Origin of the sequence: Pseudobutyrivibrio sp. OR37, from assembly GCF_900113655.1 — a bacterium.
Lineage (GTDB): Bacteria > Bacillota > Clostridia > Lachnospirales > Lachnospiraceae > Pseudobutyrivibrio.
The window spans coordinates 115,343-173,013 of record NZ_FOQF01000001.1; the positions used below are offsets into that span (position 1 = coordinate 115,343).

At 39.2% G+C, this 57,671-nt stretch carries 51 protein-coding genes, 1 pseudogene and 1 riboswitch (2 of these 53 running past the window's edge); of the genes and pseudogenes, 6 read left to right on the forward strand and 46 right to left on the reverse strand.

Annotation, left to right across the window (positions count from 1 at the left end):
* The 7 genes from BM097_RS00485 to BM097_RS00515 form a co-directional block, all read right to left on the reverse strand.
* Window positions 1-534 carry the beginning of an FtsX-like permease family protein gene (locus BM097_RS00485; RefSeq protein ID WP_177197319.1) on the reverse strand. Its footprint begins 2,352 nt before the window's first position, so only the first 534 of its 2,886 coding nucleotides appear in the window; its start codon is at window positions 532-534; the stop codon falls past the left edge of the window.
* A 4-nt stretch (window positions 535-538) separates the two neighbouring features.
* Entirely contained in the window at window positions 539-1,240 is a 702-nt protein-coding gene (locus tag BM097_RS00490; RefSeq protein ID WP_090544828.1) for an ABC transporter ATP-binding protein, read from the reverse strand.
* Window positions 1,241-1,348: 108 nt separating this feature from the next.
* Window positions 1,349-2,734, reverse strand: a complete 1,386-nt coding sequence (gene gltA, locus BM097_RS00495) for an NADPH-dependent glutamate synthase (RefSeq protein ID WP_090544829.1) — start codon at window positions 2,732-2,734, stop codon at window positions 1,349-1,351.
* Window positions 2,734-3,624, reverse strand: a complete 891-nt coding sequence (locus tag BM097_RS00500) for a sulfide/dihydroorotate dehydrogenase-like FAD/NAD-binding protein (RefSeq protein ID WP_090544830.1) — start codon at window positions 3,622-3,624, stop codon at window positions 2,734-2,736. Before BM097_RS00500 ends, gltA begins: the two co-directional genes overlap by 1 nt.
* 147 nt (window positions 3,625-3,771) lie before the next feature.
* Complete coding sequence (locus BM097_RS00505; protein ID WP_090544833.1) at window positions 3,772-4,728, reverse strand: TIGR03943 family putative permease subunit; 957 nt, start codon at window positions 4,726-4,728, stop codon at window positions 3,772-3,774.
* Between the two features lie 17 nt (window positions 4,729-4,745).
* Window positions 4,746-5,891, reverse strand: coding sequence for a CobW family GTP-binding protein (locus BM097_RS00510; RefSeq protein WP_090544835.1), 1,146 nt, complete (start codon window positions 5,889-5,891; stop codon window positions 4,746-4,748).
* 128 nt (window positions 5,892-6,019) lie between these two features.
* Window positions 6,020-7,585 (reverse strand): ABC-F family ATP-binding cassette domain-containing protein, encoded by a 1,566-nt coding sequence (locus tag BM097_RS00515; RefSeq protein WP_090544837.1) that lies wholly within the window; start codon window positions 7,583-7,585, stop codon window positions 6,020-6,022.
* A 163-nt stretch (window positions 7,586-7,748) separates the two neighbouring features.
* Here BM097_RS00515 and BM097_RS00520 point away from each other — a divergent pair, with 163 nt between their 5' ends.
* From BM097_RS00520 to BM097_RS00530, 3 genes are all read left to right on the forward strand, one after another.
* Entirely contained in the window at window positions 7,749-9,638 is a 1,890-nt protein-coding gene (locus BM097_RS00520; protein ID WP_177197320.1) for an EAL domain-containing protein, read from the forward strand.
* A 187-nt stretch (window positions 9,639-9,825) separates the two neighbouring features.
* Window positions 9,826-10,770: a hypothetical protein gene (locus BM097_RS00525; RefSeq protein WP_090544841.1), complete on the forward strand. Its 945-nt coding sequence runs from the start codon at window positions 9,826-9,828 to the stop codon at window positions 10,768-10,770.
* Between the two features lie 28 nt (window positions 10,771-10,798).
* On the forward strand, window positions 10,799-11,722 hold the full coding sequence (locus BM097_RS00530; protein WP_090544843.1) for a hypothetical protein: 924 nt from the start codon (window positions 10,799-10,801) through the stop codon (window positions 11,720-11,722).
* A gap of 473 nt (window positions 11,723-12,195) precedes the next feature.
* Here the strand turns inward: BM097_RS00530 and BM097_RS00535 are convergent, their stop codons facing one another.
* The 10 genes from BM097_RS00535 to BM097_RS00575 all read right to left on the reverse strand — a co-directional run bounded on the left by BM097_RS00535 (window position 12,196) and on the right by BM097_RS00575 (window position 22,099).
* A complete protein-coding gene (locus tag BM097_RS00535) occupies window positions 12,196-12,648 on the reverse strand; it encodes a low molecular weight protein-tyrosine-phosphatase (RefSeq protein WP_090544845.1) in 453 nt (150 codons plus the stop codon).
* A gap of 346 nt (window positions 12,649-12,994) precedes the next feature.
* Window positions 12,995-13,327 (reverse strand): hypothetical protein, encoded by a 333-nt coding sequence (locus BM097_RS00540; RefSeq protein WP_090544847.1) that lies wholly within the window; start codon window positions 13,325-13,327, stop codon window positions 12,995-12,997.
* A 42-nt stretch (window positions 13,328-13,369) separates the two neighbouring features.
* Window positions 13,370-13,726 carry a plasmid mobilization protein gene (locus BM097_RS00545; RefSeq protein WP_090544848.1) on the reverse strand — a complete coding sequence of 119 codons (357 nt, stop codon included), beginning with the start codon at window positions 13,724-13,726 and terminating at the stop codon, window positions 13,370-13,372.
* Between the two features lie 557 nt (window positions 13,727-14,283).
* Window positions 14,284-15,402, reverse strand: a complete 1,119-nt coding sequence (locus BM097_RS00550) for a DUF6033 family protein (protein ID WP_090544850.1) — start codon at window positions 15,400-15,402, stop codon at window positions 14,284-14,286.
* A gap of 614 nt (window positions 15,403-16,016) precedes the next feature.
* Complete coding sequence (locus tag BM097_RS16000) at window positions 16,017-16,190, reverse strand: transcriptional regulator (RefSeq protein ID WP_143084933.1); 174 nt, start codon at window positions 16,188-16,190, stop codon at window positions 16,017-16,019.
* 33 nt (window positions 16,191-16,223) lie between these two features.
* A complete protein-coding gene (locus BM097_RS00555) occupies window positions 16,224-16,823 on the reverse strand; it encodes a PBECR4 domain-containing protein (RefSeq protein WP_090544853.1) in 600 nt (199 codons plus the stop codon).
* A 478-nt stretch (window positions 16,824-17,301) separates the two neighbouring features.
* A complete protein-coding gene (locus tag BM097_RS00560) occupies window positions 17,302-18,441 on the reverse strand; it encodes an alpha/beta hydrolase family protein (protein WP_090544855.1) in 1,140 nt (379 codons plus the stop codon).
* The gene (locus BM097_RS00565; protein WP_090544857.1) at window positions 18,434-18,907 is read right to left on the reverse strand and encodes a hypothetical protein; all 474 of its coding nucleotides are present in this window, start codon (window positions 18,905-18,907) and stop codon (window positions 18,434-18,436) included. The genes BM097_RS00560 and BM097_RS00565 overlap by 8 nt, the downstream gene beginning before the upstream one ends.
* Before the next feature lie 321 nt (window positions 18,908-19,228).
* The gene (locus tag BM097_RS00570; protein WP_090544859.1) at window positions 19,229-20,764 is read right to left on the reverse strand and encodes an alpha/beta hydrolase family protein; all 1,536 of its coding nucleotides are present in this window, start codon (window positions 20,762-20,764) and stop codon (window positions 19,229-19,231) included.
* Between the two features lie 87 nt (window positions 20,765-20,851).
* Window positions 20,852-22,099: a DNA polymerase Y family protein gene (locus BM097_RS00575; protein WP_090544861.1), complete on the reverse strand. Its 1,248-nt coding sequence runs from the start codon at window positions 22,097-22,099 to the stop codon at window positions 20,852-20,854.
* Window positions 22,100-22,224: 125 nt separating this feature from the next.
* Between BM097_RS00575 and BM097_RS00580 the strand changes: the two genes are divergently transcribed.
* Window positions 22,225-23,124, forward strand: coding sequence for a tRNA modification radical SAM protein MnmL/YtqA (locus tag BM097_RS00580; RefSeq protein WP_090544863.1), 900 nt, complete (start codon window positions 22,225-22,227; stop codon window positions 23,122-23,124).
* A 39-nt stretch (window positions 23,125-23,163) separates the two neighbouring features.
* On the opposite strand, the gene BM097_RS00585 is transcribed toward BM097_RS00580, so the two are convergent.
* From BM097_RS00585 to BM097_RS00710, 26 genes and pseudogenes are all read right to left on the reverse strand, one after another.
* The gene (locus BM097_RS00585; protein WP_090544865.1) at window positions 23,164-24,207 is read right to left on the reverse strand and encodes a pyridoxal phosphate-dependent aminotransferase; all 1,044 of its coding nucleotides are present in this window, start codon (window positions 24,205-24,207) and stop codon (window positions 23,164-23,166) included.
* A 1-nt stretch (window position 24,208) separates the two neighbouring features.
* A complete protein-coding gene (cbiB, locus tag BM097_RS00590; RefSeq protein ID WP_090544867.1) occupies window positions 24,209-25,180 on the reverse strand; it encodes an adenosylcobinamide-phosphate synthase CbiB in 972 nt (323 codons plus the stop codon).
* Window positions 25,122-25,697, reverse strand: coding sequence for a histidine phosphatase family protein (locus BM097_RS00595; RefSeq protein ID WP_090544869.1), 576 nt, complete (start codon window positions 25,695-25,697; stop codon window positions 25,122-25,124). The genes cbiB and BM097_RS00595 overlap by 59 nt, the downstream gene beginning before the upstream one ends.
* Entirely contained in the window at window positions 25,697-26,029 is a 333-nt protein-coding gene (locus BM097_RS00600) for a bifunctional adenosylcobinamide kinase/adenosylcobinamide-phosphate guanylyltransferase (protein WP_090544871.1), read from the reverse strand. Before BM097_RS00600 ends, BM097_RS00595 begins: the two co-directional genes overlap by 1 nt.
* A gap of 8 nt (window positions 26,030-26,037) precedes the next feature.
* Window positions 26,038-26,796: an adenosylcobinamide-GDP ribazoletransferase gene (locus tag BM097_RS00605; RefSeq protein WP_090544873.1), complete on the reverse strand. Its 759-nt coding sequence runs from the start codon at window positions 26,794-26,796 to the stop codon at window positions 26,038-26,040.
* Complete coding sequence (locus BM097_RS00610; RefSeq protein ID WP_090544875.1) at window positions 26,793-27,308, reverse strand: bifunctional adenosylcobinamide kinase/adenosylcobinamide-phosphate guanylyltransferase; 516 nt, start codon at window positions 27,306-27,308, stop codon at window positions 26,793-26,795. Before BM097_RS00610 ends, BM097_RS00605 begins: the two co-directional genes overlap by 4 nt.
* On the reverse strand, window positions 27,305-28,390 hold the full coding sequence (locus tag BM097_RS00615; RefSeq protein ID WP_090544877.1) for a nicotinate-nucleotide--dimethylbenzimidazole phosphoribosyltransferase: 1,086 nt from the start codon (window positions 28,388-28,390) through the stop codon (window positions 27,305-27,307). The genes BM097_RS00610 and BM097_RS00615 overlap by 4 nt, the downstream gene beginning before the upstream one ends.
* On the reverse strand, window positions 28,377-29,732 hold the full coding sequence (locus BM097_RS00620) for a cobyrinic acid a,c-diamide synthase CobB (protein ID WP_090544879.1): 1,356 nt from the start codon (window positions 29,730-29,732) through the stop codon (window positions 28,377-28,379). The genes BM097_RS00615 and BM097_RS00620 overlap by 14 nt, the downstream gene beginning before the upstream one ends.
* A gap of 8 nt (window positions 29,733-29,740) precedes the next feature.
* Window positions 29,741-31,786, reverse strand: coding sequence for a precorrin-6A reductase (gene cobK, locus BM097_RS00625; protein ID WP_090544880.1), 2,046 nt, complete (start codon window positions 31,784-31,786; stop codon window positions 29,741-29,743).
* Complete coding sequence (cobJ, locus tag BM097_RS00630) at window positions 31,783-32,538, reverse strand: precorrin-3B C(17)-methyltransferase (RefSeq protein WP_090544881.1); 756 nt, start codon at window positions 32,536-32,538, stop codon at window positions 31,783-31,785. Before cobJ ends, cobK begins: the two co-directional genes overlap by 4 nt.
* Window positions 32,526-33,539: a cobalt-precorrin 5A hydrolase gene (locus tag BM097_RS00635; protein ID WP_090544882.1), complete on the reverse strand. Its 1,014-nt coding sequence runs from the start codon at window positions 33,537-33,539 to the stop codon at window positions 32,526-32,528. The genes cobJ and BM097_RS00635 overlap by 13 nt, the downstream gene beginning before the upstream one ends.
* Before the next feature lie 116 nt (window positions 33,540-33,655).
* Window positions 33,656-34,411 carry a precorrin-4 C(11)-methyltransferase gene (gene cobM, locus BM097_RS00640; protein WP_090544883.1) on the reverse strand — a complete coding sequence of 252 codons (756 nt, stop codon included), beginning with the start codon at window positions 34,409-34,411 and terminating at the stop codon, window positions 33,656-33,658.
* A 71-nt stretch (window positions 34,412-34,482) separates the two neighbouring features.
* The gene (locus BM097_RS00645; protein WP_090544885.1) at window positions 34,483-34,836 is read right to left on the reverse strand and encodes an endonuclease domain-containing protein; all 354 of its coding nucleotides are present in this window, start codon (window positions 34,834-34,836) and stop codon (window positions 34,483-34,485) included.
* Between the two features lie 34 nt (window positions 34,837-34,870).
* Window positions 34,871-36,007: a cobalt-precorrin-5B (C(1))-methyltransferase CbiD gene (gene cbiD, locus BM097_RS00650; RefSeq protein ID WP_090544887.1), complete on the reverse strand. Its 1,137-nt coding sequence runs from the start codon at window positions 36,005-36,007 to the stop codon at window positions 34,871-34,873.
* A gap of 15 nt (window positions 36,008-36,022) precedes the next feature.
* Entirely contained in the window at window positions 36,023-36,691 is a 669-nt protein-coding gene (locus tag BM097_RS00655; RefSeq protein ID WP_090544889.1) for a precorrin-8X methylmutase, read from the reverse strand.
* Window positions 36,692-36,693: 2 nt separating this feature from the next.
* On the reverse strand, window positions 36,694-38,202 hold the full coding sequence (locus BM097_RS00660; RefSeq protein WP_090544891.1) for a cobyric acid synthase: 1,509 nt from the start codon (window positions 38,200-38,202) through the stop codon (window positions 36,694-36,696).
* A gap of 59 nt (window positions 38,203-38,261) precedes the next feature.
* A complete protein-coding gene (locus tag BM097_RS00665; protein WP_177197321.1) occupies window positions 38,262-39,053 on the reverse strand; it encodes an ABC transporter ATP-binding protein in 792 nt (263 codons plus the stop codon).
* Window positions 39,046-40,062, reverse strand: coding sequence for a FecCD family ABC transporter permease (locus tag BM097_RS00670; RefSeq protein ID WP_177197322.1), 1,017 nt, complete (start codon window positions 40,060-40,062; stop codon window positions 39,046-39,048). Before BM097_RS00670 ends, BM097_RS00665 begins: the two co-directional genes overlap by 8 nt.
* A 3-nt stretch (window positions 40,063-40,065) precedes the next feature.
* Window positions 40,066-41,589, reverse strand: coding sequence for an ABC transporter substrate-binding protein (locus BM097_RS00675; RefSeq protein WP_090544895.1), 1,524 nt, complete (start codon window positions 41,587-41,589; stop codon window positions 40,066-40,068).
* Window positions 41,590-42,088: 499 nt separating this feature from the next.
* Window positions 42,089-43,270: pseudogene (locus BM097_RS00680) on the reverse strand (sirohydrochlorin cobaltochelatase); the annotation flags it as partial.
* A 143-nt stretch (window positions 43,271-43,413) separates the two neighbouring features.
* A riboswitch (cobalamin riboswitch) is annotated at window positions 43,414-43,603 on the reverse strand.
* Between the two features lie 45 nt (window positions 43,604-43,648).
* Window positions 43,649-45,808: an EAL domain-containing protein gene (locus tag BM097_RS00685; RefSeq protein WP_090544900.1), complete on the reverse strand. Its 2,160-nt coding sequence runs from the start codon at window positions 45,806-45,808 to the stop codon at window positions 43,649-43,651.
* Window positions 45,809-45,903: 95 nt separating this feature from the next.
* A complete protein-coding gene (locus BM097_RS00690) occupies window positions 45,904-48,474 on the reverse strand; it encodes a translation factor GTPase family protein (protein WP_090544902.1) in 2,571 nt (856 codons plus the stop codon).
* Window positions 48,474-49,340: a YitT family protein gene (locus BM097_RS00695; RefSeq protein WP_090544904.1), complete on the reverse strand. Its 867-nt coding sequence runs from the start codon at window positions 49,338-49,340 to the stop codon at window positions 48,474-48,476. The genes BM097_RS00690 and BM097_RS00695 overlap by 1 nt, the downstream gene beginning before the upstream one ends.
* Window positions 49,330-50,652 carry an RsmB/NOP family class I SAM-dependent RNA methyltransferase gene (locus BM097_RS00700; RefSeq protein WP_090544906.1) on the reverse strand — a complete coding sequence of 441 codons (1,323 nt, stop codon included), beginning with the start codon at window positions 50,650-50,652 and terminating at the stop codon, window positions 49,330-49,332. The genes BM097_RS00695 and BM097_RS00700 overlap by 11 nt, the downstream gene beginning before the upstream one ends.
* On the reverse strand, window positions 50,652-52,412 hold the full coding sequence (argS, locus tag BM097_RS00705) for an arginine--tRNA ligase (RefSeq protein ID WP_090544908.1): 1,761 nt from the start codon (window positions 52,410-52,412) through the stop codon (window positions 50,652-50,654). The genes BM097_RS00700 and argS overlap by 1 nt, the downstream gene beginning before the upstream one ends.
* A 13-nt stretch (window positions 52,413-52,425) precedes the next feature.
* Window positions 52,426-52,932: a QueT transporter family protein gene (locus BM097_RS00710; RefSeq protein ID WP_090544910.1), complete on the reverse strand. Its 507-nt coding sequence runs from the start codon at window positions 52,930-52,932 to the stop codon at window positions 52,426-52,428.
* 118 nt (window positions 52,933-53,050) lie between these two features.
* Between BM097_RS00710 and BM097_RS00715 the strand changes: the two genes are divergently transcribed.
* Window positions 53,051-53,428, forward strand: a complete 378-nt coding sequence (locus BM097_RS00715; RefSeq protein WP_090544912.1) for a thioesterase family protein — start codon at window positions 53,051-53,053, stop codon at window positions 53,426-53,428.
* A gap of 45 nt (window positions 53,429-53,473) precedes the next feature.
* Here the strand turns inward: BM097_RS00715 and BM097_RS00720 are convergent, their stop codons facing one another.
* From BM097_RS00720 to BM097_RS00730, 3 genes are read right to left on the reverse strand one after another with little or no spacing between them, the layout of a single operon-like run.
* Window positions 53,474-54,727 carry an ABC transporter permease gene (locus BM097_RS00720; protein WP_090544914.1) on the reverse strand — a complete coding sequence of 418 codons (1,254 nt, stop codon included), beginning with the start codon at window positions 54,725-54,727 and terminating at the stop codon, window positions 53,474-53,476.
* Window positions 54,728-55,456, reverse strand: coding sequence for an ABC transporter ATP-binding protein (locus tag BM097_RS00725; protein WP_242944629.1), 729 nt, complete (start codon window positions 55,454-55,456; stop codon window positions 54,728-54,730).
* A complete protein-coding gene (locus BM097_RS00730) occupies window positions 55,434-57,170 on the reverse strand; it encodes a permuted SH3 domain-containing protein (protein ID WP_090544916.1) in 1,737 nt (578 codons plus the stop codon). Before BM097_RS00730 ends, BM097_RS00725 begins: the two co-directional genes overlap by 23 nt.
* A 179-nt stretch (window positions 57,171-57,349) precedes the next feature.
* Between BM097_RS00730 and BM097_RS00735 the strand changes: the two genes are divergently transcribed.
* Window positions 57,350-57,671: the 5' portion of a response regulator transcription factor gene (locus tag BM097_RS00735; protein WP_090544918.1), read on the forward strand. Its footprint extends 389 nt past the window's final position; the window shows 322 of its 711 coding nt (coding positions 1-322); the start codon lies at window positions 57,350-57,352; its stop codon lies beyond the right edge, outside the window.

A 57,671-nucleotide genomic window follows, 5' to 3' on the forward strand; every position in this document is an offset into this window, starting at 1 on the left:
GCGCTCGTACTGAATAAACAAAGGGGACTTCACAAGTCCAACTATCTTATATTCCTTATATTTAAAATGGTCGCTATCCTCAGTCTCATTGCTTGAGGATATGGTGACAATACTTCCAATTGATGTACTGTCAAACAAATATGAATCTGCCAGACACTCATCATCCTCTTTTGGAAGCCTGCCCTCTACAACCACTATTTTATTGATTTTGTCAGGGATACTAATTGCCTTTATGGCATGAGACATTTCGTTGTAATCCGCCAAAATGTCAAAGGAAATAGAAGGCTCTATATCACGAGCCTCAATATGATTCTTTAGATAATCAATATCTTCCTTTTCAAAACCAAGGGATGATATTAGGCGATAGTCGAAAAAAACCTGCTCTTTTAGATATTCATGCATGGAAGTACGCATGGCAGGATCTGTAACCTTTAAACCCGCAAAAAATCCAACGCCCAAACCTATAATAAGAAGGAGCGCTAGAAATCGACCAAAGGTCTCTTTTATTTCTCTTAATAATGAAACCAATAACATACATTCACCACTCAATCTCATCAACGCTCTTAGGATTTTCATTCATCCTAATACTTGATACCGTACCCGACTTTACTGTTATTACCCTGTCGGCCATGGCAGTTAGTGCGTGATTATGAGTAATAACTACTACCGTTTTATGATTCTTCTTGCAGGTCTCCTGCAATAGCTTAAGAACTGCTCTACCTGTTTCATCATCAAGTGCACCTGTTGGCTCATCACACAAAAGCAGCTTTGGATTTTTAGCCAAAGCCCTGGCTATCGCTACACGCTGTTGCTCTCCACCAGATAGCTGCGCTGGGAAGTTGTTCATTCTATCCTTCAGCCCCACTGATGTAAGAATTTCCTCTGCCCCAATTGGGTCCTTACAAATTTGAGCTGCCAGCTCCACATTTTCCTTTGCTGTTAGATTTCCAACCAGATTGTAAAACTGAAAAACAAAGCCAACATCATATCGTCTATAGCTGGTTAAATCTCTTGGACTATAGCCGGAAATATCTCTATCCGCCAAATATACACCACCTGAGGTAAGGGTATCCATCCCACCAAGTATATTTAAAATGGTAGTCTTGCCTGCTCCAGATGCTCCGACTATAATGCAAAACTCACCCTCTTCAATTTCAAAATTTACATCCTTTAAAGCTTCTATCTTCACGTCACCAGTTTTGTAAACTTTTCCAACATTTTTAAATTCAACAAAAGCCATAGGATTCCCTCCATGAAAAAATACCGGATTGTGAGAAGATAATAGCATGAATTTGTGACACAAATAAGAAAATCCACCCAGACCTGGGTGGATTTCGCATAGATTATATTACTTATTCTTAAAATATTCATCGATAGCTGCAGCTGCTGTCTTTCCAGCACCCATAGCAAGGATTACTGTTGCGGCACCTGTTACAGCATCACCACCAGCGTAAACGCCAGTCTTTGTTGTAGCGCCATCCTCTGTTGCAATTAAGCAGCCCTTCTTGTTTGTTTCTAGACCTGCTGTTGTGCTAGAGATAAGTGGGTTTGGTGATGTACCAAGGGACATGATTACTGTATCGCATTCGATTTCGTATTCACTGCCTGGAATTTCAACTGGTCTGCGACGGCCTGAAGCATCTGGCTCGCCAAGCTCCATCTTGATAATCTTGCATCCGCGAACGCTTCCCTCTTCGTTAACAAGAATCTCAACTGGATTCTGGAGAAGATCAAAGATAACGCCCTCTTCCTTAGCGTGATGAACTTCTTCTGCTCTTGCAGGAAGCTCTGCCTCAGAACGACGGTAAACAACATGTACCTCTGCCCCAAGACGAAGTGCTGTACGGGCAGCATCCATAGCAACGTTACCACCACCAACAACTACTACCTTTTTGCCGCGAGCGATTGGTGTATCGTAGCCTTCCTTGAATGCCTTCATAAGATTGTTTCTTGTAAGGAATTCGTTTGCAGAGAATACACCGTTTGCCTGCTCACCAGGAATATGCATAAACATTGGAAGTCCAGCACCTGAGCCGATAAATACAGCTTCGAAGCCTTCCTTCTCAATAAGCTCGTCAATTGTGATTGAACGACCGATGATTACGTTCTTTTCGAACTTAACGCCAAGTCCCTTAACGTTTTCTACTTCAGCCTTAACTACCTTGTCCTTTGGAAGACGGAATTCTGGAATACCATAAACAAGTACGCCGCCCATCTCATGAAGGGCTTCAAATACTGTAACGTCATAGCCAAGCTTAGCAAGGTCTCCAGCTGCTGTAAGACCTGAAGGACCTGAACCAATAACAGCCACCTTGTGTCCGTTAGGAGTAGATGTGTTCTTTGGCTTGATTCCGTTTTCTCTAGCCCAGTCAGCTACGAATCTTTCAAGCTTACCGATAGCAACAGCTTCGCCCTTGATACCACGGATACATTTACCTTCGCACTGTGACTCCTGTGGGCAAACACGTCCGCAAACTGCTGGAAGTGCTGAAGACTCAGAGATAATCTCGTAAGCCTTTTCAAAATTGCGTTCCTTAACCTGTTCGATAAATGCAGGAATATTAATAGAAACTGGGCAACCGCCTACGCACATAGGGTTCTTACAGTTAAGACAACGTGCAGCCTCAGCAACTGCCTCTTCCTCTGTATATCCTAAGCATACCTCATCAAAATTTGTAGCACGAACCTTTGGGTCCTGCTCTGAAATAGGTACTCTAACCATCATATCTGCCATTACTCGTCACCTCCACAATTTCCGCATCCACCGTGGTGTGTATCGCCCTCCTGAAGCTTAAGAAGTGCTCTACCTTCCTCAGTTTTATACTGCTTACTTCTAGCCATAGCCTGATCAAAATCAACAAGGTGACCATCAAACTCTGGACCATCTACACATGCAAACTTAACCTCGTCACCAACGACAAGACGGCAAGCTCCACACATACCTGTACCATCAACCATGATAGGGTTCATTGATACAACTGTAGGAATGCCAAGCTCCTTTGTAAGAAGACAAACGAATTTCATCATAATCATAGGACCGATTGCTACGCAGTGGTCAAATCTCTTACCCTCGTCCCAAAGCGCCTGAAGCTGCTGACAACCATTTCCATGGAAACCATAGCTTCCATCATCTGTAGCAAGATATAGCTCTGTAGCAACCTGTCTCATTTCCTCTTCATAGAAAAGGATGTCCTTTGAACGTGCACCAATAATAACTGTAGTATTAATTCCGTGTTCCTTAAGCCACTTTACCTGTGGATATACAGGAGCTGTACCTACACCACCTGCAATAAATACGATGTTCTTCTTTTTTGTTTCCTCAAGGTTCTCTTCGATGCAAAGCTCTGAAGGCTGACCTAAAGGACCAACAAAATCATCGAAAGCATCACCAGCATTAAGAGCTGCCATTCTTTCTGTAGAAGCACCAACAGTCTGGAATACTATTGTGACTGTTCCTTCATTTCTATCATAGTCACAGATAGTAAGAGGAATACGCTCTCCCTCTTCATCGATTTTTACAATGATAAACTGTCCTGGTAAACAACCTGCAGCGACGCGAGGTGCCTTAACTACCATTAGGAAAATCTTATCAGAAAGCTTTTCCTTCTTTAAGATTGGATACATAAATTTAGACTCCTTCCCTATTCATCTTAATGAAATATTATATCCGTTCGCTTTAGTTCTGTAAAGCGTTAAATTGTATAGCAATTGTTTTTTAATATAAATCAAGCCGCTAGTAGTGAAACCGTAACTAGCGGCGTAGATTATAGATTAACTAAAATATACAAGCTCATCTTCTGGCTTTTCTGTAGGCTCAACTGCTATTGGATAAAGAACCGGACCCTTACCCTTATATTCCTTAGCAAACTCAACCTTAATCTGAGCTGTAATATCTATCCAACTTCTGTGCTCTAATGATGAAGCCTTGTCCCATTTACATTTCATGCCAAGGAACTGAATGTCCTCAACACAACATGTCATTGCAAATCTACCTGGAACGAATACATCTCGTCTAAGCTTTCCATCGTTAGGATTGTACACAAGACCTGTGAAGTGAATCTTCTTGCCATCATACTTCTTAGGTGTCTCCATGCAATCCATAAACCAAAGTGCGTAATCAGCATCTGTGATTTCAATGATATCAGCATCAAGGTCAAATGGAAGCTCCTCTGGAGAATCATCGATAGAACCGTCTGCTCTTTCGTAAACGATTTGAGCTGGTCTGTTCATAGCCTTAATCTGACCGCGGAACTTTGTCTTTGGTGTTGCATCTGTACATCTGTTGAAGATAACAACCTCTGCCTTGAAAAGCTGCTCCATCATGATGGTACGCATATTGTTAAGGTAGTTTTCAAATGTAGTTGCATCAACAGTAGCAAGTGACTGAGCTGGAACCCATCCCTCTGGAAGTGGCTCATCATAAATATGATCCACGCCCCATGTACCGTTGTACTCAAGGAAGATAACATCTGGGTCATATTCCTTCTGAAGCTTGTTAAGGTTTTCAAGATTGAAATCCTCTTCGTTTTCAATCATGGTAACCTTAGCGTTAATAGTCTTAAGCTTTTCGATGTCGTATTCAACATCACCGTCCTCACAAGCGATGATGAGGATTTTGTCATCACCACCCTGTGTGAAGTCGTTTTCAAATAATGTCTCCTGGATAAGAGTAGTCTTACCACTATCCATAAATCCAGTGAAGACGTAAACTGGTATATCCTTTGCCATAAATTAAAACCTCTATATTACTCTAAGCCAAAAATCTCTTCAATCTTGTGCTCATCAATGTCAGCACCGATAACTACAAGACGTCCTGTGTAATCAGGCTCGCCTGTTCTAAGCTCGTACTCACCGTCAACAAAGTCGAAGTAAATCCATCCGCCGTTAACATCCTCAACCATACCCTTTGAACGGATGATTGTACCGTAGTCATTTGTGTTAGCGAAGGCCTTCATAGCCTTTTCGATAGTAGCCTTTTCGAACTTGTGAGGTGTTTCCTTGCCCCATGTAGTAAATACATCATCTGCATGATGGTGATGATGATGCTCATGGTCGTGGCAACCGCAAGTGCAGTTCTCATCATGCTCATGGTGATGGTGTTCATGCTCATGCTCCTCATGGTCATGGTCGTGATGATGCTCGTGCTCATGCTCCTCGTGATCATGGTCGTGATGATGATGCTCGTGCTCATGCTCCTCGTGGTCATGGTCGTGGTGATGATGCTCGTGCTCATGCTCTTCCTCTTCACGCTCGTGAGCTTCCTCAGCAAGGTGCTTCATATCTGAAGCAAGGTTATCCTGTCCTTCCATTACAGAAAGAAGCTTCTCACCTGTGATTTCATCCCAAGGTGTTGTAATGATAGCAGCCTTTGGATTAAGCTTCTGAATCTGCTTAACGCAGAACTCAAGCTGATCCTCAGTAGCTGTCTGTGAACGTGATAATACTACTGTTGTAGCAAATTCAATCTGGTTGTTAAAGAACTCACCAAAAGCCTTCATCTGCTTAGAAGCCTTAAGTGCATTAACAACTGTAACAAGACCTGTAAGCTTAACATCAGCAGATTCCTCAAGCTTGATAACAGATGTCATAACATCTGAAAGCTTACCAACGCCTGATGGCTCGATAAGAATTCTGTCTGGGCTGAACTTCTCAAGTACCTCATGAAGATTCTTGTCGAAATCTCCAACAAGTGAACAGCAAATGCAGCCTGAGTTCATTTCTGAAATAGTGATACCAGCGTCCTTAAGGAAACCGCCATCGATACCTACTTCACCAAATTCGTTTTCAATAAGAACTACCTTCTCACCCTTGTATGCTTCTTCAAGCATCTTCTTGATGTATGTAGTCTTACCTGCGCCTAAAAAACCTGAAATTATATCAATCTTTGTCATAATGTAACCTTCCTTCCAAAGAAAAATTTATTATCTAAACAACAGTTAATTTTAACACACTATTATAAAAAGTGCTACATTAATAGTGTATAAATTGTACGCAATTAAATTTATCTTTTAATGCAAATTTATAGTACTTTTGTAGTCCACTGACTTACATCCCACACGTCTGTTGCCAAGCCCTCGTAAAACTCTGGCTCATGGCAAACCATAAGTATTGAACCGTTGTATTCCTTAAGGGCACGCTTTAGCTCGTCCTTGGCATCTACATCCAAATGGTTGGTAGGCTCATCAAGAAGAAGTAAATTAGTCTCTCTGTTTAAAAGCTTACATAGTCGAACCTTAGCCTGCTCGCCACCGGAAAGTACACGGCATAAGCTTTCGATGTGCTTTGTTGTAAGACCACACTTTGCAAGGGCGGCACGAACCTCGCTTTGATTATAAGAAGGGAATTCGTTCCATATTTCCTCTATACAGGTTGTGGAAATATGCTGGTCCATCTCCTGCTCAAAGTATCCGATTTCAAGGAACTCGCCCTGATAAACTGTTCCAGAAATTGGTGGAATCAAACCTAAAATACTCTTTAACAGAGTAGTCTTTCCAATACCGTTTGCTCCCGTAAGAACAATCTTCTGCTTTCTTTCCATTTCAAGATTAAGCGGTTTTGATAATGGCTCATTTTTATCGTAACCAATTACCAAATCCTTTGTTGAGAAAATAACACGGCTAGGAGTTCTTGCCTCTTTAAAGTAAAACTCTGGCTTTGGCTTTTCTGCAGCAAGCTCAATCTTATCCATCTTATCAAGCTTCTTCTGACGTGACATAGCCATGTTACGTGTAGCCACGTTTGCCTTGTTTCTTGCCACAAAATCCTTAAGCTCAGCAATTTCCTTTTGCTGTTTATTGTAAGCAGCCTCCAGCTGAGCCTGCTTCATTGCATATACTTCCTGGAATTTATCGTAGTCGCCCACATATCTTTCCAGCTTTTTGTTATCCATGTGGTAAATCAGATTGATAACAGAATTCAAAAATGGCACATCGTGCGAAATAAGGATAAAGGCGTTCTCGTAATCATTCAAATATCTCTTAAGCCATTCAATATGCTCCACATCCAAATAGTTTGTAGGCTCGTCCAAAAGAAGGATGTCTGGCTTTTCCAATAAAAGCTTTGCCATCAAAACCTTGGTACGCTGTCCACCTGAAAGCTCTGTAACATCTCTGTCCAAGCCTAAATCAAGTACACCTAAAGCTCTGGCTACTTCCTCAACCTTGGAATCTATCATATAAAAGTCATGCATTGTAAGAAGGTCTGCAATAGTGCCTGCCTCCTCCATGCGCTTGTTCATTTCATTGTCATCTGTAATATCACCAAGACTAGCGTAGATATCATTCATCTCCGCCTCCATCTCATATAGGAAATCAAAGGCTGAACGAAGTACGTCACCGATAGTCATTCCCTTTTCAAGTACGGTGTGCTGGTCAAGGTATCCTACACGAACCTTTTTTGACCACTCAATCTTGCCCTCGTCTGGCTGAAGCTTTCCTGTAATGATATTCATAAAGGTAGATTTACCTTCGCCGTTTGCGCCTACCAGGCCGATGTGCTCCCCCTTAAGCAATCTGAAGGATACATCCTCAAAAATAGCTCTATCGCCAAATCCATGTGATAAATGCTCTACGTTTAAAATACTCATAATCTATTAATCCATTTCTTAAATTTATTCAGCAACTTGCTTATTCTAACAAAAATTTCCAAAAGATAACACCCATATTTTATAAGACACAGATTGTTCATTGGAGATAATTCCTTAAGCGCAATATAATTGAATATGGGAGATGTTATTTTGGAGACTATGTATGTGGGATTACAGTTTTGCTATACCTAGCATTTTAATATTAGGAATACTTCTACTCAATTATTTTGCCTTGCAAAGATTGCCTATCAAAAAAAATAAGACCTTCGTGGGCTTATTACTAATTGAGACTGTTGTTATTTCCTCTGATATCATAGGCAGCTGGGCTTGTGAGAATTATTTTGATTTGCCAATTTCTACTGTCTACGTATCTAATATGATATTCTTTGTCTTCTTTTTACTAAGAGGATTTTTCTTCTTTGTTCTAACTTGCAATATTTTAGAGCTAAACCCAATAGAAAACCTTGTCAAAACTGTTACATGTAACATACCACTTGTTTTCAGTATATTAGTTGTCCTGTCCACGCCTTGGACAAAAGCTATTTTTTTAGTTAATGAAGATGGATATGCAAGAGGATATGCATATCATTTAATCACCTTCACCTTCCTTTACTACATTCTTTTTTCTATAATAATGGTATTTTCACTGAGGAAATATTATAAACGTCTTAGAGAACTTTACGGGACCATTCTGTATCTCACTATTCTTTTAATTGGGCTCGCATTTAGAATCTTTTTACCTAAATATCTTTTAATGGATACCTTCTGCATAATGGCCATATTGACGATTAATATTATATTCATGAATCCTGACTTTTACATTGATAGGCAAACACGTCTGTTCAACAGAGATGGTATTCGCTTGTACCTAGATGAAAAGTACTCGAAAAAGCATTCAATATTTGCATTTGTAATAGACCATTATGCAGAAACAACGGAAATATATGGTCATAAGCAGATGGATGCTGGTTTATTGTTAATTGGAAATTATTTAAGATGGAAATTTGGAAATACACTAATTTTTTACTGTCGTTCAGGTAGATTCGTTTTTGTTGTAAACAATAATAGCGAGGTTGATACTATCATCGACACACTGATGGAACGATTCAAGAGACCTTGGATTTCAGATGATGTAGAGCTATATCTTAATATCAGCTTTGCAAAAATCAAATGCGATTATCAGGGTTATACCTCTGACAGTATTTTAAATGTTATCGTTAATGCGCTAGAAATAGCCAGCAGCAATAACGAAAAAACCATAATTGACATTGATGACAGAGCATTCATTGAAAACCATGAAACTATCCTTATTAAAAGAGCTTTAGAAAGAGCAACTGAAGATCATAGTGTCGCAATCTTCCTACAGCCCATTGTAGATGCTAAAACCCATGGACTAGTTGGTGCAGAAAGCCTTTGTAGAATTTTTAATTCATCAGGTGAACTGATACCTCCTGATAAATTTATACCTATCGCAGAAAACAATGGCCGAATCTACCAATTAGGTGAGCAGGTTTTTGAAAAGACCTGTGCTTTCATTAGAGACAACGACCTTGAGTCTTTCGGATTAAAATGGATTAATGTAAATCTGTCTACTGCCCAGTTTATGAAAAAGGATTTAGCAGAATCCTTTGAAAGGCTGATAAATGAATACCATATTTCACATGAGAAAATACATTTGGAAATCACAGAGGCTTCTATCACAGATGAATTAATAATGAAAGACCAGATAGAAAAGCTTAAGCAAAAAGGCTTTGAATTATCATTAGATGATTATGGAACAGGATATTCCAACGCAAGCCGTTTAAAACACTTCCCATTCCACAATGTTAAAATTGATATGAGTCTGATTTGGGACTATTGTAATGAACCAGATATCATTCTTCCTACTTTAGTGGAAACCTTTAAACGCTCTGGCTACACCATAACTGCTGAAGGCATTGAAACTGAAGAAATGGCAAATGCCATGACTCAGATTGGTTGTAATTATCTACAGGGAATGCATTTTTCTCTTCCACTGCCAGTTGATGAATTCATTGCAAGATATAAAAAATAGGCTCCTAAAGTGCTAATGTAATTAAGTTAAGACCAAAATTAAGAATAACCCTCAAAGTCGAAAGACCTTGTCAAGTCACTAACTTAACGTCATTGCAGGATTACCAGGGTCTTTTTTACTGTAATGTCCTATATAGTATGTAGAAGATAAGATTCGCGATGGTCATAATTAATTTGGAGGATTAAAGATGAGAAAGAGCTTGTTGCTAATATTAGTCACGCTACTTTTGACAGCCTGTGGTACTACAAGTGCAATAGAAATAGATGACAGCTCTTCGCAAAACAAAACTGAGGCTAAAGGAACTGATAACGTCTATGAATTTAGAGACCCGCAAACCAATAATAGACTTGGTGATCTAATCCTAAATGACGATAATACTATAGAAATTATTGTCGATAATTCAGATGTTACTTATGTTGGTTATGTTGAACCTTATGACTTTTCTCAGAATTATCATATAGTGGCGGCAAAGCCACACACAAATTGGACTCAGATTGCAGAAGGTAAAGACGACAACATTTATTTCATCGATTGTGATGCTATTATTTGTGACTATGCTGAAGATGGTAGCGAATGTTTCTTTTCTACACTTATTGAAAGCGGACCTACATCTGAAGACCCAACAACGCCTTGTCTATTTAAAGAAGGTAAAATAATCGTTGGTGGACAAGCAAACGTAAATCCTGATGAAAATAAACCGAAAGGATACTTTGCTAGATATATCACTATTATTGATGAGAATAATAATGAGCTTTGCAAAATGGCTCAAGTTCATAATTCGGATGGATACATTATTAGTGGCGACTTAAAATTAGATGATATTTCTCTTTCAAAAGGTGATGCTATCTTTTATTCAAAAGACAGACACATATATGGCCCATATGAGAACACATTAACCTTTATGGTTATGGCTGATGATGAAGAAAAAGATATAGAACTTACGTTAGCTTGTGTTGACCCTGACAATGGTCTTTATAAGATTAAATCGCATAGTCTTACAACTGCTAATGACGTAGCAAACTTTGTTAAATATAGATATATGAGTGATATGGACGAAGATGTTACTTATTATGACCAAGATGGTAACGTACTAGAATATGAAGATATTTTAGATTGGAATAATGGATTATAGAATTTTTCATTCAAGGAGGACAAAAAAAATGAAAAAGAACGCGATTAAACGTATTTTAACAACGCTTACAAGTTTAGCACTTGTATTTGTACTCTTTTTTGGTTCTTCGATGCCAGTTGAGGCTGCAAAGAAGTCATCAAAAAGCAAGGCTGTTGTATCACCACAACAGGTAAACTGGGCAGATATTGTAAATATGAGATTTGATTTAAACAAACCTTTACAGTTGCCTCACACAGTGATGAATGATGATTCATTGAATACAGTTACCGAAACACGTAATAACAATATGGGTTATTCTTCAGGTAATGATAGTAAGCGTTTAGAATTATATCATTTTTCAACCGAATTTAACGAATATTATTCTAATCATATGTTTGAATATACTAAAGTATGTGAGGAAGGGGAAAAGGTCTTTAAAGATGTGGATGTTGAAAGAAATGTAGAGGAGCACATTACCTGGGGAACAGATAGTGAAGGAAAACCTGCTGTTTTGTACACAGCAAGATATTTTTTAGATGCTAATAATAAACCTTTTTCTTCAAATTATATCGATTATAGAGTACGTCATGTTCATTTAAGCGGCGCCATGGACTATGCACCTAGCTTGTTTGCCAAAGCAACGGAACATCGAGAATGTATGCTTATTGATTCAAATGGTAATATGCGATTTTTATATAAAACCGATTTTCAACCCATTGATGAACATAGTTACAAAGTAACCGATACATATATTGAATACGACGCAAATCAAAATATAGAAAAGCAGGACTTCGTAGAATATATAAGACAAGAGAATCCTAATTGGGTTATCGATGGTAGTGTAGCTGAAGCTTTAGATAATAAATATATAGATACTTATTTGACACAACAAACAACGGAGCCTTCTGGTAATATAAATTTGGATACCTATCAAAATTTTGATTACTGGGGACTGAATTGTCTTTTTCTTTAATCCATCGTAATATATCATTTATTAAATTAATACAATAAGATTATAACTAGTGATTTTTTGCCCCAGAAGATTTCAAATAAGATAATCTTCTGGGGTATTCTTATGTGAAAATATATTATAAACATTGGAGTTCACTTTAGGTATATCGCGGTACATGTGGTAGTTAGCATATATTCGATTAGCTGCGATAAAATTCTAGGCTCCATTCTCAACTAACATATTAAATTGAATATGGTAACAACAACCAATTCGTAGTTACTTGGCAAAAAGACGTAGTTCATTATGAATCACTCGATATCGACATTTTCTATGACTACAATGGAAATATCGTAGCATATTGGGATTATACAAATGATTGTGCAGTACCTGATTGACCTATATATGACAGATGTGAGAGTAATGACCTTTTATACTAATTAGTGAAGAAGACTTATGGTTTTTGTATCATAAGTCTTTCTTCTTATTGCATATTTTTAATATCCCAGCTGCTTCAAAAGGCCCTCACAGCCTCTTAATACATCATCGTAGCATACATCAAATTTTCTTGTGTACCATGGATCATCAATATCACGAGGTCTATCAGTGAAATCTAATAATCTGTATATCTTATTATCCCTGTCCTCACCAAATTCATAATGAAGGTCACGCATGTTTTCTGCATCCATACCTATGATATAGTCAAAATCTCTATATTCATCTTTTCTGATATGGCGTGCACCATAGCCACTACAATCGATGCCCTTTTCATTTAATAGCTGTCTCACAGGAGGATAAACGGGATTTCCAATTTCCTCGTAGGTCATAGCGGCGCAATCTATATAAAAATCCTCTGCTATTCCTCGCTTATCTACTATATCCTGCATAACATATTTAGCCATTGGCGAACGACAAATGGAGCCATGGCAAACAAATAGTATTTTGTACATATCTTAAAACCCCGTATTTCTGGGCTTTATAGCCCTTTTTGTATATTAATAACTTAGTATAATTTAGCATATTTTGGCATAGTTTTTTAGGCTTTAGGTATAAATGCCGATCCTCTTTAATAAATTTTAAAAACTTACGCTCGTTCTCAGGTGTCAATGCATCTCTTCTAACTGAGTCATTGACAATAACATTACTTGTATTATACATATTACTTGATGCTAAAGAAAGCCCATAAAACCTATATAACTGCCATTTCATCCAATCGTTCCGCAAATTTTTCTCTTTTCATCTTTACTCCTTTCCTTTTCTTTGCTTGATTAACCTGTATCTATCTAACCTGAATTGTCAAGGATGCCCCGAAGGGGCTCTTGCGAAGTCCTTGATGGTTGGCTCAGTATAAATTAAAGCTGCTATTCCAATCATCACTACATTTGCAATTGCTATTGTTTTCCCATCCTCATCAGCATTAATAATATCCACCACTCTTGATAGAGCCTTATAGATTCCAATTAGAGGAAATCCGTAAACAATAATAGATAAAGTAAACCAAACTATCATATGGACTGCAGCTTGAAGTACAATCTTGCCATTAGATTCTGCAACATTGATTTTGTTTCCAACAGCGTACCCAAGCTTTACTATTAGACTAAAACTATTTAATATAAGACCTCTTGCCAAGAGTGCTATATCAATTTCTCATTGCCCCATGACTTTTTGTCGTTAAATTGACAGCCTTGTTAATCGCCAGTTTTTATTCACCTCATTTCTAAAACTTGCTACATCATTTGCTATCTCCGCCAATTTTATTGCGGTTGGAAGTGCTCCTTGACCATTAGCAACATGTGCCAGTTGATTTACATTTGTTCCAATTCCTCTTAGTTGCCTATAAAAATCCTCTAGCCATTTACTATGATCACGAAGAATATTTATCTCCTCTTGTGAGGCAACTTTTCCTTCCAAGGCAGCATGAATGATATATGATTGCATCGATAGACCTGATTGCTTCACTTTTCTCTGAAGCTTGTCGTACTCTTTGGTGTTCATGCGGATGTAGACTGCATGATTTCGCTTACGCATATTTTTTCTCCTTTCTACATACTGCGACAGGGGTTCCAAGGGGGGCGAAGACTAAGTTCACCCCGCTATATATAAAATGGCCCACTTTTTAAATTTTGGTACACCTTGCTTAAAATTTTTTTGAAAAAATTACATTTTCTTAATTTTCCAGCCTTCGCATTATGCTTGGACAAGCTTGTTAGTCCTGCTTTTTTCCAATAATTTCAATTAATGGAGCGTTAAGTATAAATAATGGAAAAATCTCTGCTGAACTAAGGCAAAAAAATTCCATTAATTGGAATTAACATTACGTTAACTCCGATTAATGGAAAAAATTATGTACGCCTTTAAAAGGCGTATCAATTATGTCATTCGTTTATTTTGGTACTAGTTTTACATAGGTAAATCCTCCGGATTGGAGGATTAATTGATACTATTTGAGTGGACGTTTAAATTGGTACTACATTCTTACTAACTTGAAATAATCTTTTAAGATACCGTGGTAGTTAATATTTTGACAAACCTTATATCAAAAGCAACCCTTTTCACATTATGATATGTGTTAAGGGTTGCTTTTCTTATGAATTCATAAAGTTTATAGCTATCTGCTTAAGCACATCAAGCATGCCATTATATTTCAAATAGCTTGGATAATTACCAAAATCATATTGCACTTGCATAATATCCTCCCCCAATTTAAGTGCATCAAACTTATCTGAGGAATATTCGGACATAATTGCTAAGTCTCTAATACATGTATCTTTGGGTAGCTGATTTGTGTCTGATAAATATTCATCTAATGCAAGTAGTTCTTCCGATGAAGCATTTCTAGGATTAACTCTTTTGGGATCAATTATGCGTGAATTGGTAATTTCACCATCCTTTGAAGTATCTACACGATATAAATACTCTCCGTCATCGCCTACACTCTTGTATACCTGCATTTCAATATCAGTAATAGCCCAATGAATATATCCCGTACCTTTTTCAAAATGAATTTCCCGCTGTTGACCTTCTTTCGACGGATTCAATTCATCTCTCTTGACAGCACAGTTTTCTGTCATTTTTAGATATATTTCTATAAGGTCAGCTTTCTGTTGTTCTAATGCTTGCCCTGCCTTCTTTTGATACTCATAATCTGCCCACATCCTTTTTACTTCCTCTTCAGTTGAAAAGCTTCCATGCCCATAAAGAGTACTAGGTGCAAGCTCACCGTTATTATCTTCTAGAACGTGGGCAAAGCAACTCATTCCTTCTTGAGCAGCATGCTGTTGATATCCTACTTGTTGCCTTTCTAAATTCTCAATATAAGAATAAACTATCTCTTTGTAGACAGTATCTTTCTGCATATTCTCAATTACTTTTTTATCTATAATAATGCTACACTGACCTAAACTTCCAAAATTATTCCCTACCTGGTTAAAGCTATTGTTATAGCCTAAGTTAGGCGGATTATTTGTATTTTTTAAGCTGATTTCCATATCCTCTAGGCGAAAACTTATATTAGGATATTTTTTACATAAATCATGATAGTAGTTAAGAATTGAGTCAGAATCATCGCTACTTTTATTCAAAGATATAGAAGTTCCTGTGGATATTTTTATCTGAGGATCTACTTTATTTGCTTTGCCATATGTTTGTTTGTAAGCAACGCTTATACTTGATATATAGCTTGATGTAGAACTACCTATTTCCATATAACTCCTTTCTGCAGCTCATCTGTCAGTCAAAGCTGCTCCGCTCTCCAGAAAGGCCCGAGCGGTAAATTTAATATCTAAAAAAAGCACTTATCCCAACTTCACTCCGTTGATATAAGCGCTTCCTTAGCCTTAAAAAATACCTACAATTATCCTATCGACAGATTCAATTTATTTATAATCAGCAACGTTACTAATGTTTTTCTTAATTTATTAGACATTTTACACTAAAAAGTATTTAAATATAGCTTACTTAGACTTTTAAAGGAGAGCATCACTGCCCTCCTTGTTTCATTATTCACTATTCAATTATCTCAGCTATATACTGTAGCAAGAATCAAATGTCATGTGCCAATAAATTATTGCTTTTTCCTACACCGCACCATTATAATCCTACCCCAAAATCATGACATTTTTTTGACGCTCCCACCGCCCTCAGCCACCTACCCCCTGTCTCCCATCTCACACAATGGCACCACTTCGTCACCGAAAATTTAGCACTTGGCACAGAATCTTTCACTACTCCGATAAATTTGCTTTTATATGAAAACAAGGCGGCATCATTGCCGCCTTGTACTTGACCTATACATACAAATTATTGTCTTTGAAACTACTTAGAAATAAATTTTTCTATCGTTATCTGCTATTTCAAGATTGCTAACTGCCTGCTCGAGCGAAAGTTCCACCTCCTTACCCATAGATGCAACTCTTTTATCACTTTCTGCTATTTCCTCAGGTGTAAATAATTCACTTCGTACCGTTTCCCAGTTTGTAAATTTTTCACTCACTGCATATTACTCCTATGAATAATCTGATCAAAATCAATCTTTATAGTTTTGATGCCTAAAAAGCTCTTCTTTGTTACCATCTTCAATTTTTTCTTTTAACATCAAATATCTCTTCCCACCCCAATATGAAGTTTTTGACTTTGGGAAGCAAGAAACTATTCCGTAATAGTCCTCATTTTTTCTACGTCGAATAAAAATATAATACTCTTCATCAGAATCATTTCTTTTGCACGAAATAAGATAATCCGCCTTAATAAAGGTCCTATTATCATGCTGCAACTTAAAAATTGATATCGAAAAAATATTTGAATCCAAATAATCTTCTATTGACGAAGCTAACTCAATTCTATGTTTAATATTATAGCTCAATTCATCGTTATCATAATAATCGCTCTTTTCAAGATATTCATCTGTAATCAACCCACTATTGATACTAGAAATAAGCTTTTTCTTATTTTTTGGAATTGCAATGTCAGTCAAATGTTGCAAACCCAATATGTGAAATAAATCCTCATCATAAAAATTTAAATCAATCTGTTCGAGCGGTTTATTTTTCCCTCCAGACAAAACAATTCTATATTCTATTTTCTTTAAATGTTCAAAGGAACTAGCAACATCACTTAATAAACTCATTATATACCCTAAAAATGCCTTGCATTGCTGCAAGGCATTTTCTAATCAAAATATGTAACTTTCTTTCACTTATAAAAGCTAGGTGTGCTATGGTAAGTTACCACCTTTATAGTCCTCCACGTTCACCGCTTCACACCACGGCTCGCGTCTCACAGGAGCGTCCTCTTTAACCTCGGGACCAAGGAAGAAGATATCTTCTTGACATTATATTACCACGATTCTCGCCACTATTCAACGCATTTTACACTTTTTAAAATCGAAAAAAATTGCTAAAGAAAAGCTCTTCCACTTGTCTAAATTTTATTCATAAATATTCAGGTATAACCCCGGTATAAATTAATTTTTCAACATGCCTTCTGATACTATTTTTAAGGGATTCTAGACATACTATTCATATGCAACCGTGGCAAACGAATAAAACTTTTATCGGCATTTCTTACCTCCAAAACTGCATCAAATTGCTTCAGTTTACGCCGTTTTACGGCTGATACTCCTTAAAAGTAACAAATTCATTGCTTTCAAAAGTCGGTTTGTCTTTTACCTTCTTAAGATATGTATCAAAGAATTCCAGGTGAATACCACACATAGTATTGTGAGTAATATCAGGATCTGATTTCCCCACCTGGGATTTAAGCGGTATAGCATACTTCATATCAGAGAAGCCCAAGTGCTCCATATCTTTAAGCACTGCATGATATGCTACATTTTTATTCTTAATAAATGCAACAGTAACAGCTGTTTTATCCTTTTCACAATTCATCTGAAGAAACGGTGTTGTAATACTCTTTCCGTCATGGTTTCCGAATAATGCACCATCCATATTAATTCCGCAGGTAAAGGTTTCCGGTTCGTCTTCACAAAGAGCATAGGCAGTTGCGCCTCCAAAAGAATGTCCGCTAACACCTACTCCGTTTTCAAAGTCAATAATGCCTGAATAATGTTCCTTAAGATATGTTAATGCCGCTTTCGTATCCATTTCCCATTCAGGTATCCTCTCAATCATATATCCATTATATTTTTTTTGAGTTGCATCAAATCTTTCCCAAAGTTCTTCATTGGTTCCCTTGGCTTTCTGAAGTTGCAATAAAGCAATAGTGCCTGGAATCAATGGGGAATACGCTTTTGATATTATTCCCTTCGCCAGTTTATATACTGTTCCATCATCTAACTCAGTTATCATTCCTTCATACGGATGTCCTAAGGATGCCACGATATAGCCATGCGATGCAAGTTCAATATAAAGATATGTATGTGCTTCAATAAACGAGCCGAATCCATGATTAAACAGAATAAGCGGAAAACGTTCACCCTCTATAAAAGGGGCATTTTCATAGCATTCGTAACGATTAGTTCCGTCACTTTCCACCTTTTCATATTTAAGAGGAACAAAATAATTTTTCCTGATTGCGTCAATGGTTGCCTTACTCATATAACGCGCTTTAGGAAGTTCTTTCACAGACTCTTTATCAGCCGGATAGAAGACTTTTACCGGTATGGATCTCTTACTTCCAATAGCATTATACATTGTCTCTTCACGATCATTTTTAATCGTAAAAGAAAAAGTCCCCACAGCATATTCGCCTGTCGGCACTGGCTTATTAATCTTTTTCTTACTCATCGACTTTTCCTCCGAATAGTAAAATAATGGATTTGGCAAGTGTTCTAAATGCCTCTTTGGGCTTTACCCTTATCGCAAGGTTGCCTGTCTCATAATTCGCCTGCAGTATGCAAACCTTCTCAATACCGGAAAATGATACTGACAGGAAAGTGCCGATTTCTTCCGGAGTACACTTCATCCGATATCCCTGTTTTTGAGCTTTTTCCACCATTTTGGGAAGAATATAAAAAAGTATCCTCTCTGTTTTTCCGCTTCCGGAAGTTCCTGCCATAATTTTCGCCATTCTCTCAGGATTGTTCACTGCTAAAGATCCGAAATCAAAATTGATTTTCTGAATATCCATCAGGTGTTCCTCCATTACTTCCCCCAGTATGTCACAGGTACGGTACGTAATTTCCTCGAAGGACAAATCTGCTTCATTCGAGATTTTTTCAACACGCTCATATGTGTCATATTCTTTTCTCATCATCGTCACCATATCGACAAGTATATCATGATGATGATAGCGGTGCCTGACTGATCAGTTCAAGTACCACAACACATCCCCGTGTCCAGTATCTTGAAAACTCCGTTTTTTCAAGCTTTCTTACTTAACCTTCCCAGCTTTGCGTTTTTTTATAGTATACGTATCGCATCCACGCAGTCAAGCCACTGATGGCCCAGACAATACCTACCGACCACCAGATTGTACACCTGTTGAAATAAATTGCCTATCAACATTGGCACAGAAAACATTAATATGAGAGAAATTGGATTGCCCTCTGTCATATTTAAAACTGCTGATTTGTTATTTTGTAAATGTTGAAATAAAGTTCCAAGCCACCTCACAGGTATGCTCTCTACATTCATGGATTTGATTGTCAACACTTCCAAAGGCTGTACGACAAACTCCATCTTCACTATCATAATAATTAACTGTTAGAACGCCTCCTGTAGATGGGTCTTTAAACTCTTCTACTCTGTCACCAGGTATGCCGTAGATTTTGTCCTCCCAGTTGTCCTTATCTGAAAAGTCCACATCAAAATTGATTTTAAGCTTATTTACAGAGGCTGCATATTTGATTCGCTCCAATGATTCATCAGCCTGGAATGGAAGCTCTGGCAATGGTGATTTTACGCCACCAGCATAAAAGATAGGAACTGATACAGATGTATTCATACCAGGGTCCCCAAGTGATTTACCAAATGGATTATTCTTTACTGGAAACAGCGCACTTTGAGGTGCTACTGCAGCAAATACATCTGGATATTCCTGGAACATATCCCAGGTCTTGGCACTTCCCATTGAAAAGCCTGTTGCATAAATGCGCTTTTCGTCGATGTCATATCTCTTCTTAAGATTTTCAATCATTTCGATAGCTTTTGTAGGTGTAACATTTTGATGATTTTCAATAGCCACAAAAAGGAAGCCGTGCTTGTGGCATACCTCCCACCAGCCTGATACATAGGTCAAGAACAAAGCTGAATCTCCACCACCATGAAAGCCTATCACAAGAGGAGCTGGACCATTATCAAAGGTATCCTTGTTGTAGTATGCAAAATAGCCCTCTCCAGGCTCTGCCACCATTCCGATTTCCTCAAAATCTAGCTCGATTTCAACCTTGCCGCACCACATTTTATATTTCCATACAAAGCTCTTAAAATCTGCCTGATAATCTGATTTATCCTTAATCAAAAGATGCTCGCAAGCATCAAAGGCTTTGTTAATCTCGTCTGAATTGCCTACGCTGATAATTGCAATATCCTTGCGCTCCACCTTAGGCTCAACCGAAAGGCCTTCCATGGAAACCAAAACTGGTGTAATCTCACCTGGTCCCCAAAGGTATTCTCCTTGGATAGTCTGAATAAGATTTCTCGCACAATAATCTGCTGATTTACCAAAGCTGTAAATATCTGCTCTATAAATAGCACCGCGAATATAATATCCTCTAAACTGCTTGTTAGGGAAATCGTAGTACTCAACAATTCCATCCTCATATCTTGGATCGATTTTGGTATTTGCAATGAGCTCCTGATAGAGACTTACATCTGCCTTATCCCAGCCACCCTCGCAGGTAGGATATACAAATAAAACGCTAGAATCGAAGGATGCTGCAATAGCTGCCAATCCTGAAGCTTCAGCAAAGTCTATAGCCTCCTGCTCTGTTTTTCTTGTTTCCTCAAATACTAATAAAAGTGGCGCCTTAAAGCCATAGTTAAGTACAGTTCCGTCAATGTCTGTTTTTGGAACATAAGCCTTTAAATAAAAATGTTCATATTCATGCTCCCAAAACTTTCCACCATCTAAAAGCTTCTTAACTGTTGGTCTAATCATTATTCCCATATATAATTCCCCCTTTTAATGATATTAAATACTACTATTTCAGGAGGAATTTAAACACCTACTTTCTTTAGAAAAAACCTTGATGAATTATGACTTCTTATTTCTATTCATTTCCTGCTCTGCCTTATGGCGCCTATTGATACTTCTGCTTGTATCGATTGTACTGGCTCTTTGAACAGATGCATTACCAAATTTACCTCTGATGGAATCTAAGGCTCCATCAAGAGCCTTTCGCTTTTCCTTATTTTCATCGGTAAACAGACTGAGCTGCTCAAAGCCATCTCTATCTATATCACTGATGGAAAGGCCGATTAATCTAAGTGGCTCTCCCCTCCAGCTTTCTCTCATAAGCCTTTTGGCTGTCTGATATATAACCTCTGTAACATCTGTGGCCTCGGAAAGCTTAACCTGATGAGACTTATTAACAAAATCAAGATTTCTATAGGTCACCCCTACGCATCTGCATCTAGCTCCATCTGCTCGCATTCTGGCTGCCACCACATCGGCCTGCGCCAAAAGCAATCTATTTATGGATTCCAAATCCTCCAAATCATCCTCTACTGTATTTTCCGCAGAATAGCCCTTTGCATCCTCTGGCTCGTCTATAACAGGTGAATCATCAATTCCATTAGCATATTCGTGGAAATGATTTGCCGCTCTTTCTCCAAGTACCATGGCAAGCTGCTCCACGGGAGTATGAGCAAGCTCACCAATAGTATTTATGTTAAGACTCTTTAGCCTGACAGTGGATGATTTTCCACAGGAAAACAAATCTGAAACTGGCAGTGGCCACATCTTTTTAGGAATCTCCTCCATAAATAATGTGTGAACCTTATTAGGCTTTTCAAAATCAGAAGCCATTTTGGCGCAAAGCTTATTAGAGCCTATTCCAACATTTACAGTGAAGCCCAGCTCACTGAAAATCCTATCCTTTATTTCATGAGCTGTAGCAATAGGGTCAGGATAAATCAAATGCATCCCTGACATATCAAGGAAAACCTCATCTATGGAAAACGACTGCATGGAAGGTGTATACTCCTGACAAATAGCCTTGAAGGCCCTGGAGCATTTTACATACCAATCAAAATTAGAGCCTGCAATAACTAGATTAGGACATTTCCTAAGAGCTGCACTAACAGGCTCCCCCGTGACAATGCCATATTTTTTGGCAGAGATAGATTTGGCAGCTACTATGCTCCTTCTAGAAGATGGATCACCACCAACAACAGATGGAATTTCACGCAAATCAGGGCCGCCGTTTTTTAGCATTTCAACAGCCGACCAAGATACAAACGCACTATTAACATCTACATGAAAAATCAATCTCTCGCTCATAACTTACCTCTGCATATATAATACAACATCTACTGGCAAATGCAAACAAATGTTTTGTATCCTTTAACCTTGAGTCTATACTATTTGCGGTTGAAAAATCCTGAAAAAGCCGATATCATCTAGTCATGAATTATACGAGCTTATCAGATTATCTCAAAAGTAAATATGGAACAAAGGTTTACAAGCTATCACTTTCATCAGGCTGCACCTGCCCTAACAGAGATGGTACTATTTCTTATGGTGGATGCATTTTTTGCTCTGAAGGTGGTTCCGGAGATTTTGCTGCAAAGGGAATGGATTTGGATAAACAGATTGCCTTTGCAAAAGAAAAGGTAGATGCAAAGATTTCCTCTAAAATCCCTGCAGGTGAACGCAAATACATTGCCTACTTCCAGTCCTTTACAAACACCTACGGTGATGAGGAATATCTCAAGGGATTATTTAAAAAGGTATTAGATTATCCAGAAATCGTGGGACTTTCTATTGGTACAAGACCAGATTGCCTATCTGATGAAATGATAGCCTTCCTAAGTGAGCTGAACAAAAACAAAGAGGTTTGGGTGGAGCTAGGGCTTCAGACTATTCACGAAAATACAGCAAAGCTCATTAATCGAGGCTACGAATTGCCTGTTTTCGAGGATGCATACAAAAGGCTGACAGCTTTTGGGCTAAAGGTGGTAGTTCATGTGATTTTGGGACTTCCTGGTGAATCAGATGATGACATAGTTGAAACTGTAAAATATTTGGCAGGACTTACTCCTACTCTATTTGGAATTAAGCTCCAGCTGCTTCATGTGCTTAAGGGTACAAAGTTGGCTGATATGTTCGAAGAAAATCCATTTCGTATTTACGAATTGCAGGAGTACTGTGAAATTGTTGGACGCTGCCTAAAAGAAATTCCTGAAGAAACAATTATTCATCGTCTCACTGGTGATGGTCCAAAAAAGCTCCTTATTGCACCCCTATGGAGTGGCAACAAAAAGCTCGTAATGAACACTATGCGAAGCTACATTGCTAAGCTGTAGCCATACAGATGCACTTAAAGCTACCACACCTAAGTGGCATTAATCATTTAATATATTTTCAATGGCCGAAATCAAGCCACTATTCTCATTGTTTAGCTTGATTGCAACTCGATAATAGCCTTCCCCAAGCCCTATATAATCGGAACAATCTCTTATTAAAATATTGTATTCAAGTAATCTTTGGGCAAGGTCCTTTTTTTCTGTTTTAAACAGAATATAATTGGCATCTGTAGGATATACCTTAAGTCCTAGCAAAGCCAAGGCTTCTGTAAGATATTTTCTCTCGGCGTTAATAGTTCTTACAGAATCACTTATATAATCTGTATGCTTTAAGCATTCTGCACCAGCCATCTGAGCAAAAATAGATAGATTCCATTCTGGGAGATGGGCTTTGATGCTATCTGCAAGTATTTTCTTAGAACAGATTGCATAGCCTAATCTAACTCCAGGTATGGCAAAGGTTTTGGTGAAGGCTCTCAGCACTACAAGTGATTTGTATTTTCTAATATTGTAGGCTAACGAAAGCTCCTTTTCCCTACCCGTAAGAGTGATAAAGCACTCATCCAAAATCACTGTACAGCCCACACTCTCGCAGGCAAGAATGATTCTTTCCAGCAAATCCTTTTCAACCAAAAGTCCATTAGGGTTATTGGGATTGGTAAGAAAAAGCACCTTTGGCTTTTCTGATTTAATTGCATCGATTATATCATCGGTAAGTCTGAAGGAATCAGCCTCCTTAAGTTCATGATAAACTATATCGCACTTGCCACAGGCTCCTGTCAGACAATACTCGTAGCCTGAAAAACAAGGCGCAATTAGCATAGCCTTTTTTGGCATAATTGCATGGCATATAGCCATAATGATTTCTGAGGCACCGTTTCCATAAACCACCATGTCCTCTAGAACATCAAAAATCTTGGCTGTTTCCCCTATTAATCTCTCATGACTAATATCTGGATATCTGACGGCATGAAGAGCCGCCTCTGTAAGAACCCACTGAACCTCTGAAGGCACTCCCAGTGGGTTTGTATTGACCGAAAAATCGAAATGAATACTATTTCTATAAATGTCACCGCCGTGCATATCAAAACCTTCCTTCTACTGCAAAAATCAAGATGCTACATATCAATGCACACAGGATGGAAGTAGAAATCATAAGCACATTTGCTCTTTTAATATCCTCTACCTCAACCTTTCTTAACATATCACCTATATAAGGCTTTTCCTTTAGCTTTCCAAAATAGCTTGCAGGACCTGCCAGCTGTACTGAAAGAGCTCCTGCGCAAACACTTTCTGTCTGAGCTGAATTAGGACTTGGATGATTAAATCTATCCCTCTTGAAAATATATATGGCATTTACGGTATTATAACTTTTTCCTAAAAAAAGTGTTGCAAATATCATGATATAAGCACTGATTCTGGCTGGAATAAAGTTTACAACATCATCCAGCTTTGCAGCCATTCGGCCAAAATCCAAGAATCTATCACTCTTGTAACCAATCATAGAATCCATGGTGTTAATAGCCTTGTAGCAAATCCCCAAAATAGGACCACCTATAGCCAGGTAAAGCATAGGTGCTATTATTCCATCTGAAGTGTTTTCCGCTACTGTCTCAACAGCAGCCTTGGTAACACCTACTTCATCAAGGGAAGCTGTATCTCTTCCAACAATTCTTGCAACTGCATTTCTTCCCGCCTCAAGAGAGTCCTCTTTAAGTGCATAATACACCATCATACTCTCTGTATAAAGACTTTTTGTAGCAAGACACTGATATGTAACAATTGTTTCACAGATAATTCCCAAAATACTGTTAATTTTGTATGCTGCAAGATATATTATTCCCGTGCACAAGACTGATATCGCAATTACGATAACAACCAATATTCTTCCATTTCTTCTTTTTTTCTCAGGCGAATCCTTTTCATTAAGAAGCTTATCTGTAAAAACAGAAATCAGCTTTCCAATCCAAACTACTGGATGAAATCCTCCAAATGGATCACCTAATAAAAGATCTAGTACGTAGCCCATGATAAAGGCCATTAGATGATATTTCAAAAGTATATCCCTCACCGTTTTCTACATGATATGAATAGTAATCCCCCTCAAAAAGACAGCTTAGAATTGCCATGATTGTCCCCCCATGGCAAACCACTGAAATGTCTTTATAATCACCGCACATTTTTATAAGCTTTTCAAAGCCTAGCATAGTACGTTTATTTGCCTCTTCCCTGCTTTCTCCACCAGGAAAAGGAGCCTCACCGCCAGATTCAATCCAGCTAATGTAATCCTTGTCCTCTGAAAGCTCTTTGTAATTCTTTCCCTCAAATCTACCAAAATCTGTCTCCCTCAGCTCGTCTATTATAACGGGCTGTTGGTCTGGGTAGATGATTTTGGCTGTCCTAATACATCTTCTAAGTGGACTTGAAAAAACTATGTCGCAGGCTGGATATTTTCTTGAGGTGATTTCATTTTCCCCATCAAGAGTCATTTGCTCATCAGTAGTACCGATATAGCGCTTTTCAAAATTACCTGGAGTTTTTCCATGACGTATTAAAGTGATAGTCTTCTCCATTATTTAATCCTCTGTCCAATGCCAAGGATGACACGATGAACCTCATCAGCCTCTTTTGCAAGCTCAATAAGAATCCTTCCTGCAACCTCTCTATAGGTTCTGTCTGCTTCATCCATCGGAACAACTCCATTTCCGATTTCATCAGCAATAATAACCCACTGTCCGTCTGATGTGATGGCTTTAAGCTCAGCATAAATATCATCCTGATTCCGTCCCTCGGATAATCTCTTTTTTATAAAAAGATGGGCTTGATTAAAAAAACGGACTTCCTCAAATGTTTTAAGAGCATATTCAGTTTTACCTTGATAGCTACCGCCTATAACAAGAATCATCCTACACCTCACACTAAACTAATAATACCAAAAAATATTGCCATGAAGACTTCTGTAATAACCACATAGTATCCTGCAACATCACCTGTTATTCCACCGAATGCTCTGTTTGCTCTGATTTCAGTGCCTTTATAGAATGCAAGTGTTAATAGAAGAAGGATTATGGCCTGTAATGAAACAAAATAAAAAGCAAAAATGGTGCATATCAAAAGCTCTATAATAAGTCCTGCAAATACTACTTTATCGGCAGAATTTTTAGCCTCGGAATAAAGCATTCCATTTTCTTTTGCTTTCTTGCTCTTAATCACCATTATTCCGCTGACTGACCTTGCCATGAAAAATGAAAAGCACCAGCCAATAAATCCATTTCTATTCATCATAAATAGACCTGCAAAACACAAAAGTCCTGCTGTAATTACGTTAATTATTGAAAAGGCTCCTATATGTGGGTCCTTTAAAATCTCAAGACGTTCCTCCTTTGATTTGAAGGAATTGACGGCATCTGCCACATCCATAAATCCATCCAGATGAAAGCCACCTGTCACAATAAGTGGAAGTGCCATAGCAAGTGCTACAAAGGCACCAAGAGGAATATCATAATATTCCCCTAAAAGTAAAAGGCCATATTCCATGGCTCCTATAACTGCGCCCACCCAAGGAAAGAAAATCAGATGATATTTCATATCCTCACTATCCCAGGTGAATCTGGGCATAGGGATTCTTGAATACATGGAAAATGCCACAACAAATGCTTTTAAAAATCTCATAATTTAATTCCTATTCCAACTACTACTTCGTATACTTCATTAGAAATCTTTGCTAGTGTTTCATTGATAAGACCTAAAGCTCTCATGTATTCTTTGGTGCTCTCATTAAAGCTTAATCCATCCTCAAAAATGTTATTAGTAACGATAACAAGTGAATCCGCTTTCTTGGAAAGAGCCTTCACATCATCTAAAATCTTATCAGCACATTCCGTAAAAGTCTTAGGGCTTTCCTCCCTAAACATTTCATTTGCCACAAGATTAGACATGCATTCCAAAAGCACAATAGAATCCTTATCAATTATCGCATTTGCGATATCAACAGGACATTCTATTGTTATAAAGCCTTTGCCATCTCTAAGACTTCTATGTCTTTTAATTCTTTTATCTGATTCTTCATCAAAGGATTGCATGGTAGCAAGGTAATATCTATTAGGATAATCTGTTTTACAAACTAAATCCTCCGCAAATGCGGATTTGCCGCTACCACTTCCACCATATACTAACGTAATCATGCTTCCTCTTTAAAATCCTCGTACTGCTCCACTCCAGAATCACCAAACTTCAAGGCATCATGAAAAGCTATATCTGCCATTCGAAGCTGTGAAATCATCATAACAGCACCTGCACCCTCACCTACAGCCATTTCGCCATCAATGGTAGGCTCCACCGAAAGCTTTTTAGCAAGCTTTTGAGCTACTGGCTCCTTGCTGATGTGTGAAGGGATTAAATAATCCTTTGTATTTTCTAACAATCTATCTGCCACCAGTGCGGATACCATGCTAAGCATTCCATCTAAAACAACAGGTACGCCATATACTGCTCCACCTAAAACAATTCCTGTCATAGCAGCAAGCTCTAATCCACCAAAATTGCTGCAGATTTCTACTGGTGAAAGACCGCTGTATTTTGAAAGAGCCATAGAAACTACAGCTCTTTTTCTGCTAAGGCCTTCATCATCAAGACCTGCACCACGCCCAGTGACTGCCTCTGCATTAAGGTCTAGCAGATATCCTGCCATAACCGCTGCCGATGTGGTGTTTCCTATTCCCATTTCGCCTATCAGCAAAAGATTAAAGCCTGCCTCCTTGCTTTCAAGGGCAAGATTCATGCCGACCTGTACAGCTCTTGAGAATTCCTCCACTGACATAGCAGGATGCTTTAAGAAATTGCAGGTTCCATATTTTACCCTGCGGTTAAGAGTGTAAGGGACCTCCTCGGCGTAATTTATTCCAACATCTACAGCCATAACGTCAATCCCTAAATGTCTAGCCATAACACCAGCTGTAGTAAGTCCTTTTCCAATATTGGTGGCACAGATTCTTGTGACATCCTGATTAGTCTGGCTTACGCCCTCCTCAACTATGCCGTGGTCACCACAGCAAACAATAAGTCTGGGATGATACAAATCAGGTGCTTCAAAGCCTTGAATTGCAGCTATTTTAGAATGATATTTTTCAAATCTTCCAAAGCTGTCTATTGGCTTTGACACTCTGTTCCATTCCTTTTTAACCCGGTTGATTTTTTCCTTATCAACAGGCTCAATACTGATTTTGTTTTCTAAAATGTCGTCAAAAATAACTCTAGTTTCCCCCATAATTTTTCATAGCCTCCACAAATTGATTTATAAAATCTGGAGCAGACAGATAATAAAGATGTGGAAATCCAACCAATCCCCCATTTATTTTATGGATGCACTCCCAGCTTCTTTTGCCAGATGGCTTGTAAGCTCTAACAGCATTTCCATTATTATCCGTATCATAATAATGAAATTCATGTCCCTTTATTTTCTTTACTCCATCATCTATTATAGCATAACCAAAACGAACAAGATGGCCCATATAGGTTGCCTTTCCAGGGATAGCCGATGCCATCCTATAGGTTGTTTTATTAATATCCTCTATCTCATCCATTAGATACATAAAGCCACCGCATTCTGCCATGATTGGCATTTTATTATTAATGGCTTTTTGTATTTCTTCTTTCATTTTTTCGTTGCTTGAAAGCTCACTAAGATGATTTTCTGGATAACCTCCACCTAGCAGCAAGCCTGATATTCCCTCAGGCAGGCTTGTGTCCTTTAATGGTGAAAAAAAGACTGGCTTTATACCAAGACTTTCTAACAGCTTAAGATTTTCCTGATAGTAAAAACAAAAAGCATCATCATAAGCTACTCCAAGCTTTATCGTATTTTCGGATTTTGTTGATATAAGCTTTGATAGGCTTTTTGGCATTTCTTCCTCTTTAATATCAGGGGCTTCCCCTGCCAAATTTAAAATTTTATCTACATCTATTTCTGCTTCTACTCTTTCACCTAAAATAGCTAGCTGAGATTTAATATCCTTAATCTCATCTGGAAGATAAAGGCCTAAATGTCTGCTTTCAAAGCCCACATCTGAAATATTTGATAATGTACCAAGGTATTTAACTCCAAGCTCCTCCTCGATTAATGGCTTTAATACTGCACCAAAGCTTGATGAAGTATTATTTAAAATCACGCCCTTAATTAAAGAATATTTATCATAATCTAGAAATCCTTTTATGGTAGCAATTAATGATTTGCCAGCGCCCTTAGCATTTACCACAAGAACAATTGGGCAATCAAGTGCTCTTGCCAAATCATAGCTTGAGCCAGTTTCTTCTGTTCCACCTACACCATCGTATAACCCCATAACACCTTCTATCAGGGCGATGTCACCATTAGATTCTTGCTGAAAAATCCACCTGGTCATAGCGTCCTCTGTAAAAAAAGTGTCCAGGTTTCCAGCTGCTATTCCAAGTACGTTTCTATGATACATAGGATCAATATAGTCTGGGCCGCACTTAAAGCTACAGGGTGTCACTCCTCTAGCCTTTAAGGCTGAAAGCAACCCACATGTAATTGTTGTTTTTCCGCAGCCACTGTTAGTAGCTGCAATCATAATTCTTGGGTAATTCATTAAATCTCCTATATAGTAAACGACACAATGTATACGGGATTTTGGGCTTGCATTACATTGTAGTCTCCTATGGTTTTGGCTTTGCTGATGGATGCCTGTACCACATCTGCATCACTGATTGCAAAATCCTTTAGGATGCGATTAACCTCTGCGATAGTTTCTAGGGTAACAGCATTGACTACTACACGAATGCCTGTGCCCTTGTTCTTTAAAAGCGTAATGATTTCTTCTAAGCGACCACCACTGCCTCCAATGAATATGTGAGTAGGGGTTGGCAAATCTTCTAAAGCCTCTGGCGCTACTGCCTGCACTAAATTCACATTGGTAAGCGCAAATTTATTTATATTTTCCTTTATTAGCTTGCAGGCTTCCTCCTTGAACTCTATGGCATATACGTTAATTGATGGATTAAGCAGTCCCATTTCAACAGACACAGAGCCACTACCTGCACCTATATCGTAAACATAAGCATTCTCTGTGAGCCCCAGCTTGCAGATTGAGAGAGCTCTGATTTCTTCCTTTGACATAGGAGTCTTGTTACGCAAGAAATCATCATCTGATAATCCTGGAGCAAGCCTTTTTGCAAGAGGTCTTTTATTTTTTATAAGAAGCACACATAAGCCATCATCTGCAGCCACTGAACATTTAGCTGAGCTCATGCACACAAGCTTTTCGTTTGAATACAGATTGTAGCCTGCCCATATTTCAAACTTAAGTTTGAAGCGCTGTTCCAAATCCTGAAGTATTTCTCCAATTATTCTTACATCCTTCCCGCCAGATGTAAGTGTGTATACCTTACTTGAATATTTCACAGCATCAATCAGTTTTGGCTGCCATACTGTTTCTTCCACACCATGTGTACTCATGACTACAGCATCCTCATAGCTCTCACCAAGCTTTGCAGCAAAAGCGCTGATTGATGAAATACCAGGAAGCACCTTCACCTTGAAGCGAGCATCCAATCGAAGTGCCTCATATAGATTTTTTGTGCCACTGAAAAAACTGGTATCACCTGAAAATAAAACAACAGCATTTATGGTTCCATGGGTGATACTATCAGCCTTTTCATTTAATACAGGCAGAATATCTTTTGCCAAATAATATGGATATTTTTTAGCCTTACAATCTATTGCCGAAAGCATTCTCACAGCGCCAAAAATAATATCTGCCTTATTAACAGCTTCCTTTACCTCATCAGTAAGAGTTCCAAAGCCCATACCAAAGCCAGCCATACTAATATGGATTTTCACATCAGGTGTGATTTCTGAGAATCCCCTTTCGGTAAGCTTTACGCCAAGAAGTGATTGAAGCTCTATTAGTGCATCCTCATAGGACACCCCTTCCATTGGGGCGGCAGGCCTATTAATGACAAAGCATTTAATTCCTTCTAATCTGGCAGCCTCTATACGCTGGGCCTCACCACTGCCTTTACCACTATTTTTAAGAACTACCACAGCAGCCTTTGTCTCTCTAATCTGGGCTCTATTCATAGTAAGGGAAAATGGGCCCTGCATAGCAATTATCTGCTTTCCTGTAAGTCCATTTTCTGTGCACAGATTCAGACTCTCCACGCTTGGGATGACTCTTGCTATAATTCTGCTTCGAACCTCTTCGTTTTTGCAAAAGGTAGCAAGCTCTTTACTTCCAGTGGTAAGGAAAATATTTCCAGTAGTTTCCTCTAAAGCCTTTGCGCAGGATTGGGCATCATCAAAAAATGTGCAGTTGCTGTAATCCGCCTCAACGCCCTCTCGGATTACTCTGATAAATGAAGTGGAAGGACTTAAAAAAATTGCTGTATCGATTTCCTTTTTAACAAGCTCTGCAAAAGGATGGGTGGCATCAATTATCACATCAGGATTTTCTGCCTTTATCAACTCTGCCATCTGTGCAGAATCCATTCTTCCAATTCTAACCTGAAGTCCTGTGCTTTCATCTACAGGCTCCTTGCCATATTCGGTTGCCACTAAATAAACTACAGAAACTCCAGCTACTGATAGCTTTTCTGCAAGCATGCGTCCCTCTGTAGTTCCTCCAAAAATGATTGCTTTTTTCAAATCTGATATCCTCGTTTTGTTACAAGCTTTCCATTTATTATTTCACTCTTTGAATTTCCAATAAACACAGTGGTAAACATGTTTACCTGGGCATCCTTTAGCTCTCCAAGTTTAAGAGTCACAGAATGTGTACCTGCTCTTCCTATATTTTCCACATAACCGCAGGCTCTGTTTTCATCTGCCCCAGCCTCAAGCATTATCTCACAGGCCTTCTTCAAATAATCATGTCTTTTTTTGCTGGAAGGATTGTAAAGGGCTATGGCAAAATCACCCATAATTGCAGCCTTAAGTCTTTTTTCAATTACCTCCCATGGAGTCAGCAAATCGCTAAGACTGATTACGCAAAAATCATGATTAATAGGTGCTCCCAAAACTGCCGCTCCAGAAATTGCTGCTGTCACACCTGGAATCACAACGATGTTATCCTCTGTTATATCCGAATCCGCATTTACGTATTCTGGCAGAAGCTCATACATTGGCGCAGCCATGCCATAAACTCCAGCATCTCCACTACAAATGAAAGCCACAGTTTTACCTTCCTTTGCAAATTCATAGCAGGCTCTGCAGCGCTCCACTTCCTGTCTCATTGGAGTGGTGAAAAATTCTTTTTCTGGGAAATGCTCTTTTACCAAATCCACATAAACTGTATAGCCTACGATTACATCTGCATTTTCCATAGCATCAATTGCCTGGTCTGTCATCATGCTTTTGTCACCTGGTCCCATGCCAACTATATATATTATTCCTGCCATTTTATGCTCCTTAATTCTCTGATTGCGTATGCCTTCGTCATTCCATCACTTGCCTGTTTTTTTGAAACAAGATTGGCACCCAAGGCTACTGCAGCCCGCTCGCTTACATTTCCAGTTCCAACCTGTTCCTTTACAAAAACTGATTCTGTAAAATCGCCTTTAGTGGCCTCCAACTCTTCAGCTGTAAATGTAATAAATTTGGCATGCAGATATGCGGAAAGCCTAAGTAACCCTGTTTCGTCCGCCTTTTTATCAATAGAGCAGATTGCATATAGATTTCTCCTAAGCTCCTTTTCACTATAATCCTTAAGAAGAAATTCAAGAAGCTCTTCAAAGCTTTTTCCTCTTTTACAGCCCATACCTATTACTAAGGTTTTAGGAGTTAAAATGAGTGCATCTGCATTTTCATTCTCATCATTTGAAAATATAAAATCTGGCTTTACATCTTCTGCTAGCGCTTTTATATTTTCAGGCTCCTCATCTTCAAATGAAAGATTTTCAATATCATTTTTGTAATAAACCATTTGGCCATTTAATAGCTTCATGGAAACATTTTTTATCTTTGATTTATCTAAAATTCGGAATCCATTTTTTGCTGCAAAGGAATCTATGGCATACACATTTTCTATATCAGTTGCTGTTGTGATGATGGCATTTGCATTAATCCTTTCAGCAATATTTCTTGCCAAATCATTTCCCATACCATAATGCCCCGACAAAATAGGAATAACATTCATCCCCCTTTCATCAATGACAACCACAGGAATATCCGAAAGCTTGTTATCTATAAAGGGCGAAATAGTCCTTACAGCAATCCCCACAGCTCCAATAAAAATAAGCGGAATATGCCCCTCAAAGCTTTCCTTTGCAAAGGCCTTTAAAGAAGTGCTGTCATCCTTCACTTCAAAAGTAATATTGCTTAAGGCCTGTTCAAGCTTGCTATAAACCTTCTTACCTTCATCGGTAAAATATGTAATTCTTATAAGAAAATTTTCAATCATATACTCTCCAAAGCCTTCCCCCTCTGGGTTGCTAGGCTCCAGTGGAGCCTGTTTAGCAACGACCGAGCCGGGAGGCGAGACAAGCTGTCACCGAAGGTGACTGATGAGGGCAACCATCATCTACTCTTCCTAAATCCAGTTTCAAACTCCGCATCATACAACTTCGACAACGAATACCCCGACTTCGATATCACATCCCCTACAAGCACCACAGCCAAATTCTTTATACCATGAGCCTCAGCAGTCTCTGCCAATGTACCCACAGTACAAATATATTTTTCTTCATCAGGCCAGCTTGCCTTGTACACTATAGCTGCAGGCGTATCCTTGGAATAGCCACCATTGTAAAGAGCTCTTGAAAGCTTTTCCATCATTCCACTGCTTAGATAGATTGCCATGGATGCATTGTGTGCTGCCAGCTTTTCAATAGATTCTTTTTCTGGCACTCCGGTGCGGCCTGCCATTCTTGTAATAATTAAGGTCTGGCTAATGTCTGGAAGTGTGTATTCCAGATTAAGACTTGCCGCTGCCCCAAAGCAGGCACTTACACCTGGGCAGCTTTCATAAGGCACTCCATTGGCCTCCAATATCTGCATCTGCTCCAACACTGCCCCATAAATACTTGGCTCGCCAGTATGAAGTCTTACAACCAGCTTTCCCTGTCTTGCCGCCGCAATCACTACTATCATAACCTCTTCCAGTGTCATGGTAGCACTATTGTGAATCTCACAATGCCTCTTGGCATAATTCAATAGCTCCGGATTCACCAACGACCCTGTATATACAATCACATCTGCCGCCTTCAGCAAATTCATACCTCTCACCGTAATCAAATCCGCCGCCCCACAGCCAGCTCCTACAAAATAAACCAAAGGCTTCTCCCTCTGGGAGAAGCTGTCACCGGCGGTGACTGATGAGGGTGTATGTAAATTATTATTCATAATTAAATCCTCTCTTTAATCTTGGCATCTATATCTTCACAGACTGCCACAAAATTATTGTTTATATCATAATTAGAATATCTTAAAATCTTTATTCCCAAATCAGCTAAATATTTATCTCTAACTAAATCAGCTTCATGTCCTTCTTTTTCATAATGCTGACTTCCATCTAGTTCTATTGCTATTTTGGCCTTAGCACAATAAAAATCTACAATATATTTTTCAAAGACTTTTTGTCTTTTGATTGTAATTGAATATGATTTTAAAAAGTCATACCAAAGATGTTTTTCCTCTTTTGTCATTTCTTTTCTTAAATTTCTAGAATACTTTTTAAGAGTTGGGTCTAGTCTTGGCATGGTGCGCCTTTCTGCCTTTAGGCTTGGCTTATATTTATATGTTCATACCCTCATCAGTCAGCTTCGCTGACAGCTTCCCCCTACTAAGGGGGAAGCCTTTAGACTGTGCTAAAAATCCAAATTCATTGGAATACAATAAACACTCTATTTTTATTCTACCTTGTGCTCTGAAGTCTAGGTAGAATAGGATTCGTTCTAGGACGATGTCCATTGTTGGCTTTAGTAAGCCTGCATCTTCTATATGATGAAGTGCTTCTTCAGTGTTTAGGCAGGCTAGAATCTTTCTGGCAAGATCTGTGTCTGCCCCTGCTTTGATGGCGCAGGCTGAAAGGATTTCCATTCTAGCATCGGCTTCATGTGAATGGGTATTCATGATGCCGCCAGCTACCTTAACAAGCTTTCCAATGTGACCTGTGATGACAAGAGTTTCAAAGCCCATCTCACAAACCATATCTACAGTCTCTCCTATGAAGTTAGAGCACTTTACACTTTTATCTAAATCATAGTCATAATTATCCTTCATAAATTTCAGGCCGTAGTTGCCTGGGGTTACGAAGGCTGTTTTAAATCCTAAGGCTTTCTTCTGGGAAAGCTCAACTCTTATTGTATCCACCAATGCTTTTGCACTCATTGGCTCAACGATACCTGTTGTTCCTAGTATGGAAATGCCTCCTACAATTCCAAGACGAGGATTGAAGGTGTGGCCAGCAAGCTCCTCCCCCTCAGGTACAGAGATGATTACACTAAGCTTTCCGCAAAAATCAAAAAGCCTGCACACCTGTAGCACTTCCTTTTCAATCATCTCTCTTGGCACATGATTGATTGCAGCATTTCCCACAGGCTGATCCAGCCCTGGCAATGTTACCCTGCCTACACCAAAGCCTCCATCTATGGTAATAGTACAATCTCCTGTATCACAGGATTCAACCATACTCACTGTTGCCACCACATGACTTCCAGTAGTCACATCAGGGTCGTCTCCGCCATCCTTTATAACAGCGCAGCTCACCTGTGACTCTTGTCGTTTAATATCTACAATATCCGCATTAAACATAATCCCTGCAGGAGTTTCTATTTCAATATTCAGTTTTTCCTTCCCTGACAAAAGCATGTAGGTCGCCGCCTTCGCAGCCGCCGCCCCACAGCTTCCCGTGGTAAAACCTTTTTTCATAAAAAACTCCTTTTTTCATACCCTCATCCGCCCCTTCGGGGCACCTTCCCCCAGAGGGGGAAGGCTATAGAGTAACGCATTTACGATAGCGGCGGCGATGTTGCTGCCGCCTTTGCGGCCTTTGTTGATGATGTGTGGAACTGAGGAGTTAAGGAATAGTTCCTTGGCTGCCTCTACGTTTACGAAGCCAACTGGTACGCCAATAACAAACTCTGGTGTGAATTTGCCTTGCTCCATCATTTCATAAAGTGAAATAAGGGCTGTTGGGGCGTTGCCGATGGCAAAAATTACTGGCATAGGAAGGGCTGCTGCTCGCTCCATGGATACAGTGGCTCTTGTGACCTGGCGCTCCTTTGCTTCCTTGGCTACGTCTTCATCTGCCATGAAGCAGTGTACCTGGCCGCCAAAGCTTTGAAGCTTCTTTTTGTTGATGCCGGCTAATGCCATGTTGGTGTCAGTAACTATGTGAGCTCCATTTTTTATTAATTCCTTGGCAAGGTCAATTGCACCTTGCGAATAACACATTGTCTTAGCATAATCGAAATCAGCGCTGGTGTGGATTACGCGTTTAGTGATTGGAGCTTCTTCCTCGGGGATAGTGATTCCCAGGGAGTCTAGCTCGGCGGTTATGATTTCGAAGCTGCGATGTTCTATTTCTGATGGTAAGATGTATTCTATTTTCATGTTTATACCCTCATCCGCCCCTTCGGGGCACCTTCCCCCAGAGGGGGAAGGCTCATTATTTCATAAATATAGTTTATATCGAGATTTGCTCGGACTATGTCGGCGAGTTTGTCGTATTCTTTTTCTTTCATGGCCATATAGTCCATGGTTTCTTCTGAAAGGGTTAAGCCTTTTTTGGCTGCTAAGGACTTAGCAAGCTTTAGGGCTAAATCTCCATTATCAAAAACGCCATGTACATAGGTGCCAAATACATTTCCTTTTTGGACGCTAGTAACGGAAGCGCCATCTATTACGGAATAGCCGTTGTGGATTTCGTAGCCTAAATATTTTTGACCGGTAAGACATTCGTACACTCCTGTCATATCATCAAAAATACCTTCAGTCTGACTTCTGTGCTTTGCAGGCTCCATCACTGTTTCCATAGGAAGCAAACCCAGTCCCTTTATCTGATTAACACAGTCTGACTCTACAGATTCAGGATCTGAGATTATATCTCCTAGCATCTGAAAGCCTCCACAGATTCCAACAACTGGACCACTTGCAGCAAATCTTTGGATGGCTGGTGCCATGCCGGATTCTAGTAGCCATTTCATATCTGCGATTGTATTTTTACTTCCAGGCAGGATTACGATATCCGCCCCTTCAATTTCTGATGGCTTTGTGATAAATCTAACTGCAACACCATCTATATTTTCAAACGGAGCCACATCAGTGAAATTAGAAATCTTTGGAAGACGAACAACGGCAACATCAACGATGCTATCCTTGCCACCATCACCCTTATTATCCAGTCTTTCGCTAAGACTATCTTCATCATCAATTAAAAGATGAGCGTAAGGAACAGTTCCTACAACAGGAACCCCTCCCCTTTCCTCTAGCATATCGATTCCTGAATCTAAAAGAGATTTATCTCCTCTAAACTTGTTTATAATAAGGCCTTTAACTCTGGCTCTTTCATCATCTTCTAACAGTTCAAGAGTGCCTAGAAGCTGTGCGAAAACACCGCCTCTATCTATATCTCCAACTAAAAGCACTGGGGCGTCCACCAGCTTTGCCATTCCCATATTTACAATATCATCTGATTTAAGATTGATTTCTGCTGGAGAGCCTGCACCTTCAATAACAATAACATCTGCCCACTCGGAAAGCTTCTCGAAGGCAGCCTTTATATCTGGTATAAGGTTCTTTTTGTAGGCAAAATATTCCCTTGCCTTCATGTTGCCTACCACTTCACCGTTTACAATTACCTGTGAGCCCACATCATTTGTAGGCTTAAGTAATATAGGATTCATGTAAACAGAAGGCTTTACTCCTGCGCACTCTGCTTGCATTACCTGGGCTCGGCCCATTTCAAGACCTTCTTCTGTTACAAAGGAATTGAGTGCCATATTCTGTGATTTGAAGGGGGCCACCTTTAGGCCATCTTGTTTGAATATTCTACATAGGGCACCAACTAGGAGGCTTTTGCCTACGTTTGACATGGTGCCTTGGATCATGATTACTTTTGACATATATTAATACCCTCATCCGCCCCTTCGGGGCACCTTCCCCCAGAGGGGGAAGGCATAATTTAGAGAAGCCTCTTAATTGATGTTGAATAGTTCCAGAGGCCGCTGCATATTATTTCTCCGGTGCCGGGGGCCATTTTGTACATTGTTTCCAGGTTGACTCCGTTCAGGACTTCTTCTGGGGTGCCTGTGACGTACACTTCTTCGCCAGCGATTCCGATTACTTTATCAGCTACGGCTGGGACAAATTCTAATTCGTGGATAGACATGAGAACTGCCACCTGCTTTGTAGCTGCAATCTTTTTTATTACCTTTAGGATATCAAGCTTGTATTGCAAGTCTAAGAAAGATGTAGGCTCATCTAAAATCATTACATCTGCATCCTGACAGATTGCTCTTGCAAGCATGATGCGCTGTCTTTGGCCATCGCTGATTTTGGAGAAATCCTTATCCTTTATCTTGCCTGCTCCAACCATATCAATGGCTTCATTAATAGCTGCTTTATCCCTATCATCCAAAAATCCAAGCCTGCCGGTATATGGATATCTGCCAGTTGCCACCACATCAAAGCAGGTCATTAGCTCTGGATGGATTCGTTCTGTCATCACCATGGAAACAGCCTTCGCAACATCTTCTTCTGACATGGCATCCTTGTCATTTCCATTTAGATAAACCGCCCCGCCAAGCTTTTTAAGCTGACCAATTATTGTCTTTAAAACTGTAGATTTGCCAGCACCGTTTGCACCAATAAGGCATACTATCTGCCCTTTTTCAATGGTAATATTTACATCATTTAATACTACAGTCTTACCGTAGCCTACATTCAATTCCGATAACTGGATGCTTTTATCCACGAGATGCCTCCTTTCTTGCAACCAAAAGATAAATCACAACTGGCGCAAGAAATACCGAAGTGACTGCACTAATACTGATTTCTGTAGGCGCAAAGGCAGTGCGGGCGATACCATCACAGAAAAGTGTAATGATCGCGCCCCCTAAAAAACAAGCAGGAATCATAACAAGTGGTTTAGCTGTTTTCATGATGCCTCGCATAATATGTGGCACTGCGATACCTACAAAAGATATAGGACCTGCAAAAGCCGTAACTGTTGCAGATAAAATACTAGATAAGAGAATCAAAACTATTCTAATGTGTTTGATATTTACGCCCATATTTCTGGCGTAGTTTTCTCCTAATTGAAAAGCCCCAATTGGCTTAGAAAAAATAACCGTAAATACGATAGCAATAATTACAATTACAGATGATACAACAACATGGTCCATGCTTATTCCTGAAAAGCTTCCCAAGGACCAGTTATGCAGATTTACAATATTTGTATCATCTGCAAATGTAACAACAAATTCTGTGATAGCTGAACAGATATAACCAATCATGACGCCACAAACTACTAATAGGGACATGTTTCTTACCTTCTGCGATAAAGACATAACAATCCCCATAGCTATAAGTGAACCAACAAAGGCCGAAACAACTAACACAAGTGAGCTAATGTTTACTCCTCTTTCAAGCAAAAATACCATAGAAAGAGCCACAAAAAGCTTAGCAGAAGAAGATATTCCAAGTACATATGGTCCTGCAATAGGGTTTCCAAAAAAGACCTGTAGCAAAAAGCCAGACACTGAAAGAGCCCCGCCAAGCACTATAGCTCCAATGATTCTTGGAAGTCTTATGGAGATGATTATTTTTCCCATGTAAACTTCCCCAGGGTTAACCAGTGATTTAATAATATCTATTACAGATATGTCTGCACTGCCCACTCCAACGCTTACAAAAAAGAAAACTACAAGTAAAACAATCATTCCTATAAATGCAATTTTTATTCTTCTGCTAATTGAATCCATTATTTACTCCCTAAGCTTTATAAAACAATCTCCCTCTTTATAAGAGCCATTTAAAATTTCATTTAGCTCCTCTATAAATTCTGCCACATTTGTGCTCTTTTGGAAATATCCTTCTTTAAGGCAATACACATTTCCCTCTTTCACTGCCTTGTAATCTGCCAACGCTTCCTCTTCCTTTACAAGTTCAGCGATAGAAGAAATTTCTCCTTCAATTGTACTATTGTAAATGAGCACATCTGCATCCACTGTTCTGATATAAAAATCCTCGGTAGTGATTTTCATAGTTGATAAGGCATTATCCTCTTCAAATGAAATATCATCCGGTACATATTTGCCGCCAGCAAGTCCAATCATAGATGCTATATAATCCTTAGGCTTTCTAACAACTATCTGACCATTTGAATTAATAGAAAAGAATGCAACAGTTTTACCCGTAGTTTCATGCTTTTCTATTTCATCAACTCTTGCCACCTGATTTTCAAAGACCTCATTTGCCTTATCTTCCTTGCCATATATGCAACCATAAAGCTTAATCCATTCAAGCCTTGCAAGAGGACTGCTTTCGTAGCTGGACATTTCCACAAGCACAGGTATGCCTAGCTCCTTAAGCTTTTCTAAGGTTTCTGGTGTGTGACTTATCATGGTATTTTCGATGGCAAAGTTACAACCAGAAGATACAAGTAGCTCGTAATCAGGAGCTGAGTATTTTCCAGCGTACGCCATTTCACCATTTTTCATGGCACTTCTGGCGTTCTTAATGTGCCAATCCTTTGCCTTAGTTCCAGAAAAAGCTATATCATCTAATGCGCCAATTTTATCCATCAAATCCATTACTGATGTAGATACAAGGTAAGTCTTATCCGTATTTACGATAACAGAAACATTATCAGAAACACTGACGCTGTCAGGCAATGCTTCCTGCGCCATCAAAAAATACTGATTGTCACCCTTTCCATTTATTCCTGAAATAGAAATAAATTTGTAGCTATTACCTTTATCATCCTCATAATAATCAACACTAAAGCCCTTGGCATAATCAAGCTTAAGTGAATCTACAAGTGTTAGTCCTGTTAGCTGATAAGAATCAGATGCCGCTTCAGTCTCAACCTTTTCTACCGCCCCAACCTCTACAGAATGGCCTGGAGCATAAACTGTAAGCTGATACTCAATCTCATGAGGTGTGCTCATTGCAGTGGTATCGCCGATTACAGTAAATGTCTTGTCAAACTCTGCAAATGGTATCGTAAATACGGAGTTACTATCAGCATCAGCCTCGTTATCGTATCTCACATTATCTACTAGCATATAATCATAGTTTTTGCTAGACCAAACAAGCTTTACAGTATTTCCTGATTCAGAAGTCACTACCTCTGCTGGAGATTCTACAGTGGCCTTTCCGCTGCCACCAGTAAGAGTCACCTCGCAGGAGTAGGTTCCATATTCTGTTTTTTCTTCCTTATTAAAAAAGCTGCAGGCTGTTAGAAGTATAGCCAGCGCTGCAGCGATTGAATAAATTAACTTTTTCATTTACCCTCATCCGTCACCTGCGGTGACACCTTGTCTCGCCTCCCGGCTCGGTCGTTGCTAAACAGGCTCCACTGGAGCCTAGCAACCCAATAGGGAGAAGGCTTTATAATGTTACTGATACTACGTGGTCGTACCAAGTACCTTTTTCACCTAAAATTGCTAAATCAAAATCTTTATCAAGTGCCTCTACAGGAACATCAAATCCATTAACTGTTTCTGTAGTTCCGTCTGAGTATGTAACCTCATCCTTTGTAGGCTGAAGCCAGTTAGCCTTGTCGCTTTCAGCATCAGCTGCTTTACCTACATAAAGGTTTACAATCTTATCTGATACAAGTGAGATATGAATTGTCATCTTGCCATCCTTAACTGTAAGCTCACCCTTGCCATTCTTTGCTTCGTTTACATGGAACATGCTGCTATCTGTTGTAAACTTTGCTTCGTAAGTTTCGCCTTCCTTAAGCTCATCTGTATGTGCAACTTCTGCTGGCTTAACACCAGTAGCTTCTGATGTATGTGCTACATAAATAGCCTGAACATCTGCAATCTCACCAAGACCTGCAATCTGGCACTCAACTGAATCAAATGCGCCTGAAGCCTTAAACATTGACTTCCAAGAATCCTCTTCATCGCCTGCCATATCGTTGTTAGCATGGTCACCAGCAACAACCATAAGTGGACGAAGAATTACATTCTTATATCCAGCTTCCTTAACAGCCTCGATAATGTTCTCACAAGCTGTCTCCTCTGGCTCACCCTCTACAGTACCGATGAATACGTTCTTGTAACCAAGCTTATCCATCTGTGTCTGCATCTGGCTGTATGTAACCTTTGCATTGTGGCTAGTACCATGACCCATAAATACAAAGGCTGTACCATCCTCTGCTGCCTTATCAATGCTTTCAAGTCCTGCATCAGAAACAGCCTCAGCTGTAATTGCCTTTGCAACTGTTTCCTTATCACGGTTAACTGCACTAGCGTCTGCACCAACTTCTCCAAGTAATGGCTCAGCGATCTTTACACTTTCAAACTTATCAGCGTACTCATTTACCGCCTCTGTTAATTCATCGTACTCAGCACCATGCATTAAATGAGTTGGCTGAACTACCAAATTCTTCACCCCGTTTGCAACAGCTCTATCTAAAGCCTGCTGCATGTTATCAATCTTCTCCTCATCACGAGCCTGGATATGATTGATAATAATCTGTGCTGTGAAAGCACGTCTAACTGACCAATCAGGATATGCTGCAGCGATTGCCTTTTCTACACCACCAATATCAGCAACACGGCTATCATTAAATGATGTACCAAAGCTTACTACAAGAATTTCGTTCTCGCCAATTTCATCCTGATTTAAAGAATCGTCCTTAGAAGCATCACCTGTATCTCTTCCAAAATAATCAGGATCAGCAAACTCTCCTTCAACTAATTCCTTCTGTGCATCTGTAAGTGCATCCCAAGCTTCCTTGGCAGCCTTGCACTGCTCATCTGTTTTATCTGTTCTCTCCTGAACATAAATTGCATCGATTAATGCAGCACACTCATCTGCAAGTGCCTGATCATCAACTTCCTCTGTAGCCTCCACATTAGTCTCAGCTACATCTGCAGCCTGCTTGCCACAAGCTGTAAACATCATGGCAAAGCCTAAAACTAATGCCATACTTGTAACTAACTTTTTCTTCATGTTAATCCTCCTTAGTGATATAGGTAATCCCGCCGGAAATATAAAAAGACTGCTAATTAATAGCAGTCTCATAAATCAAAAATGGCATGCAAAAAAGACTAGTCTTTATTGCATATTGCTAATTCGATTCGAGTTCCGCAAATCAAAATTACCTGAAATAGGCAGGTCTCCTGACTTCGATCAACGCATGTGTTCTCTTCCCAAGTAAACTCAGTGATATAAACACATACTCCCTAACACAGTGACGGCTTCGCTCTGGATTCTCACCAGATTCCCTTTTCACCCATGCAAACCTAAAAAGATTCCATGGACACCTAATTCTTGTTATAAATTTTCTTAAAGAACATACCACATTTAATGAAGGCTGTCAAACCAATGCTATACATTGCTTAAAGCCACAATAACTACTTCAAAGGCTTCATATCTGGTAATAGGATTTATACCTATCTTTCTAATAAACAGATTAAGCTTAAAGCCCTGTTCCACGATTCCCTCAACTATTTCCCATTTATTGTAGGTGCTACATGCTCTTATTGCATCAATAAACTCTTTTGCTGGCATCCTCTTTTGTTTAATTAATTCGTGACCTAAATCTACCTCCTCGACATAGTTCACCTTTAACATATATTCTGCAAAGGTTCTGTTGTAGCGCATGATGTAGATATCGTCATCTCTAAATTCCAATACACCTGTAGGTAGCTGCCCAAAGAATTCGTCCGCCTGCCAATTATAATCCTCATTAACAAGTGGCTCCACCAGATTGGCCTTGCTTACAGCTGTATAGTACTCATTTTCCTTGTAATCCTCTATCTTATTTCCAACCTTGGCGCCGTAGATAGCATACCATTCACCAAGCGGAATAGGCTTTGCAAAGAAATATCCCTGCATCTTGCTACAGCCAATTTCTCTTAAAAACTTCACCTGCTCTATGGTCTCTACACCTTCCACAACTGTATCTATACCAAGCTTGGTGGTCATCTGAATCAATTCTCTAAGTATTACATGATTCTTTCTTGATAAACCAAATTCAAGCATGAACTTCATATCAAATTTGATTAAATCAAAATCAAATTTCTGTAAGGTGTTCAAGGATGAATATCCACTTCCAAAATCATCCATCCATACCTTAAAGCCTGCTTCGTGGAAACGTCTTATCTGTGTTGCCACAAAATCACCGTCAAGACTTGAAACACTTTCTGTAATTTCAATAGTAATCATATCTGTAGAAATAGAAGATGCTTTCACACGTTTTTCTATTTCTTCAAATATGTTACAAAGCTCGAAATCGTATTTTGATAGATTGATGGAAACTGGCACAATTGGAAGATTCTTCTCACCAACCTCTTCTAAGTCACGAAGCACACATTCTAGTATGTATAAATCAAGCTTATGAATAAGCTTTGCATCCTCAAGTACATAAATAAAATGATCTGGTGGAATCAATCCCTTTACCGGGTCAATCCATCTAGCTAAAGCCTCCTCGTCGCACACAAGACCATTTACGGATCTAATGAGCTGCTGATAGTAAGGCTGAATCCAACCTTCATTCATAGCCCTTTCGAAATTATTAATTACGTATTCATAATGCGTTGCTACAGCATGAGTATTCTCATCATAATATGCAAACTTGGAAACGTAAGCACCCTTTTCCTTATCGCTTACAATCTTTGCTCTATCACAGGCACTAGAAGCAGTAACATCTTCAAAGGCCATTGAATAAATACCAACATGTACTGGCAAGGTCTTGCCTTCATTGGCATGCTTGGCATCCTCAAAAATGGCATGAAGCTTATCCTCAATTCCTTCCATTTCAGTAAAGACTGCAAAATGATCCTGTCCCATTCTACCGCAGTCCTCATTTGAAAAATACTTCTTAAGAATCATACCAAAGGCAATAATTAAATTATCGCCTTCTCGCAATCCATATTTTTCGTTGAAGAATTTCATTCCTGTAAGGTCGAAAAAAACAATACCTGGAGTAAGTCCTCTCTCGTAGAGTGCTGCCTTTCCAGCATCTGCTAACTGTAGAAAGTAAGACATGTTTGGAAGACCTGTAAGGGTATCGTAGAAATTATCTCTAATCAGACTCTCCTTTGACATAAGCTCCTTAAAGTTTGAAGCCAATCTTTCTGTCAAAGGATTTTCAATATCCTGACCTATACTTTCAAGCATATAGATGGTGCTGGAAAGCATAATTCCATCATTTGTAAAGAAGTGCTCACCATGTGAATGTATTATTACATAATCGCCTAACATGTGAGACATGGTTCTATATACACAGTCAAATTTATCACCACCAGAAGCAAATTTTAATGCTGCATCTGCAACTCTAGCCTTATCATCTGGATGGGTATCTCTGTACATGTCCTTATCAAAAAGCTGTACTACATCCTCTCGTTTCATTCCCATTAGACTACATAAACCATCAGTAACCAATAAAGTAACCACTCGCTTATCTAAAAGCTGATATATAGCCATTGGAATATTTAGCTTTTCTAAAACCGCCCTTTCGTTTTCCCCAAACTCATACCTACTCATATTATTGTCTCCAATTATAATGATGTATTTACGGACCTAATTACACATACCTGCATTATATAGAATAAGTGTGGATATATTGTTAAAAGAATTCTTTATTTAATATCGTATTCCTCTCTGAGTTGATTTGCTCTTCTGCTAACCTCTTCAATAAACTCCCTTGAAGATATTAGTCTGGCGCCAGCTCCTCTGATAATAATTTGTTCAAGATAATCTGATGTAACTACAGTAATATCATACTTCTTTCCATGCTCATGAGTGAATCTTTCGATGTAGGCATCGGCAGTCTGAGCCTCTGCTGTAAACACCTGATGGATGTTTAAATAATCCGATGCAGACACCTCATGTCCTTTTACCTTATAGGCATCAAATACAGCGATTACCTCGTAATCTGTCATAGCCTTGTAGTTGCTAAGAATATCTAAAAGCTTTCCTCTGGCACCATCTAAATTTACATTCAAAACCTCCTTCAGTTCAGGCCATGCGTAAATAAGATTGTAGCCATCTACCAGTAAATATTTCTGCCTTGGCTTAACCTCCTTTGGGGCTGTATAGACATAATCTGAATCCACTCTTCTTGGTCTGGAAGAATCACCATAATGCCATCCCTTTTTAGGATTTTTACCATGATTGCTGTGGGTAGCCATTCTTAGAATATTATCGATTTCATCTGGGTCTAGCCACTCGTCTACTCCGTGGTTCATTCGCTTCATGTTAATAGGAGTATCATACATTTCATCAATGGAATCCTTGTTTTCAAAGCATGGCACATGGCACTTTTCCTTTACCTGATTCCAAGGCACTATAACCCCTGCACCATGAGAACAGAAAACTGAATCTGCTGGATTATCAATATCCGCCTCTGGATTATATCCAATAGCATCTATTACCTCCTGAGGATTCTTACAGATATCATAATGAGCATTGTTTAGTGCTATCTGTCCCATTCCCTTAGTAAAGGTGACAAGGGTTGCCTGATAATTTCTGATTCCTACAGCAGGTGCAACACCAGTGATTCTTGATTCGCCTCCTAAATCCTCTGGTACCTCGAAGCTTCCACCCATGTTTTCTATATCAGTCATAACCCTGCCTATCTGATTAGAAGGAAGTGTAATTTCAAAATCAAAATATGGCTCTAGAATTTCAGTACCAGCCTCCATTAATCCTTGTCTTATTGCACGATATGTAGCCTCTCTAAAATCACCACCTTCGGTGTGCTTGATATGAGCTCTACCGCCAACTATAGTAAATTTCACATCAGTGATTGGCGCTCCTATGGCTGTACCTACATGTTCCCTTTCAAGGATGTGGGTAGTGATAAGTCTTTGCCAGTTAAGAGCCAAATCATCTGTAGAAACATTGCTTTCAACTTCTATTCCGCTACCAGTAGGAAGTGGCTCCATAAGTATATGAGCTTCTGCGTAATGACGAAGGGGTTCAAAATGCCCTACACCCTCCACTGGCTCTTTGATAGTCTCTTTATATAAAACTCCTGCCTCTGTAAACTTCGCCTTTATTCCAAGCTCAGTTTCAATTCTATTAAGCAGAATTTCTGTCTGCACCTCACCCATCAGGTTAAAGGTAATCTCTTCTAGGCTTTCATTCCATTTTACATTTAAGGATGCATCCTCATCGTTAAATGCCATTAGCTTTGGGTAGGCTAAACGCGGGATAGTATCATCCAAAAATTCCAGCTTGTATTTAAGTACAGGTGTAATATTAAGCTCTGGCCTGTTTTCAACAGTGCCAAAACCTTCGCCTGCAAAGGTATTCTTAGGACCAACAAGTGCTACTACATCACCAGCTTTTGCCTCATCCACCTGATTATATTTATTACCCGAATAGATTCTTATCTGATCTATTTTCTCGCCGTTTGGAAGAAGTCCCTTTACCTTGATGGAACCAGCTGATAGCTTTATAAAGGTAAGACGTGAATCCCTTCCTAGGCTTTCTATTTTGTACACCTTTGCCCCAAAATCAGCATTTAATAGACCGCTTTTTTCATTGCTGTAGTGGTCGCTAATGCCCTTCATAAATGAAAGAAATTCATCCACATTTTCATTTTTCAAAGCCGAGCCTGTGATAACAGGGAACAGCTTTCTATCGAGAACCATATCGTATATACGATAGTTAGATATTTGCTCCTTCTCCAAATATTCCTCCATGGCAGCCTCATCCTCCATGGCAATATCCTCTTGATTTGAAAGCAAATGACATGATTTAGAAAGCTTTTCCTTTAAATCATTTATAACAAAATCCTGGTTAAAGCCAGCCATATCTGCTTTGTTAATAAAGATAATGGTAGGAACATTGTTCTTTTCAAGCAAAGAAAAAAGAGTCTTTGTATGAGCCTGCACACCATCTGTTCCGCTGATAAGAAGGATTGCAAAATCTAAGGCCCAAATGGCTCTTTCTGTTTCTGTTGCAAAGTCCACATGTCCTGGAGTATCAAGCAAAGTAAGCTTCTGTCCCATGTATTCAAATACAGCCGGCTTTGAAAAGATGGTAATTCCCCTATTCTTTTCCTGCTCGTCTGTATCTAAAAAGGCGGACCCCTTGTCTACTCGACCAAGGTCCGCCAAAACTCCAGCGTTATATAAAATTGCTTCTGAAAGTGTAGTCTTGCCCGCATCTACGTGAGCAAGAATTCCCCAAGTTGTATTCATTAATTATATCCTCTAAAGCCTTTTCCTATAATTTCGCTACTGTTTGTAATTGCTATGAATGCGCCTGGCTGATTGCGTCTGATATAGTTTTTAAGCTCTACTGCCTGCTGACGCTTAAGGATTGTAAGTATAACTGTCTTTTCAGTGTGACCGTATGCTCCCTCAGCCTTATATACTGTTGCACCCTTTCCTAAATCGTTCATGATGAAATCCACGATTGGTTCAGGATTTGAACAGATAATTGTAAAGTATTTTGCCAGGTTAATATTCTCGATAGTTTCATCAACTACAAGTGACTTTGCAAGAAGTCCAACAAGTGAGAACAAACCTGTTTCTACGTTAAATACAAGACATGCCAAAACTACGATAATAACATCTGACATGAAAAGTGCTGTACCAATATCTACCTTTGTATATTTCTTAAGAATCATGGCAACAATATCTGTACCACCACTAGATGCACCAAGGTTGAAGAAAACAGCCGATGCAAATGCAGGAAGTGCTATAGCAAACATAAGCTCAAGCACTGGCTGATTGGTAAGTGGTCCATCCATAGGTGCGATTTTTTCTAATATGCTAGGACCAAAGGATACTAAAAGTGTGATATATGTAGTCTTAATACCGAAGGATTTACCTAAGGCGATAAAACCTAAAATTAAAAGTACAATATTAATAACAAGGTTGATATAACCTGGTGTCCTTGGCAAAAGCTGGGCCAACACAATAGAAAGACCGCTGACGCCACCAAATGAAAAATGATTTGGGAACTTAAAAAAGTATATTCCAATAACCATTACAGCTGAAGCAATGGTAAACATAATATACTCGTAAATATCCTGTTTGTGTCTGTAAATCTTATGAATCATATCGTCTAAGTCCCTTCGGGTAATGATTTTTTATTTGTCCTTTGACAGCCTTACCCCATCCAATAGAATAGCCATCCACAGTAATAAGTGTCCAGCCATCCTTAATGCCGTCTATTCTTATGGACTGCCCCAAAAGATAATCCTTTATCTCTTGGCTATCTGTGGCAAAAGCCACCGAATTACATACCTCATCTGCCTTAAGTGCTAAAGCCAAGGCATGACTAGGTTCAAATCTGTTTTTCTTGAGAGTTCCAAGGAACAGGCCTCCTCTAAGTACATGAAGCCCACTGAAATCTGGACATTCATCAGGCAGCCTGTAAAGCAAATCGTTTATAAGAAGCAGATTGTTCTTCCATTCCTTAGGCTCCTTTAATGTCTCCTTTATAAAGGCATAATAATCCACTAACATTTTATCACTAGGACGATTGATATCATAGTAATTTCTATCACCGTCAAATGTGCCGCCTTTTTCCAAAAGACATGCATAGTGGCCCTCACCCTTGTCCTTATGTGGCCATAATCTACGCTCCTCTACAACCTTCATATCTGGGTGTCTTTCTACAAAGGCTGCTACTGCCTCCTCATCCTCTGCCTTTGCAAAGGTACAGGTGCTGTAGCACATTCTGCCTCCTGGCACCAGCATTTCGTATGCTCTATCTAATATTTCAGCCTGACGGTCGGCACACATCTGAACTGAATCAAGAGACCATTCATTACATGCGTCATGATTCTTTCTAAACATACCTTCACCAGAGCATGGTGCATCCACCATAATCTTGTCAAAGTACTCTTCAAACTTTTCAGCAAGCTTATCAGGATATTCAGATGTTACGATACAGTTTCTGATTCCTAGGCGCTCTACATTTTCTGAAAGAATCTTGGCTCTGTTTTTCATTGGCTCGTTGGAAACAAGAATGCCCTCGCCATTTAGATAGCCTGCTATCTGGGTGGATTTGCCACCAGGTGCGGCGCAAAGGTCAAGACAAATATCACCTGGCTTTGGAGAAAGCATTTCTACAGGAAGCTGTGCTGATGCATCCTGAATATAATATACTCCAGCAGCATGATATGGATGGATTCCAGGACGACTATTTTCATCATCATAATAGTAGCCGTTAGGACTCCACTCAACCTGCTCTTCAAGCATTGAGGCTATATTTTCTTTTGCCTTTTCGTCCGATTTTATAGGATTAAATCTTAAGGCAGATATTTTGCTTTCCTCAAAGGAACGCAAAAACGCATGGAAGTCAGGACCTAAGTCCTGCTCCATGCGATTAATAAAATCAATTGGTAAAAACGAATTATCAACCATTACATACGCTCCGGTGCATTAAAGCCAAGTAAGTCAATAGACTTTTCAAGTACGCTACGTGTAAGAACAAGAAGCTTTAAATAGCTTGCCTTTGTAGCTTCGTCTTCCTCAGCTAAAATCTTTGTGTCATGATAAAATCTATTAAATGCGTTTGCTAAATCATAAATATATGCGCAAATCTTGTGAGGTGCCATATCCTCGTAAGCTGATGTAAGAGCTGCCATAAACTTTGTAAGTTCAAGCTGTAATCCACGCTCAGAATCAGAATGAGCTGGAAGGATAGCTCCTTCAATGCTTTCTACTCCTGCTTTTGCAAGAATTGACTTACATCTTACGATTGTGTAAAGGATGTATGGACCTGTGTTTCCTTCTGCAGATGTGAATCTGTCGATATCGAAGATATAATCCTTTGAAGCCTGGTTTGATAAATCACCATATTTAACTGCTGAAAGACCAACAATCTTAGCTGTCTTTAAGGCATCCTCGTCGTTCATTGTGCCGTTTTCTTTAATCTTCTCAAGCATCTTATCCTCTACTTCCTGAAGAAGATACTCAAGACGCATAACGCCACCCTGACGTGTCTTGAATGGCTTGCCATCCTTGCCGTTCATAGTACCAAAGCCTACGAAGTAAAGGTTCTTATCTGCTGGAACGATGCCAGTCTTTTTAGCACAACGGAATACCTGTGTAAAGTAAAGCTCCTGACGCTTATCTACAACGTAGATGATTGAATCTGGGTTGTAGTCCTTCATACGCCAAACCATTGTAGCAAGGTCTGTTGTATTGTAAAGTGAAGCACCATCAGATTTAAGAATCATACATGGTGGAACTTCCTTTGTATCTGTTTCTTCCTTAACATCAACAACTAAAGCGCCCTCTGAAATGTAAGCAAAGCCGTCGTCCTTCATCTTCTGAACCATATCAGGGATGTAAGGCTGTGCATCGCTTTCGCCCTTCCAAAGATCAAAAGTAACATCAAGCTTTTCATAGTTTCTCTTAAGGTCTGTAACTGAAACATTAAGAATATGTGTAAGAAGTGCCTGATAACCCTTTCTTCCGTGCTGAAGCTCGTATGTGGCTGTCATGGCAGCTTCCTTATATGCAGGGTCTTCCTTTGACTTTCCTGAAGCACAAGGATAAATCTCCTCAAGCTCTGAAATAGTAAATGGTGGCTCTGTTGGGTATTCTCCATCATAAGCTTCATCGAAATAGCAAAGCTCTGGCTTACGAAGCTTTAATTCAGTAATGATAAGTCCCATCTGAAGACCCCAGTCTCCAAGATGAACATCACCGATAACCTCGTCACCCATAAAGCGAGCTGTACGCTTAATAGACTCACCGATGATAGCTGAACGAAGGTGTCCAACGTGAAGTGGCTTAGCAACGTTAGGTCCGCCGTAATCAATCATGACCTTCTTAGGTGTGGCAACCTTATCTACACCAAAACGCTCTGTGTCAGCTGCCATGTTTGAAACAAATTCAGATATAAATTCATCTGAAAGGTTCATGTTAATAAATCCAGGTGGGCATGCCTCGCACTTTGAAAACATTGCATTTCCTGCAAGCTTTTCTACTACTTCGTTAGCAATAGCAATAGGGGCCTTCTTGTATTCTTTAGCTGCTGCCATAGCGCCGTTGCACTGGAACTGGCATAAATCAGGTCTGTTTGAAAGTGTAACCATTGCATATTTTTCATCATAACCTGCAGCTGTGAAGCCCTTAATAACTTCGTCCTTAATCTGCTGAAGAATTTCTTTCATTTTGTCCTCCGAATTAATTGTTTTCCTTTTCTTCTGTATTTCTGAATATGAAATATCTCTGTGGCCAAAGTGCAACCTTAAGAATCATACCAAGAATACAAACGCTGATAATCTCTCCAACGCATACTGTTACAACTAAGAACCAATATGCATCAGGCAATCCATAAGCGAATCTAAGTACTAATGGAATTATAACACCATTTGCGATAACTGGTGGTAATGTAAATAAAAATTTAGTTTTTCTAAGGTAATAAGTACCGATTGCACCAAGTAATGTAGCAAGACTTCCAAAAACAATATCGTAGATAGCACATCCAGTAATGATGTTAGAAAGTACACAACCTACGAAAAGTCCAGGAATTGCTGCTGGTGTAAAAATAGGTAAAATACAAAGAGCCTCAGATATACGAATCTGAATTGCACCATTTGCAAGACCGAATGCATTGATAAATACTGTCAATACAACATAGATGGCTGCGATCATCGCACCCTGACATAATAATAATACTTTTTTATTCATTTTTATACATCTCCTAGTTTTGATTTAAGTGAGGATGGTTACGAACTCACGGTGTTGAATTATAGCACAAAAATGGCTATTATACAAACCATAGAACATACGAAAAGAGGAGAAACTAATGTTAGAAATTGGAATGAAAGGTAGCTTAAAAACTACAGTAACAGAACAAAACACAGCTAAGACTTTCGGAAGTGGTGCATTAGATGTTTTTGCCACACCAGCAATGCTTGCTCTTATGGAGGAAACCTGCTGGAAGATGATTCAGCCAGAGCTTGCCGATGGGGAAGGCAGCGTTGGAACAAGGGTTGATATCAGCCACGACCGCGCTTCAGCTATTGGTCACACTATCACATGTGAGGCCACTCTTGTAGAAATCGACCGTCGCCGTCTTGTTTTTGAAGTAACCTGCTTCGATGGAGACAACGTAATCGGCAAAGGAACTCACGAACGCTTCATTATTAATAATGAAAAATTCATGGAAAAAGCCCTGGGTTAATCCAGGGCCTAGGGAGAATGAGTTTGCTCTAATATTACGTCCATTCTATTCGTAACGAAGAGCATCTATTGGGTTCATGTTGGCCGCGTGCTTGGCTGGGGAGTAACCAAAGAACACGCCTATGGCCATTGAGAACCCTACGGATAAATAGATACTTGCAAATGAAATATGTGGTGTATAGCCCATAAAGTGGACTGCCACATTTCCTAGGACTAAGCCTAGAACTATACCGATGATGCCGCCTATCAGGCATATGATAATTGCTTCGCTGATAAACTGAAGCATAATCATACTATCTGGTGCACCAAGGGCTTTTCTTGTACCGATTTCTCTGGTACGTTCTGTGATGGATACAGTCATAATGTTCATTACGCCGATTCCACCTACGATTAATGCGATTGCGGCAATCATTGAAATTGCCATAGTCATCTGATTCATAGTCTTTGTATTTTCTTCAATCATAGACTGATTGCTGTAAGCGTCCACCATGAATTTATCACCTAAGTTGCTAGCCATAACCTCTGTCAGATATTCTTTTATCTGGTTTGATAGCTCTGAGGCATTCACTCCATCTGCTGCAACTACAGTACACTCAAAAAATGCTTCATCATGAGAAAAAGCCCATGCCCTCTTTAGTGGAATATAGGCATTAGTAGTAATGTTTTTGTTTCCACCTCTGGCACTTCCAGCCTGTTCATAGTGATAAATTCCAACTACTGTAGCATTCAGATATTCTTCATTTATATTAATTTCAATTTCCTTACCAAGGAAATTCTCTGGCTTGTATTCCTTGCCATAAAGCTGCTCAATAAATTTATCTGAAACAATGATTGTATTTTTACCCATTGAATAATCAAATTCATTAAAGCTGTTTCCATTAATCAGCTTTACCTTGTTAGCCTTGTAGTAACCTGCGCTTGTTCCGGTAATGTTTATATTTGCCTTTTTGCCATCCATTACTACACTTCCAGCGCCTAGCTCTTCTTCAACAGATATACCACTAATTTTATCCTTAAAATGCTCTGAAAGCTTGTGCAAAGCCTCTGGTCGAAGCCTCATATTCTCGTAGTCTGCTTCCGTAATATCTGCTTCCCAATCTATAGGATTTACATAGATGGTGATGTTTTGAACACCATAGCCCTCTAGCTGTTTTTTTACATCAGCAGTCATGGAATTACCAACAGTCATAATGGCAATAACGGCGCAAACACCAATGATAATACCAAGCATTGTAAGAAAGGCACGCATTTTGTTGGCTTTAATGCTTATGATAGCAAGCTTACAATTTTCTTTAATCATTTATGCCACACCTTCCTTGTCATTTATTTTTTCTGAAATGATGTTGCCATCACTGATGGTTATAATTCTAGGAGTTTCTGCTGCAAGCTCGTTTGAATGAGTGATAAGCACAATAGTCTTACCCTGTTTTTCGTGAAGCTCGTGGAAAATATCCATTACAAGACGTCCTGTTTTAGAATCAAGAGCACCTGTAGGCTCATCTGCAAGAATGATATCCGGGTCATTTGCCATAGCACGAGCAATGGCAACACGCTGCTTTTGTCCACCTGAAAGCTCATCAGGTGTGTGATGCATTCTCTCTCCCATTCCTACCATTTCAAGAAGCTCTATAGCCCTAGCTCTTCTCTTCTTTTCAGAAATTCCAGCATATAACATAGGCATTTCTACATTTGCAATAGCATCTGTTCTTGCTATCAGATTATAGGTCTGAAATACAAACCCGATATGTTTATTACGTAAAGACGATAACGCTTTGTTAGGAGCCTTTGATATATCTACTCCGTCAAGTATGTATTTTCCAGATGTTTGTCTATCCAGGATGCCTAAGATATTCATAAGTGTACTTTTACCAGAACCTGACTGTCCTACTATGGATACGAACTCTCCTTTTCTAATATCAAGATCTATTCCATGAAGAATCTCCAGCTCGTTAGGAGTACCTACATAGTAGCTTTTCTTAATGTCTCTGGCCTGTAATAAAATATCATTACTCAAAATAGATACCTCCATCTGCTCCCATATCATCAAGCACTGCATCAGCACTTCCATCTAATCCTGCTTCGATAATTACATCGCCTTCCTTAAGCTTGCCATCCTTTATTTCTGTATAGAAATCGTCTGAGATTCCTACAGTAACTGTTACATTCTTTGTACTTGCATCAGCCTTTTGAACTACAACATATTTGTTGCCATCTGCATCTGTCTGTAAATCAGTAGTAGGAACTACTAATGCATTCTTGGCATTTGCAGTAATAAATGTCATTTTTGCAGTCATACCTAGGCGAAGGTTTTCATTAGTATTATCAAGTGTCACGTCTACTCTATATGTGGCACGGCTCTTTGAAACTGATGCTGTAGAAGATTCTCCTTCTGTAGTCTTAGTACTATTCTTTGTCGCTGTGGGTGATACGAAGGATACTGTTCCCGCTAAGATTTCGTCTCCTGTTGCATCTGTTTTAATCTGAACCTTCTGGCCAACTGCTATCTGTGGAATCTGTGCCTCATCTATGTCTGCTGTTGCCTTAAGGCTTGTGACATTGTCGATAACTACTGCGTCTGTTCCAGAATATGTCTGGCCCTTTACGATATTTACATTTGTTACTGTTCCGTCCTGGCTGGCACGAACTACTGCCTTTGAAAGCTCTTCCTTTGATTTAGCAATTTCCTGTTCAGCCGAAAGTGTGTTGGCCTTTGATGAAAGCTCGTTAGCCTTTGCTGCCTGATACTGAGAAATGATATTGTTGTTGGCAGTGTTTTGTGTATTTGCAGCTGAAGCTGATGCTGCATCTAAGGCTCTGGCTGATGTTGCTGCAGAATCCTTTGCCGACTGTAAGCTTTGTTCAGCAGACTGTCTTGCGCTAACTGCACTGTCATAAACTGTCTTTTTATTATCTCTATCTACCATGGCACTGTTTAAGCTAGCCTTTTCAGCCTCTAAGTTTTTCTTTAACTCATCTGTATTTGTAGTGGCATCTGCTGCATCGATTTCCTTTTGGATATCCTTTACCTTACGCTGCAATGAACTAACAGTGGCATTAGCATTATCATAAGCGCGCTTAGCATCGTTTTCTGCATTTCTACTGCTATCTAGCTGAGAGTTACTTACAGACTGATTTCTATCTGCAGCGTCCTTGTCCTGCTTAGCCTGAGCCAGGCTTCTGTTGGCATCGTTTACCTGAACTGCACCAGAATCCTTTGCATCCTGTAGTGCCTTGTCAGCGTTCTGCTGTGAAATGGCATTCTGCTGATTCTGAAGATTCAAAGCCTGCTGCTGATATGAAAGTGTTTCTTCCATAGAAGACATATCTAATTTATAAAGAGGATCTCCAGCCTTTACTACATCTCCAACCTTTACATATACTTCCTCAACAGGATAGCTTCCTGTTACTGTTGCAAACTGTCCGCTTTCTTCTGCGGAAATGATTGTGCCTGTTGCCGAAAGTGTCTTTTGCACATCCTGCTTTACTACAGGTACTGTTGAAAGCATTTCTTCCGCTTCATCAGCCTTTGCCATCACATGTCTCACACCTGTTACACCAGCGAAAGCGCTTAGTAGTAATGCTGCTGCAACCATAGCCGCAACAATCTTTTTATTCAGCTTCTTAAAAAATCTTTTGTCAGCATCAGAGGGTTCTTCCTCTAAGCTTTCATCTATCTCATCATCTAAATACTGTTTTTCCTTATTCCAAAACTTAATATTCTCAAGTACATCTTTTAATTTCATTTATATATTCCTCCGTAGGTTTGTTTAACAACAATACACAGTATGCCATTAAACTCTTAAGAAAAACCTAAGGTAAATCTAAAGAAAACTAAAGAAACAGGATTTTCATATTTAGTTGAAGTTTTTGTGATACTATACAATCAGATGCATTGTAAATTTCATTAAATTACGAGGATAATATGGGAAATCAAAAAATACTTATTGTTGATGACAACGAAGAAATCAGAAATATACTTCATATTTTATTAGAAAGTGAAGGCTACATTATTATAGAAGCTCCTGATGGAGAGACTGCCCTTACTCTGGTAGATGACAGCATCGACCTTATCATTTTAGATATTATGATGCCTGGCATATCTGGTTTGGATGTCTGCAAAAAGATTCGAGAAAGCTATCAGATGCCAATACTGTTTCTTACTGCAAAGGGTACTGATTCAGATAAATCACTTGGCCTTCTTATAGGTGCCGACGATTACCTGTCGAAGCCTTTTTCTCACAGCG

Bases quoted from the DNA above. Each gene is read 5' to 3' on its own strand.
- BM097_RS00685 (WP_090544900.1), bottom strand. From the start codon at position 45,808: ATGAGTAGGTATGAGTTTGGGGAAAACGAAAGGGCGGTTTTAGAAAAG.
- BM097_RS00610 (WP_090544875.1), bottom strand. From the start codon at position 27,308: ATGATTACGTTAGTATATGGTGGAAGTGGTAGCGGCAAATCCGCATTT.
- BM097_RS00670 (WP_177197322.1), bottom strand. From the start codon at position 40,062: ATGGATTCAATTAGCAGAAGAATAAAAATTGCATTTATAGGAATGATT.
- BM097_RS00675 (WP_090544895.1), bottom strand. From the start codon at position 41,589: ATGAAAAAGTTAATTTATTCAATCGCTGCAGCGCTGGCTATACTTCTA.
- BM097_RS00620 (WP_090544879.1), bottom strand. From the start codon at position 29,732: ATGAATTACCCAAGAATTATGATTGCAGCTACTAACAGTGGCTGCGGA.
- BM097_RS00555 (WP_090544853.1), bottom strand. From the start codon at position 16,823: ATGAGTTTATTAAGTGATGTTGCTAGTTCCTTTGAACATTTAAAGAAA.
- BM097_RS00660 (WP_090544891.1), bottom strand. From the start codon at position 38,202: ATGTCAAAAGTAATCATGATCCAAGGCACCATGTCAAACGTAGGCAAA.
- BM097_RS00550 (WP_090544850.1), bottom strand. From the start codon at position 15,402: ATGGAAATAGGTAGTTCTACATCAAGCTATATATCAAGTATAAGCGTT.
- BM097_RS00500 (WP_090544830.1), bottom strand. From the start codon at position 3,624: ATGTATCCAATCTTAAAGAAGGAAAAGCTTTCTGATAAGATTTTCCTA.
- BM097_RS00715 (WP_090544912.1), top strand. From the start codon at position 53,051: ATGTTAGAAATTGGAATGAAAGGTAGCTTAAAAACTACAGTAACAGAA.
- BM097_RS00565 (WP_090544857.1), bottom strand. From the start codon at position 18,907: ATGAGAAAAGAATATGACACATATGAGCGTGTTGAAAAAATCTCGAAT.
- argS (WP_090544908.1), bottom strand. From the start codon at position 52,412: ATGAAAGAAATTCTTCAGCAGATTAAGGACGAAGTTATTAAGGGCTTC.
- BM097_RS00535 (WP_090544845.1), bottom strand. From the start codon at position 12,648: ATGTACAAAATACTATTTGTTTGCCATGGCTCCATTTGTCGTTCGCCA.
- BM097_RS00700 (WP_090544906.1), bottom strand. From the start codon at position 50,652: ATGGTTGATAATTCGTTTTTACCAATTGATTTTATTAATCGCATGGAG.
- BM097_RS00710 (WP_090544910.1), bottom strand. From the start codon at position 52,932: ATGAATAAAAAAGTATTATTATTATGTCAGGGTGCGATGATCGCAGCC.
- cobJ (WP_090544881.1), bottom strand. From the start codon at position 32,538: ATGGCAGGAATAATATATATAGTTGGCATGGGACCAGGTGACAAAAGC.
- BM097_RS00575 (WP_090544861.1), bottom strand. From the start codon at position 22,099: ATGAGCGAGAGATTGATTTTTCATGTAGATGTTAATAGTGCGTTTGTA.
- BM097_RS00490 (WP_090544828.1), bottom strand. From the start codon at position 1,240: ATGGCTTTTGTTGAATTTAAAAATGTTGGAAAAGTTTACAAAACTGGT.
- BM097_RS00545 (WP_090544848.1), bottom strand. From the start codon at position 13,726: ATGCGTAAGCGAAATCATGCAGTCTACATCCGCATGAACACCAAAGAG.
- BM097_RS00520 (WP_177197320.1), top strand. From the start codon at position 7,749: ATGTGGGATTACAGTTTTGCTATACCTAGCATTTTAATATTAGGAATA.
- cbiD (WP_090544887.1), bottom strand. From the start codon at position 36,007: ATGAAAAAAGGTTTTACCACGGGAAGCTGTGGGGCGGCGGCTGCGAAG.
- BM097_RS00505 (WP_090544833.1), bottom strand. From the start codon at position 4,728: ATGGCAAAGGATATACCAGTTTACGTCTTCACTGGATTTATGGATAGT.
- BM097_RS00645 (WP_090544885.1), bottom strand. From the start codon at position 34,836: ATGCCAAGACTAGACCCAACTCTTAAAAAGTATTCTAGAAATTTAAGA.
- BM097_RS00695 (WP_090544904.1), bottom strand. From the start codon at position 49,340: ATGATTCATAAGATTTACAGACACAAACAGGATATTTACGAGTATATT.
- BM097_RS00605 (WP_090544873.1), bottom strand. From the start codon at position 26,796: ATGAGATTTTTAAAAGCATTTGTTGTGGCATTTTCCATGTATTCAAGA.
- BM097_RS00585 (WP_090544865.1), bottom strand. From the start codon at position 24,207: ATGCACGGCGGTGACATTTATAGAAATAGTATTCATTTCGATTTTTCG.
- BM097_RS00720 (WP_090544914.1), bottom strand. From the start codon at position 54,727: ATGATTAAAGAAAATTGTAAGCTTGCTATCATAAGCATTAAAGCCAAC.
- gltA (WP_090544829.1), bottom strand. From the start codon at position 2,734: ATGGCAGATATGATGGTTAGAGTACCTATTTCAGAGCAGGACCCAAAG.
- BM097_RS00515 (WP_090544837.1), bottom strand. From the start codon at position 7,585: ATGAGTATTTTAAACGTAGAGCATTTATCACATGGATTTGGCGATAGA.
- BM097_RS00530 (WP_090544843.1), top strand. From the start codon at position 10,799: ATGAAAAAGAACGCGATTAAACGTATTTTAACAACGCTTACAAGTTTA.
- BM097_RS00560 (WP_090544855.1), bottom strand. From the start codon at position 18,441: ATGAGTAAGAAAAAGATTAATAAGCCAGTGCCGACAGGCGAATATGCT.
- BM097_RS00730 (WP_090544916.1), bottom strand. From the start codon at position 57,170: ATGAAATTAAAAGATGTACTTGAGAATATTAAGTTTTGGAATAAGGAA.
- BM097_RS00600 (WP_090544871.1), bottom strand. From the start codon at position 26,029: ATGATTCTTGTTATAGGCGGTAGCTATCAAGGTAAAACTGAATATGCT.
- BM097_RS00580 (WP_090544863.1), top strand. From the start codon at position 22,225: ATGAATTATACGAGCTTATCAGATTATCTCAAAAGTAAATATGGAACA.
- BM097_RS00635 (WP_090544882.1), bottom strand. From the start codon at position 33,539: ATGATTGAAAATTTTCTTATAAGAATTACATATTTTACCGATGAAGGT.
- BM097_RS00525 (WP_090544841.1), top strand. From the start codon at position 9,826: ATGAGAAAGAGCTTGTTGCTAATATTAGTCACGCTACTTTTGACAGCC.
- BM097_RS00725 (WP_242944629.1), bottom strand. From the start codon at position 55,456: ATGGAGGTATCTATTTTGAGTAATGATATTTTATTACAGGCCAGAGAC.
- BM097_RS00690 (WP_090544902.1), bottom strand. From the start codon at position 48,474: ATGAATACAACTTGGGGAATTCTTGCTCACGTAGATGCGGGCAAGACT.
- BM097_RS00595 (WP_090544869.1), bottom strand. From the start codon at position 25,697: ATGGAGAAGACTATCACTTTAATACGTCATGGAAAAACTCCAGGTAAT.
- BM097_RS00510 (WP_090544835.1), bottom strand. From the start codon at position 5,891: ATGACAAAGATTGATATAATTTCAGGTTTTTTAGGCGCAGGTAAGACT.
- BM097_RS00570 (WP_090544859.1), bottom strand. From the start codon at position 20,764: ATGGGAATAATGATTAGACCAACAGTTAAGAAGCTTTTAGATGGTGGA.
- BM097_RS00655 (WP_090544889.1), bottom strand. From the start codon at position 36,691: ATGAAAATAGAATACATCTTACCATCAGAAATAGAACATCGCAGCTTC.
- BM097_RS00615 (WP_090544877.1), bottom strand. From the start codon at position 28,390: ATGGGGGAAACTAGAGTTATTTTTGACGACATTTTAGAAAACAAAATC.